The sequence below is a fragment of the Nocardia sp. NPDC059228 genome (genome assembly GCF_042754245.1).
GTDB lineage: Bacteria > Actinomycetota > Actinomycetes > Mycobacteriales > Mycobacteriaceae > Nocardia.
Map to the genome: position 1 here is coordinate 113,525 of NZ_JBHZAL010000011.1, position 56,076 is coordinate 169,600.

Annotated in this window: 51 protein-coding genes (2 of these 51 only partly in view); 25 read left to right on the top strand and 26 right to left on the bottom strand. The window is 68.2% G+C overall.

The genetic code is table 11. The features are described from left to right. The 5 genes from ACFXKA_RS18965 to ACFXKA_RS18985 all read right to left on the bottom strand — a co-directional run. A protein-coding gene (locus tag ACFXKA_RS18965; RefSeq protein ID WP_379428217.1) for a hypothetical protein crosses the window boundary here: on the bottom strand, window positions 1-149 show its 5' portion. 787 nt of this gene lie to the left of the window's left edge; only the first 149 of its 936 coding nucleotides appear in the window; the start codon lies at window positions 147-149; its stop codon lies beyond the left edge, outside the window. Between the two features lie 101 nt (window positions 150-250). Then, window positions 251-817: an RNA polymerase sigma factor SigM gene (gene sigM, locus ACFXKA_RS18970; RefSeq protein WP_354849037.1), complete on the bottom strand. Its 567-nt coding sequence runs from the start codon at window positions 815-817 to the stop codon at window positions 251-253. 375 nt (window positions 818-1,192) lie between these two features. Further along, window positions 1,193-5,029 carry a lipid II flippase MurJ gene (locus ACFXKA_RS18975; protein WP_379428279.1) on the bottom strand — a complete coding sequence of 1,279 codons (3,837 nt, stop codon included), beginning with the start codon at window positions 5,027-5,029 and terminating at the stop codon, window positions 1,193-1,195. Between the two features lie 470 nt (window positions 5,030-5,499). Next, window positions 5,500-8,013 carry a DUF6049 family protein gene (locus ACFXKA_RS18980; protein ID WP_379428218.1) on the bottom strand — a complete coding sequence of 838 codons (2,514 nt, stop codon included), beginning with the start codon at window positions 8,011-8,013 and terminating at the stop codon, window positions 5,500-5,502. Next, window positions 8,010-8,564, bottom strand: a complete 555-nt coding sequence (locus tag ACFXKA_RS18985) for an NUDIX hydrolase (RefSeq protein ID WP_354849043.1) — start codon at window positions 8,562-8,564, stop codon at window positions 8,010-8,012. The genes ACFXKA_RS18980 and ACFXKA_RS18985 overlap by 4 nt, the downstream gene beginning before the upstream one ends. Before the next feature lie 209 nt (window positions 8,565-8,773). Between ACFXKA_RS18985 and ACFXKA_RS18990 the strand changes: the two genes are divergently transcribed. Then, on the top strand, window positions 8,774-10,240 hold the full coding sequence (locus tag ACFXKA_RS18990) for a CCA tRNA nucleotidyltransferase (protein ID WP_379428219.1): 1,467 nt from the start codon (window positions 8,774-8,776) through the stop codon (window positions 10,238-10,240). Between the two features lie 22 nt (window positions 10,241-10,262). Here ACFXKA_RS18990 and ACFXKA_RS18995 read toward each other — a convergent pair whose 3' ends face one another. Continuing rightward, window positions 10,263-11,174, bottom strand: coding sequence for a hypothetical protein (locus ACFXKA_RS18995; RefSeq protein WP_379428220.1), 912 nt, complete (start codon window positions 11,172-11,174; stop codon window positions 10,263-10,265). Between the two features lie 53 nt (window positions 11,175-11,227). Between ACFXKA_RS18995 and ACFXKA_RS19000 the strand changes: the two genes are divergently transcribed. The 5 genes from ACFXKA_RS19000 (at window position 11,228) to ACFXKA_RS19020 (ending at window position 16,131) form a co-directional block, all read left to right on the top strand. After that, window positions 11,228-11,641 (top strand): TOBE domain-containing protein, encoded by a 414-nt coding sequence (locus tag ACFXKA_RS19000; protein ID WP_354849050.1) that lies wholly within the window; start codon window positions 11,228-11,230, stop codon window positions 11,639-11,641. Between the two features lie 20 nt (window positions 11,642-11,661). After that, a complete protein-coding gene (gene modA, locus ACFXKA_RS19005) occupies window positions 11,662-12,405 on the top strand; it encodes a molybdate ABC transporter substrate-binding protein (RefSeq protein WP_379428280.1) in 744 nt (247 codons plus the stop codon). Beyond that, window positions 12,402-13,175: an ABC transporter permease gene (locus ACFXKA_RS19010; protein ID WP_379428221.1), complete on the top strand. Its 774-nt coding sequence runs from the start codon at window positions 12,402-12,404 to the stop codon at window positions 13,173-13,175. Before modA ends, ACFXKA_RS19010 begins: the two co-directional genes overlap by 4 nt. A 10-nt stretch (window positions 13,176-13,185) precedes the next feature. Next, window positions 13,186-14,805 (top strand): DUF885 domain-containing protein, encoded by a 1,620-nt coding sequence (locus ACFXKA_RS19015; RefSeq protein WP_379428222.1) that lies wholly within the window; start codon window positions 13,186-13,188, stop codon window positions 14,803-14,805. Window positions 14,806-14,952: 147 nt separating this feature from the next. Further along, a complete protein-coding gene (locus tag ACFXKA_RS19020; protein ID WP_379428281.1) occupies window positions 14,953-16,131 on the top strand; it encodes a sulfate/molybdate ABC transporter ATP-binding protein in 1,179 nt (392 codons plus the stop codon). 17 nt (window positions 16,132-16,148) lie between these two features. Here the strand turns inward: ACFXKA_RS19020 and ACFXKA_RS19025 are convergent, their stop codons facing one another. Then, window positions 16,149-17,108, bottom strand: a complete 960-nt coding sequence (locus ACFXKA_RS19025; protein WP_379428223.1) for an NAD-dependent epimerase/dehydratase family protein — start codon at window positions 17,106-17,108, stop codon at window positions 16,149-16,151. Window positions 17,109-17,190: 82 nt separating this feature from the next. Here ACFXKA_RS19025 and ACFXKA_RS19030 point away from each other — a divergent pair, with 82 nt between their 5' ends. From ACFXKA_RS19030 to ACFXKA_RS19040, 3 genes are read left to right on the top strand one after another with little or no spacing between them, the layout of a single operon-like run. Beyond that, a complete protein-coding gene (locus tag ACFXKA_RS19030; RefSeq protein ID WP_379428224.1) occupies window positions 17,191-17,943 on the top strand; it encodes a LamB/YcsF family protein in 753 nt (250 codons plus the stop codon). Between the two features lie 16 nt (window positions 17,944-17,959). Further along, window positions 17,960-18,691 carry an allophanate hydrolase subunit 1 gene (locus ACFXKA_RS19035; RefSeq protein WP_379428225.1) on the top strand — a complete coding sequence of 244 codons (732 nt, stop codon included), beginning with the start codon at window positions 17,960-17,962 and terminating at the stop codon, window positions 18,689-18,691. Then, window positions 18,688-19,551 carry a biotin-dependent carboxyltransferase family protein gene (locus ACFXKA_RS19040; protein ID WP_379428226.1) on the top strand — a complete coding sequence of 288 codons (864 nt, stop codon included), beginning with the start codon at window positions 18,688-18,690 and terminating at the stop codon, window positions 19,549-19,551. Before ACFXKA_RS19035 ends, ACFXKA_RS19040 begins: the two co-directional genes overlap by 4 nt. Before the next feature lie 39 nt (window positions 19,552-19,590). Here ACFXKA_RS19040 and ACFXKA_RS19045 read toward each other — a convergent pair whose 3' ends face one another. The 3 genes from ACFXKA_RS19045 to ACFXKA_RS19055 all read right to left on the bottom strand — a co-directional run bounded on the left by ACFXKA_RS19045 (window position 19,591) and on the right by ACFXKA_RS19055 (window position 23,185). Further along, window positions 19,591-21,255 carry a DUF4185 domain-containing protein gene (locus ACFXKA_RS19045; protein WP_379428227.1) on the bottom strand — a complete coding sequence of 555 codons (1,665 nt, stop codon included), beginning with the start codon at window positions 21,253-21,255 and terminating at the stop codon, window positions 19,591-19,593. A 119-nt stretch (window positions 21,256-21,374) separates the two neighbouring features. Then, complete coding sequence (locus tag ACFXKA_RS19050; RefSeq protein WP_379428228.1) at window positions 21,375-22,718, bottom strand: MFS transporter; 1,344 nt, start codon at window positions 22,716-22,718, stop codon at window positions 21,375-21,377. Next, window positions 22,715-23,185: an NUDIX domain-containing protein gene (locus ACFXKA_RS19055; RefSeq protein WP_354849076.1), complete on the bottom strand. Its 471-nt coding sequence runs from the start codon at window positions 23,183-23,185 to the stop codon at window positions 22,715-22,717. Before ACFXKA_RS19055 ends, ACFXKA_RS19050 begins: the two co-directional genes overlap by 4 nt. A 281-nt stretch (window positions 23,186-23,466) precedes the next feature. Here ACFXKA_RS19055 and ACFXKA_RS19060 point away from each other — a divergent pair, with 281 nt between their 5' ends. Then, window positions 23,467-24,240, top strand: coding sequence for a pirin family protein (locus ACFXKA_RS19060; protein ID WP_354849079.1), 774 nt, complete (start codon window positions 23,467-23,469; stop codon window positions 24,238-24,240). Between the two features lie 9 nt (window positions 24,241-24,249). Then, entirely contained in the window at window positions 24,250-24,744 is a 495-nt protein-coding gene (locus tag ACFXKA_RS19065; protein WP_354849081.1) for a DUF4190 domain-containing protein, read from the top strand. On the opposite strand, the gene ACFXKA_RS19070 is transcribed toward ACFXKA_RS19065, so the two are convergent. After that, the gene (locus tag ACFXKA_RS19070; protein ID WP_379428229.1) at window positions 24,734-25,207 is read right to left on the bottom strand and encodes a hypothetical protein; all 474 of its coding nucleotides are present in this window, start codon (window positions 25,205-25,207) and stop codon (window positions 24,734-24,736) included. The two genes, ACFXKA_RS19065 and ACFXKA_RS19070, sit on opposite strands and share 11 nt — an antisense overlap. Before the next feature lie 90 nt (window positions 25,208-25,297). Between ACFXKA_RS19070 and ACFXKA_RS19075 the strand changes: the two genes are divergently transcribed. The 3 genes from ACFXKA_RS19075 to ACFXKA_RS19085 all read left to right on the top strand — a co-directional run bounded on the left by ACFXKA_RS19075 (window position 25,298) and on the right by ACFXKA_RS19085 (window position 28,724). After that, window positions 25,298-26,149, top strand: coding sequence for a Scr1 family TA system antitoxin-like transcriptional regulator (locus ACFXKA_RS19075; protein WP_354849086.1), 852 nt, complete (start codon window positions 25,298-25,300; stop codon window positions 26,147-26,149). Window positions 26,150-26,180: 31 nt separating this feature from the next. After that, a complete protein-coding gene (locus tag ACFXKA_RS19080; protein ID WP_379428230.1) occupies window positions 26,181-26,561 on the top strand; it encodes a DUF397 domain-containing protein in 381 nt (126 codons plus the stop codon). A 180-nt stretch (window positions 26,562-26,741) separates the two neighbouring features. Continuing rightward, entirely contained in the window at window positions 26,742-28,724 is a 1,983-nt protein-coding gene (locus ACFXKA_RS19085; protein WP_379428231.1) for a M13 family metallopeptidase, read from the top strand. 42 nt (window positions 28,725-28,766) lie between these two features. Here the strand turns inward: ACFXKA_RS19085 and ACFXKA_RS19090 are convergent, their stop codons facing one another. The 6 genes from ACFXKA_RS19090 to ACFXKA_RS19115 form a co-directional block, all read right to left on the bottom strand. Beyond that, entirely contained in the window at window positions 28,767-29,846 is a 1,080-nt protein-coding gene (locus ACFXKA_RS19090; RefSeq protein ID WP_379428232.1) for an ABC transporter ATP-binding protein, read from the bottom strand. Window positions 29,847-29,945: 99 nt separating this feature from the next. Then, window positions 29,946-31,301 (bottom strand): ABC transporter substrate-binding protein, encoded by a 1,356-nt coding sequence (locus tag ACFXKA_RS19095; protein ID WP_379428233.1) that lies wholly within the window; start codon window positions 31,299-31,301, stop codon window positions 29,946-29,948. A 19-nt stretch (window positions 31,302-31,320) separates the two neighbouring features. Further along, a complete protein-coding gene (locus tag ACFXKA_RS19100; RefSeq protein WP_354849174.1) occupies window positions 31,321-32,112 on the bottom strand; it encodes a carbohydrate ABC transporter permease in 792 nt (263 codons plus the stop codon). 68 nt (window positions 32,113-32,180) lie between these two features. After that, the gene (locus tag ACFXKA_RS19105; protein ID WP_379428234.1) at window positions 32,181-33,110 is read right to left on the bottom strand and encodes a carbohydrate ABC transporter permease; all 930 of its coding nucleotides are present in this window, start codon (window positions 33,108-33,110) and stop codon (window positions 32,181-32,183) included. A gap of 237 nt (window positions 33,111-33,347) precedes the next feature. Beyond that, window positions 33,348-34,253, bottom strand: coding sequence for an Ig-like domain-containing protein (locus tag ACFXKA_RS19110; RefSeq protein ID WP_379428235.1), 906 nt, complete (start codon window positions 34,251-34,253; stop codon window positions 33,348-33,350). A 372-nt stretch (window positions 34,254-34,625) separates the two neighbouring features. Then, the gene (locus ACFXKA_RS19115) at window positions 34,626-35,924 is read right to left on the bottom strand and encodes a cytochrome P450 (protein ID WP_379428236.1); all 1,299 of its coding nucleotides are present in this window, start codon (window positions 35,922-35,924) and stop codon (window positions 34,626-34,628) included. Between the two features lie 110 nt (window positions 35,925-36,034). On the opposite strand from ACFXKA_RS19115, the gene ACFXKA_RS19120 reads away from it, so the two are divergent. Further along, window positions 36,035-36,667 (top strand): hypothetical protein, encoded by a 633-nt coding sequence (locus ACFXKA_RS19120; protein WP_354849106.1) that lies wholly within the window; start codon window positions 36,035-36,037, stop codon window positions 36,665-36,667. A gap of 52 nt (window positions 36,668-36,719) precedes the next feature. Here ACFXKA_RS19120 and ACFXKA_RS19125 read toward each other — a convergent pair whose 3' ends face one another. After that, the gene (locus tag ACFXKA_RS19125; protein WP_354849109.1) at window positions 36,720-37,385 is read right to left on the bottom strand and encodes a serine protease; all 666 of its coding nucleotides are present in this window, start codon (window positions 37,383-37,385) and stop codon (window positions 36,720-36,722) included. A 499-nt stretch (window positions 37,386-37,884) separates the two neighbouring features. Here ACFXKA_RS19125 and ACFXKA_RS19130 point away from each other — a divergent pair, with 499 nt between their 5' ends. From ACFXKA_RS19130 to ACFXKA_RS19170, 9 genes are all read left to right on the top strand, one after another. Beyond that, the gene (locus ACFXKA_RS19130; RefSeq protein WP_354849111.1) at window positions 37,885-38,703 is read left to right on the top strand and encodes an ABC transporter permease; all 819 of its coding nucleotides are present in this window, start codon (window positions 37,885-37,887) and stop codon (window positions 38,701-38,703) included. 3 nt (window positions 38,704-38,706) lie between these two features. Continuing rightward, complete coding sequence (locus ACFXKA_RS19135) at window positions 38,707-39,570, top strand: ABC transporter permease (RefSeq protein WP_354849113.1); 864 nt, start codon at window positions 38,707-38,709, stop codon at window positions 39,568-39,570. Window positions 39,571-39,582: 12 nt separating this feature from the next. Next, window positions 39,583-41,058: an MCE family protein gene (locus ACFXKA_RS19140; protein WP_354849116.1), complete on the top strand. Its 1,476-nt coding sequence runs from the start codon at window positions 39,583-39,585 to the stop codon at window positions 41,056-41,058. Further along, window positions 41,055-42,098, top strand: coding sequence for an MCE family protein (locus tag ACFXKA_RS19145; RefSeq protein WP_354849119.1), 1,044 nt, complete (start codon window positions 41,055-41,057; stop codon window positions 42,096-42,098). Before ACFXKA_RS19140 ends, ACFXKA_RS19145 begins: the two co-directional genes overlap by 4 nt. Beyond that, entirely contained in the window at window positions 42,095-43,093 is a 999-nt protein-coding gene (locus ACFXKA_RS19150) for an MCE family protein (RefSeq protein ID WP_379428237.1), read from the top strand. The genes ACFXKA_RS19145 and ACFXKA_RS19150 overlap by 4 nt, the downstream gene beginning before the upstream one ends. Next, window positions 43,090-44,211 (top strand): MCE family protein, encoded by a 1,122-nt coding sequence (locus ACFXKA_RS19155; RefSeq protein ID WP_354849124.1) that lies wholly within the window; start codon window positions 43,090-43,092, stop codon window positions 44,209-44,211. Before ACFXKA_RS19150 ends, ACFXKA_RS19155 begins: the two co-directional genes overlap by 4 nt. After that, window positions 44,208-45,323 (top strand): MCE family protein, encoded by a 1,116-nt coding sequence (locus tag ACFXKA_RS19160; protein WP_379428238.1) that lies wholly within the window; start codon window positions 44,208-44,210, stop codon window positions 45,321-45,323. Before ACFXKA_RS19155 ends, ACFXKA_RS19160 begins: the two co-directional genes overlap by 4 nt. Continuing rightward, on the top strand, window positions 45,320-46,492 hold the full coding sequence (locus ACFXKA_RS19165) for an MlaD family protein (RefSeq protein WP_354849130.1): 1,173 nt from the start codon (window positions 45,320-45,322) through the stop codon (window positions 46,490-46,492). Before ACFXKA_RS19160 ends, ACFXKA_RS19165 begins: the two co-directional genes overlap by 4 nt. Window positions 46,493-46,583: 91 nt before the next feature. Then, on the top strand, window positions 46,584-47,441 hold the full coding sequence (locus ACFXKA_RS19170) for a hypothetical protein (protein WP_379428239.1): 858 nt from the start codon (window positions 46,584-46,586) through the stop codon (window positions 47,439-47,441). Window positions 47,442-47,535: 94 nt separating this feature from the next. Here the strand turns inward: ACFXKA_RS19170 and ACFXKA_RS19175 are convergent, their stop codons facing one another. The 6 genes from ACFXKA_RS19175 to ACFXKA_RS19200 form a co-directional block, all read right to left on the bottom strand. Continuing rightward, entirely contained in the window at window positions 47,536-48,216 is a 681-nt protein-coding gene (locus ACFXKA_RS19175) for a ribonuclease H (RefSeq protein WP_379428240.1), read from the bottom strand. 10 nt (window positions 48,217-48,226) lie between these two features. After that, window positions 48,227-48,727 carry an SRPBCC family protein gene (locus tag ACFXKA_RS19180; protein WP_354849135.1) on the bottom strand — a complete coding sequence of 167 codons (501 nt, stop codon included), beginning with the start codon at window positions 48,725-48,727 and terminating at the stop codon, window positions 48,227-48,229. A gap of 50 nt (window positions 48,728-48,777) precedes the next feature. After that, on the bottom strand, window positions 48,778-50,025 hold the full coding sequence (gene lhgO, locus ACFXKA_RS19185; protein WP_379428241.1) for an L-2-hydroxyglutarate oxidase: 1,248 nt from the start codon (window positions 50,023-50,025) through the stop codon (window positions 48,778-48,780). Further along, window positions 49,982-50,734: a hypothetical protein gene (locus ACFXKA_RS19190; RefSeq protein WP_379428242.1), complete on the bottom strand. Its 753-nt coding sequence runs from the start codon at window positions 50,732-50,734 to the stop codon at window positions 49,982-49,984. Before ACFXKA_RS19190 ends, lhgO begins: the two co-directional genes overlap by 44 nt. A 430-nt stretch (window positions 50,735-51,164) precedes the next feature. Then, a complete protein-coding gene (locus tag ACFXKA_RS19195) occupies window positions 51,165-51,956 on the bottom strand; it encodes a TIGR03084 family metal-binding protein (protein WP_379428243.1) in 792 nt (263 codons plus the stop codon). Between the two features lie 87 nt (window positions 51,957-52,043). Next, window positions 52,044-53,399 carry a hypothetical protein gene (locus tag ACFXKA_RS19200; RefSeq protein ID WP_379428244.1) on the bottom strand — a complete coding sequence of 452 codons (1,356 nt, stop codon included), beginning with the start codon at window positions 53,397-53,399 and terminating at the stop codon, window positions 52,044-52,046. A 207-nt stretch (window positions 53,400-53,606) separates the two neighbouring features. Here ACFXKA_RS19200 and ACFXKA_RS19205 point away from each other — a divergent pair, with 207 nt between their 5' ends. Continuing rightward, entirely contained in the window at window positions 53,607-54,671 is a 1,065-nt protein-coding gene (locus ACFXKA_RS19205; RefSeq protein WP_379428245.1) for a metallophosphoesterase, read from the top strand. Window positions 54,672-54,701: 30 nt separating this feature from the next. Here the strand turns inward: ACFXKA_RS19205 and ACFXKA_RS19210 are convergent, their stop codons facing one another. Continuing rightward, a complete protein-coding gene (locus ACFXKA_RS19210; RefSeq protein ID WP_379428246.1) occupies window positions 54,702-55,709 on the bottom strand; it encodes a zinc-binding dehydrogenase in 1,008 nt (335 codons plus the stop codon). Window positions 55,710-55,818: 109 nt separating this feature from the next. Beyond that, window positions 55,819-56,076: the 3' end of an alpha/beta fold hydrolase gene (locus ACFXKA_RS19215; RefSeq protein WP_379428247.1), read on the bottom strand. Its footprint extends 582 nt past the window's final position; only the last 258 of its 840 coding nucleotides appear in the window; its start codon lies off the right edge, out of view; the stop codon is at window positions 55,819-55,821.

Below are 56,076 nucleotides of genomic sequence, written 5' to 3' on the forward strand. Positions count from 1 at the left end.
ATGGCCTCGGGGTCGCGCCGGACCGCGGGCCAGAGCCGCTCGGATTCTTCCGGCGGCAGACTGCCGCCGTGCAGATCGGCGAGCAGTTCGGTGGAGAAGGGCGGCGTGGGTACCGCGGTACCCGCCATTGCTCCTCCGGTGTCCTCCATTGCCCCTCCAGGGCCTCGAGTAGGAAACGCAGACCTGTCTTTGTATCCGACGCAGCGGAACCGTTCAAGGTTCCCCCAATATCGCGGTGTCCGAGTGGAATTCAGGTGTCCATCGCAGGTCCGGTGTTCGTTTCGTGGAAGTGCGCCGCGAGCCGCCGCCGCCCGCGGGCGCACCGGCTCTTGACGGTCCCCTCCGGAATGCCCAGCAGCGCAGCGGCATCCGCGATGGAGTAGCCCTCGAGCTCGATGGCGACCAGGGCGGTGCGCTGGTCGGCGGGCAGGGTGAACAGCGCCGCGTCGACCATCAGGCTGGCCTCCAGGGCCGCGAAATCGTCTCGCGGGCAGCGTGGTTCGTCGGCCGTGTCCTCGGACAGGGGTTCGGTGCGGCGCAGCTTGTTGCGGCGGATGCGGTCCAGGCAGGCATTGACCACGATGCGGTGCAGCCAGCTGCGCACCTCGGCGTCGCCGCGGAAGGCGCCCGCGGCCTTGTGCGCGGACAGCAGGGCGTCCTGGAGCGAGTCGGCGGCGTCCTCGGGGCCGTAGGAGGCGCGTAGCGCGGTCTGCCAGAGATGGTCGCGGTGGCGGCGGAGCAGTTCGGCGAAGGCGTAGGGCGCCCCACCGGCGTGGGCGGTGAGCAGGTCGCGATCGCTGACCTGCGGTGCTTCCACGAGTTCGTGCGCTGACGACAATGCTTCCCCAGACCGGTGGCACGGCCTGTTCACGGGCCGGGCGTCACCGAGATGTGTGGCTGTCATCCGGGACCGTAGAAGTCGGCGCCCGGGAGCTCCCCTTGCCGAGAGTACGCAAGATCATATCGAAGGTAACGATTCGGTAGCAACGAAAATCGAGAAAAAGCGCAGGTAGCAGCCGCTTGGTCTGAAATTGCGCGATCTGCTTGTGATCAGCGCTCAGTGATGCTCGACGCTCAGGTTCGCGGCCCGTCTCGTTCTGGACTGACGTAGCGGGGAGCGAAGCGGAGGAGCGGAGGAGGGAAAACGAGACCTTCAGGGCGCGAACCAGCTCGGAGCGAAGCGGAGGGCAAATCAGACGCTGGCTTCGAACCGGATCTCGGCGATCGAAGACTGGAACTGACCCCCGTTGTTGGCCAGCTGGGTGATCCACACCAGCACGTAGCGGGCCGGCTGATCGGCCCGCACCGGAATCTCGGTGGTGCCTTCGCCGAGCACCGCCGACCCGATCAGCTGGGTCTGATCCAGGGTCGGCGAGGCGGTCGGCGAGGTGCGGATCTCGACCTGCGTTCCGGGCGAGGGCGATTCGATGATCACCTTGGTCAGCTTGCTGGGGCTGCCCAGGGTGGTCAGCACGCCCACGCCCTTCTTCAGGGCCGGGAACTGCTGGAAGTAGGCGTCGGTGCGCCAGGTGGTGGCCGGGTTGTTGTCCAGCACCGCCGCGATGCTGCCGACATTGTCCGGGGTGCCCTCCGGGGAGAACACCGTGGCGCCGGTGACCGGCACCGGCACCCCGCCGGTGGCCGGCGCGCTGGCCGGAGCCTGGGACGCGCCGGGGCTGGACGGCGCCGTCGCCGAGGTGGTGAGGCCGATATTGCGCTGTTCGTTGAGCGGCGCGTTGGAGGAGCCGGGCGCGAAGACGCTCAGCAGCCACCAGATGATGACGCCGACCACCAGCGCGGCCAGCACGCCCAGACCGACCAGGATCCACATCATCCGCTGCGAGCGTTCCTTCTCGGCGGCGAGCAGTTCCGGATCGGCGAGGGTCTCGTCGGGTGCGCTGGGCGGCTTCTGACCCAGGCGCAGCACCGGGATGAAGTCGGTCTTCTGGTCCACCACCGACGCCTGCTCCAGCACGTGCTGGACGGTGGCGGCGGTGCGCACGCCCTTGTTGGACTCCAGCGACCGCACCGCGACCGCGGAGATCTCGAAGGGCACCTCGGGCCGAATGGTTCTGGGCTCCACCGGCGTTCCGTCCGGGCCGAAGTCGGCCAGCGGCAGGCCGCCGACGGTGGCCGCGCTGCCGGAGATGCCACCGACCCGGATCGGCCAGTGCGCGGTCATGAGCGCGTAGAGCATGGCGCCCAGGCCGCGCACGTCGGACTGGGCGTCCGAGTCGGACAGCGTGCCGGGGAAGGCCAGCACGGCGTCGCCGGCGGCGCTGATGCGTACCCGGTCCGGATGGTCGATGGACAGCGAACCGCCACCGCGGTGCGCCATTTCGGCCGCGGCCGCCAGTGCCCGGACGGCGCGCGCGGCGCCGATCGGCGACGGCACGGTCTCGGCCATCTCCTTGAGCGAGCGGCCGGGGGTCCATTCGGCCACCACGATGCCGCCGGAGGAGCCGCGCACCACGTCCAGCACGCGGGCCAGACCGGGCGAGTTGATCCGGCCCAGGCGCAGCGTGCGCGACAGGATGGCCTGCGGCCCATCGTGTCCGGAGTTGTCGGTGGCCTGCTGATCGGCGTCGACGAAGGTGAGCGCGACCTCGCGGTCCAGTTTCACATCGAGGGCCTGCCAGAACTTGAGCCCGCGCGCGCCGCCGTGGCTGGCCAGCAGCCGGTACCGGCCGCCCGCCACCGACGCGCCGGGCGTCAGCTTGGGGCCGCGCTGGATGCGCTTGCTCGGCGATTCCACCCGCATGGGCGGCATCTGCGGCGAGATGGCCTCGTACACACCGGTTTCGGGACCGGCGTGGTCCTCCGCCTCGGGTAGGTGCTCGGGTTCCTCGTGGTCGCCGGGACCGCCGGAGCGGGCCGCGGATTCGGCTCGGCCACCGGGCTTTCCGCCGGCCGCGCCGGAGGGAGGGGTGTCCGTGGAGAGCCCGCCGCCCGCGGCCGTTGCGGATTCGGCGGCCGGGACACCGCCCGCCGCATCGTCGCTCACCCTCGTTCCTCCTTCGCCCTGGTGTGTCGAAGACCGATGTATCGGAGCCGGAGCCGCTGCGCCGGCATCCGAAGTCGTGCGGAAGCCGCCGTCCGGTGTCCGTGCACTGTCCGGCGTGCCGCGGGAGCTGTCCGCGGACATGCCGGTCTGGGCAGTTGCGCTTGCCTGCCGAACAGGGTACGGGAACTCGGTCTTTTCGGTGAGTTCAACCGCATCGGGCCGGATGACGGGCAGCACCATGGTCTGCGCGTCGAGGTACGGATCGAAGCGGTAGTAGTACGGCGCCGCCCGCAGGTCCGGTTTGGGCAGCAGCGTGGTCTCGTGGATGTCCTCGAGCGGGGTGCCGTCGAGATCGAGATCCGGTGCGGGCGGGGTGATGCCGAGCCGGCGCGACACCGCGACGGTGATGGCCACGATCTCGGGAATGCCGAGCAGGCGCATCAGGCCGAAGGCCACGCCGAACATGACGAGGGCGGTGAGGCCGACCCGCACCAGCGAGCCGATGCCGCCGAAGGACTCCGAAAGCCGGTGCAGTCCCAGCACCTTGTCCACGATGAGCAGGACCGCGCCACCCGCCAGCGAGGCCAGCACCACCCGTGTGATGGTGTGGCCGACGTTGGCCATGCGCAGATCGCCCAGGCTGCGGTGCAGCAGCCAGCCGCCGATGATGGCGCCGGTGACGAAGCCGAGCCCGCGGGCCACACCGAGGGCGATGACCACATGGTCGGCGGAGAACAGGACCGGCGCCAATGCGGACAGCGTGATCTGCACGCTGGTGATGCCGAGAATGATCCAGGTCGGTGTCCACGCCTGTTCGCGAGCGTAGAAGACCCGCAGGTGAATCAGCACCAGCGCATAGGGAATCAGATTGAACGCCGACCAGGACACCGCCTCGCCGAGTCGCGCGGCGTCAGCGCCGAAGCGGCCGTAGCCGTAGATCGCCTCGCCGATCTGGGGTCCGGCGAAGGTGAGGAAGGTGACGATCGGGATGAGCGCGATCATGGTCAGCCGGGTGGCCGCGCCCAGATCGTCCACCACCGCCGGGGTGTCGTCGGCTGCGGCGTTGCGGCTCAGCCGCGGCATGATCGCGGTCAGCAGGGTGACGCCGAGCACGCCCCACGGCAGTTGCAGTAGCAGCCAGGCGTTCTGGTAGATGGTCGGACCCGCGACGTCGGCGTGCGAGGAGACGCGCAGTGTGAAGCTGAAACCGGCCTGGCTGATCAGGACGTAGAGCACGATGGCCGCGGCCATGCCGCCGAACTGCTTGAGACGCGCATCCAATCCCCATAGGGGGCGCAGGTCGATGCCTTCCCGCCGGATCGCCGGCAGCAGCGTCGCTACCTGGACCGCCACGCCGACGGTGGTGCCGATACCGAGTAGCAGCAGCTTCGGTTCGCCCATCCGAATCGGATCGAGTGTGATCTCGCCCGGTGCCAGCGCGAACAGACCGAGCACCAGCAGGGCGACGCAGTTGTTGAGGACGGGTGCCCAGGCGCCGGGCTTGAACACCTGGTGGGTGTTCAGAATCGCCATGAGCAGCGCCGACATTCCGTACAGCAGCACCGCGGGAATCAGCATGTAGGTCAACGCGGTGGTGAGTCCGGAATTGACCTTGCTGTCGGCGGAGAGGAAGACGTGTTTCGTCAGTACCGGGGTGAGAATCAACGCGATGACCGTGCCCGTGCTCAAAACAGCAAGCGCCATGGTGAAGAGGCGGCGCACGAAGGCCGCGCCGCCGTCGGCGTCTTCACGCTCGGCACGGACCAGTGTCGGCACGACGATGGCGGTCAGCACCGCGCCGAGTAGCAGCTCCGAGATCATGTTCGGGATCGAGCTGGCGATGGTGAAGGCACTGGCGATGGCCGGTCCGAGCACAGTCAGCAGCAGCGCCTGTTTGGCGAAACCGGTGATGCGGCTGATCAGGGTTGCGAGGGCGAGCGACCCGGTATCCCGGACCAGCTTGGCGTTGGAGTTGTCGGCCTTCTCCGCCACCTGAGCGGCAGGGACGGTCGCGGTGCGCGACATCGCCTGGCGTTGCGGCCCGGTCGCAGGAGCCTGGCGCTGTGGCCCGGTCGACGGAGCCGGGCGCGGGTTCGACATCGGCGGTGTCTGATAGCGCTGTGGTCCGGGGCCGGGCGGACGGTTGCCCTCGCCGCCGGGGTGTCCCCAGTGGTAGCGCTCCTCGGCCGGGACGCGCCCGTCCGCCATGGGATCGGGTCGTCCCTGCTGGGGACGGGGGCGGTGCATGATGGGCCCGGATTCGCCGGGCAGCGGCGCCTGCCGCTGCGGACCGGACGGTTTGGCCGGATACTGCTGTCCCGGGTATCCCTGCGGATTACCGGGAACCGCTCGCTGCTGTCCGGAGGCCGGGCCCTGCGGGCCGCGCGGGCCGGGGCGGGGCGCGCCGCGTTCCCACGGCGCCGATGGCGTGCGCCGCGGCGGCGGCCCGTCGGGTCCCTCTGGTCGGCCGGATGAGCGCGGCCCGCCGTACTCGCTCACCGTGCCTCCTGTCGTTTCTTGTCCCGCTTACCCGTGCGCGCCGCACTGTCGTCCTCGCCTCGGGGTTCGGGGTCGAACCCTTCGTCGGCCGGGTCGGCCTGTCCGCGGAAGCGGTGCCAGAGCCGGCGGCCGACCAGCAGGAGCAGCAGCGCACAGGCGCACGCAGTAATTATTGCCAACACTTGACCGTAAGCGTTGGACCGCACGGATACCGATACGGCATTGCCGAGCGGCACCCCGTCGGATGTGGTAAGCGCGATGGGAATGACCAGGTTTCGGCTGTCGGATACCTCGGTGGGGATCTGGAAGGATCGGTTCCCCTTGGCGGGCAGCTGCTGTTCGCCGATATCAGTGATGTTCGTCTCGGCCGGCGCGTCGATCTTGAAGCGCACCCGGATGGCCACTGGGAGGTCGTTGCGGGCCACCAGCAGCAGCGGACTCTGCTCGGAGGCGAGGGTGTAGACGCCGCCGGGCGGCAGTACCGTCACCGAACCGTAGAGGTTGTCCATGGTTTTGGTGGTCTGGTCGAGCCGGCGCTGGGCGTTGGTGTCCGCGGCGGCGGTCCCGGCCCGCCGGTCGGACAGCGAGAGCACCCGGATCAGGTCGTCGCGCAGCGGGGTGAGGAAGGCGCGCGGGCTGAGTTCCTGCTGCGGCACGTCGACCAGCGCGCTCATCAGCTCGGTGATGCGCTGGGCCTGCTGGTGCACCGGTTCGGCGAAGTGGGCGGGTACGGCGTCGTCGGCGGCCTCGCTCGGGTAGTCGAGCTCGTAGCCCTGCGGATCCGGCTGCTGCGCAACCAGATCGGTGAACGGCCGCGGCGTGGCCAGGCCGTTCTTCACCAGCAGGTCCAGTTGTCCCAGCACGGTGGAGGCTTCGTCCCGGTTGGCGCCCCACTGCTGCGGCGGCATCAGCAGCGCCGAGCGCGGGCGGCCGGGTTCCGGGTTGAGCGCGGTCCAGGCCATGGCTCCGAGCGCGTCCTGCAGTCGGGCGGCGCGGGAGTCGTTGGTGACCTCGTAGCGGACCTTGTCGGGGGTGAAAGGCGGTGTGGGCGGATTGGATCCGATGGCGGCCAGGGCGGTCGCGGCCCAGATGTCGAAGGTGGCGGCGTGCAGAGTGGCGGGCGGCGGGGTGGCGCCGGCGGCGGGCGGCAGGGTGATGTCGGCGAGGTTCACCACGTCGGGGGTGCCGGGTTCGGGGGCGGCGCCGCCCGGTGGGGTCTTGGCGGTGGCGAAGTTGGCGCGGTTGTCGCCGGTGGTCACGGCGTTGTCGGCGAGCACGGTGGTGGTGAAGCCGTGGTGCGCGAACAGGGTGGCGCCGTCGGTGTCGACGGTGCCGGCATCCGGAACGGCCACGCCGCGTACCGATTTCACCGCGAGCAGGGAGTCGATCAGGTCGGCGGGCGCGTTGAGCGCGCGGTCGGCCAGCGTGACGTCGCCGGCGGCGGCCAGCGCGCCCGGGTCGACCTGCGCGAACGGCAGTGCCACCACGCACATTCCGGGTGCGAGGGCGCGCAGCCGTTCCAGCCACGTCTTGGCGGCGTGGCTGCCGGTGCCGGAGCGGGTCGGCCCGTCCGGATCCGAGGGGCTGGCCAGCACCCGGTAGTCCCTGGTCATGTCGGACACGGTGATGAGCAGGTCCGGGTCGACGGCCAGGCAGAGCGCGTTGACGAGGCTGCGGTCGCGCCCGCTGTCGGGTTTGACCACGCTCTCCAGGGCCGAGAGCAGCTGGTCGAGCCGTCCGCCCTGCGCGAGTGAGGCGGCCAGGTCGTCGTCGGTGAGCAGCGCCTGCCCGTCGGGGGTGCCGGGCTGTCCGGCGACCAGGCGGGGCCGGTCGGCCAGCGGCCACAGCATGGTGGTGGCCACCGGCGGGGCGTCGAGCGCGGGCGGAGCGGCCGGTGCGAGCGCGCGTTTGGGGTCGGTGCCGGGGACGCCGAGGACGGGCAGCAGGAAGCGGGCGTCGTCGAGGCGGGCCTGCCCGCCGTACGCGGGCTGGCCGTTCACATTGAGCAGCAGCGGATAGACGCCGGGGGCGGTGATGTCGAGTGACGAGATGTCGCTGGGCAGATCGGTTCCCGCGCGCAGGGCGACGGTGAGGCTGAACTGTTTGCGCTGTCCCGGGGTCAATTGGTCCGAGACGTCCTGGAATTCGCCGTTGATGTCGTAGTTGACCTGGTCCAGGCGCAGGGTGGAGCGCAGTCCGCTGGGGCTGGTGACGGCCGCGCCGCGCTGGATGCGGATGCTGACGTCGTCCACCGGCCGGTCACCGATATTGGTGACGGTGCCCGACACCACGAAGTAGGGGTCGCTGGCGGCGGTGATGGTGGTGGGCGTCACCGAATCCAGGGACAGCTTCAGGAATTTCGGTCCGCTCGGCTGTCCGCTGCCGCTGCCGGTGGGTTCGGCGGCGGCAATGGGTGTGCCGATTCCGGGTCCGATTCCCAGCGTCGTGAGCACCGCCAGCATTACCGCGACGAGTGAAAGCAGCGTGCGCTGCGATCCCGCACGCGTCATTGTCTGCCGTTCTCCATCCGGTCGATCAGCCGGTTGGCGACCTCGGCCAGCCTGCGTTCGTCAGCGTAGGCGAGCCGGGAGTCTAGTTCGCTCAAGGGAACCCAGGCCACCTTGGTGACCTCGACGTCGGCATCGGAGAGCTCACCACCGAGTGAGCGCATCAGATAGTGGTGCACGGTCTTGTGTACCCGCCGGCCCTCGGTGACGAACCAGTAATCGATGCTGCCGAGTTCGGCGACCACGGTGCCGTGGATGCCGGTCTCCTCCTGCACCTCGCGAATGGCCGTCTGCTCGGCGGTCTCGCCCTCTTCGATGTGGCCCTTGGGTAGCGACCAGAGCAGCCGGCCGCGCCGGTCGGTGCGTCCGATGAGGGCGGCGCAGCGTTTATCGCTGGGCCCGTCGAGGCCGTCGACCACCAGTCCGCCCGCGGAGGTTTCGCGGACCGTGCGCATGCGAGGCTTGGCCGCGCCGGTGGATTTCGCCGCAGTACCGGCCGAACCACGCCGCCGGGGCTGGCGGCGTCGACTGTTCGCGCGATCGGCCGGGGACACTGCGTCAGTCTATAGGTGAAGGCGGCCGCACCCGCCCCTGCGCGGTAGCTCCTATATATACAGAGCTCTCATAGCAGGTAGATACCGTTCGCCGGGCGGCACGCCGGGCCCTGTCCGTGGGGTTGGCGGCGGAGCCCCGAGGTCTGGTTCCGGGGGGTTCGGGGGCGGAGCCCCGGAGAGCTACCGGGAGTTGGGTAGGCTTCCTTTTCGTGGTTTCGCCGAAGTCCGAGGAAGCAGCCGTGGAGGATCGTCGTACTCGCCTGCTGGCGGCGGCCGCGATAACGCTGGGACGGCTCTCGGATGTGCTGACTCCGCTGGGTGAACTGTTCGCCGCGCACGGTCATCAGCTGTATCTGGTCGGCGGTAGCGTGCGCGACGCGGTGCTCGGCCGGTTGGGCACCGATCTGGACTTCACCACCGATGCCCGCCCCGAGGTGGTGCAGGAGCTGATGCGCGGCTGGGCCGATCACCTGTGGGACACCGGTGGTCTGGCCTTCGGCACGGTGAGCGCGGCCAGGTCCGGGCAGCAGCTGGAGATCACCACCTTCCGCAGCGACACCTACGACCGGGTCTCGCGCAATCCGGAGGTCACCTTCGGCGACACCCTCGAGGGTGATCTGGTGCGCCGCGATTTCACGGTGAACGCGATGGCGGTGCGCATCGGCGCGCTGGGCGAGCTGGAGTTCGTGGATCCGCTGAACGGCGTCGAGGCGCTGCTGGCCGGGGTGCTGGATACGCCTGCGCTGCCGCATGATTCGTTCCACGACGACCCGCTGCGCATGCTGCGCGCCGCGCGCTTCGTCGCGCAGCTGGGTTTCCGGCTGGCGCCGCGGGTGCGGGCGGCGATCGTCGAGATGGCTCCGGAGATCGATCGCATCACGGCCGAGCGGGTGCGGGCGGAGCTGGACAAGCTGATCGGCGGCGAATACCCGACCGAGGGCATCGATGTCATGGTCGAGACCGGGCTGGCCGAGCGGGTGCTGCCGGAGGTCCCGGCCATGCAGCTGGAGATCGACGAGCACCATCAGCACAAGGACGTCTACCAGCATTCGCTGACCGTGCTGCGTCAGGCCATCGATCAGGAGCAGGGCGATCCGGATCTGGTGCTGCGCTGGGCCGCCCTGCTGCACGACATCGGCAAGCCGCCGACCAAGCGCAATGAGCCCGGCGGCGGGGTCAGCTTCCACCATCACGAGGTGGTGGGCGCGAAGATGGTGCGAAAGCGCATGCGCGCCTTGAAGTATCCGAAGCAGTTCACCGAGGACGTGGCGCGGCTGGTGTACCTGCACCTGCGTTTCCACGGCTACGGCAAGGGCCAGTGGACCGATTCGGCGGTGCGCCGCTACGTGACCGACGGCGGTGAGTTGCTCCCCCGTCTGCACAAGCTGGTCCGCGCCGACTGCACCACCCGCAACAAGCGCCGCGCCGCCGCCCTGCGTTCGACCTACGACGATCTGGAGACCCGGATCGAACGCCTGCGGGAGCAGGAGGATCTGGAGCGGGTGCGTCCGGATCTGGACGGCAATTCGATCATGGAGCTGCTGGACCTGAAGCCGGGCCCGGATGTCGGCAAGGCGTGGCGTTTCCTGAAGGAACTGCGCCTGGACCGTGGTCCGATGACACGTGAAGAGGCCGAGGCGGCCCTGCTCGAATGGTGGCCGACCCAGCAGGTTTGAAGCCCTGGGAGCTTGGGCTTCCCTAGAAGACGATCAGCGTCGTCCCCGCGACGATGGCCGAGCGGATCTGCGCGAGATCGAACGAGCCGCTGATCGCGGGCAGGTCGGCGCTGAAGAACACGTGTTCCCCGGCGTGTTCGGCCCGGCTGATGCGCGCCTCGCCCAGCCCCGACAGCGGAATCGGGTTCAGCGTCGTGAATCGCCTGGGCGCGCGTACCTTTCGCCAGTGGGCCCGGTGCACGGTGATGGACAGGACGTTGTCGGTGATCTCGGCCGCGGCCAGCGCCCGGATACTGCGGCGCCGGTGGCGGGCCAGGATGAGCCCGTCGCCGGCGGGCTGCAGTTCCCAGTCGGGCTGCCAGGTGTTGATCCACTCCAGCAGTGCCGCAAGGGTTATCACGCCGGTGAGGTCGAGCTGTGAGGTCCGCAGCTTGGTGGGGACGCCGGGTATCAGCCGCACGCCGTGGGCGATGACGGTGAGTTCCTCGATGGGGTGGGTGTTCCAGATCAGCCCGGTGAGCACGGTTTTGGTCTGGAAGTGCGCCCCGCGCCGGCGCACCTTGAGCGTGTGGAGGGTGGCTCGCAGGTCGTGTCCGAGCAGGGTGGCGCGGACCTCCTGCCCGCCGAACTGGCTCAGGATGCCCTCCGACAGCAGCGTCATGAGGACGTCGGGCATGAGCGCGGTGACTGTCCCGGCTCCGAAGTCGGCGGCTGGTTCGAGCCAGGCGGTGGTGAAACTGGTCCACTGGTCCAGCCAGCTCTGATCGAACAAGCGTCTTCCGAGGTCCATACCCAGGTCTACCGCGCGCAGGGGTGACCAGGCCTTCGGATCGAAATACGTGGCCATGATTGCTTCGAGCGTACTGGCCGCCGGTGCGACCGCCAGCGGCGCGAAAGTGAACTGGAACACCTTGCCGGCCGTTGTGGTCCGCATCTACGGTTCGATTCGGTTGGTATTTCCGTATTTGCGGATCTATTCTGCTTGTCATGCCCGAAATTCGGATTCGTGACGCCGCCCAGCTGCTGGGCGTCAGCGACGACACCGTGCGCCGCTGGATCGATGGTGGCGTGCTGTCCGCGCGCAAGGACGAATCCGGTCGCCTGGTGGTGGATGGCAGCGAGCTCGCGGAATTGGCCGTCGAGCAGGCTCGCACTCCACAGACCCGGATGGCTAGTGCCAGTTCGGCGCGCAATCGTTTTCCCGGATTGGTCACCAGGGTGGTGGCCGATACCGTGATGGCACAGGTGGAGATGCAATGCGGACCGTTCACAGTCGTGTCGTTGATGAGCAGCGAGTCGGTGCGCGAGCTGGGGCTGCAACCCGGCAGCGTGGCGTGGGCGAGCGTGAAGGCCACCACGGTGGTGGTCGAGACCGCCACGGAAACCGGTGGCGCGGCCTAGGTTCCAGGTCCGGCGCCGCGCTGGCCGCGACCGCGGTGCTGGGCGCGGGTCTGCTGTCGGGCTGCGGTTCCTCCTCGGACAGCAGTGACACCACGACGATCACGGTCTTCGCGGCCGCCTCGCTCAAGCAGGTGTTCACCCAGCTGGGCACCCAGTACGAGAGCGCGCACCACGGCACGAAGGTGACCTTCTCCTTCGCCGGTTCCTCGGATCTGGTGGCGCAGTTGAATCAGGGCGCGCCCGCCGACGTCTTCGCCTCCGCCGATCAGGCGAACATGGACAAGGCGGTGAAGGGCGGCCGGATCACCGACAAGCCTCAGACTTTCGCCACCAATGTGCTCACCATCGTGACGCCGCCGGGTAATCCGGCGCACATCGGTTCGCTGGCGGATCTGTCCAAGTCCGGGCTGCGCCTGGTGGTGTGCGCGCCGCAGGTGCCGTGCGGTTCGGCCACCAAGAAGGTGACCTCAGGTGCGGGCGTGTCGATTTCGCCGGTCAGCGAGGAGTCCTCGGTGACCGACGTGCTGGCCAAGGTGACCTCGGGGCAGGCCGATGCGGGCCTGGTCTATGTCACCGACGCGGCGGGCGCGGGTAACAAGGTGACGACGGTGAACTTCCCGGAGTCCGCGACCGCCGTGAACACCTATCCGATTGCCACCGTGGCGGATTCGAAGAACGCCGCGGCCGCCAAGGACTTCGTCACGCTGGTCACCGGGCCCGACGGGCAGCAGGCGCTGCAGCAGGCCGGTTTCGGACGGCCGTGATCAAGCCCCCGGTCTGGCTGCTGCTGCCGGCGGCCATCGGCTTCGTGCTGGTGGCCGGTCCGCTGGTGGCGCTGACCGGGGCGGTGGACTGGTCGCATTTCCTGGATCTGATCACTTCGGAGTCCTCGCGGGTGGCGCTGCTGCTGAGCCTGCGCACCTCCGTGGCGGCCGCGCTGCTGTGCGTACTGCTGGGTGTGCCGATGGCCGCGGTGCTGGCCCGCTCGCGCTGGCGGGCGCTGCCGGTGCTGCGCGCACTGGTGTTGCTGCCCTTGGTACTACCGCCGGTGGTGGGTGGTCTGGCGCTGCTGTACCTGTTCGGGCGGAACGGGCTGGTGGGCCACCGGCTGGAGTCGCTCGGCATCCGCATCGCCTTCAGCACGACCGCGGTGGTGCTGGCGCAGACCTTCGTGGCGCTGCCGTTCCTGGTGATCACGCTGGAGGGCGCGATGCGCACCGCGGGCGACCGGTACGAACGGATCGCCGCCACCCTGGGTGCGCGGCCGTCGCTGGTGTGGTGGCGGGTGACCGTGCCGCTGCTGCGCCCCGCGCTGGTGTCGGGCACGATCCTGGCCTTCGCCCGCGCCCTGGGCGAGTTCGGCGCGACGCTCACCTTCGCGGGCAGCCTGCAGGGGAAGACCCGCACGCTGCCGCTGGAGATCTATCTCCAGCGCGAGTCCGATCCGGATGCCGCCGTGGCGCTTTCGCTGCTGCTGGTGCTGGTCGCGGCGGGGATCGTGCTGGTGGCCTACCGGCGGCCGGAGGCGCGCTAGCGTGGCTGCCATGTCGCCGATATTCGTCTCCCGCGCCGAGCGCATCGTCGAAGCGCTGCTGACCGCCGGTCCGCAGCTGGCCGCCTCGGTGGGCGATCACCGTGCCGATCATCGGCTCCCCGACTGGTCGGCGGAGGCGGTGCGCGGGCACGCCGAGCTGCTGCGCGAGGCCTCGCACACCCTGGCCGAGGTCGACCCGGACGACCTGGCCCCCGCGGACGGCGTCGATCTCGCGCTCCTGCAGCAGCGGGTCGACGGCCTGCTGTTCGAGCTCACCGAGATCCGCGAGCACGAGTGGAATCCGCTGGTGCACAATCCCGGACCGCTGCTCCACCACCTGCTGGCACGCCCGTTCGCGCCCGCCGAGGTGCGGCTGGCGGCGCTGCGCGACCGGCTGGCGGCGGTGCCCGACGCGCTGGCCACCGCCCGCGCGCTGCTCGGCGAGATGCCGCGCGTGCACGTCGAGACCGCCATCGGGCAGTTCGGCGGCGTGACCGCGCTGGTGCGTGACCAGGTGCCCGCGCTGGCCGCCGAGGTGCCCGGCTTCGAGATCGAACCCGCTGCCACCGCGGCGATGTCGGCGCTGACCGACTTCACCGCGTGGCTCACCGGCCAGGTCGAGGGCGCGGACCGCGATCCGCGTCTGGGCCGCAGGCTGTGGGAGGCGAAGCTCTGGCACACCCTGGACACCGAGCTGGGCGCGCGGGAGATCCTGGACCGCGCGCACCGGCACCTGGATCGGCTGACCGGCGAGATCCGCTCCGCGGCAGGCGAACTGCTCGGTGTCGCGAATCCGGATGCGGAGACCGTCCGCCGGGCGCTGGCGCAATTGTCGGCGGACCGACCGGCCGATGGCACGGTGGTCGCGGTGGCGGCCGCGGCGCTGGCGGAGGCCACCGCCTTCGTCCGCGACCACGACCTGGCCACCCTGGTCGAGGATCCGCTGGTCATCCAGAAGATGCCGGAGTTCGCGCGCGGGGTGGCGGTGGCGTACTGCGATCCGGTCGGCCCGCTCGAAACCGCCGAGCTGCCGACCTTTTTCGCCATCGCGCCGACCCCGGCGGACTGGTCGCCCGAGCGGGTGACCTCGTTCTATCGCGAATACAACAACCACATGATGCGCAATCTGACCGTGCACGAGGCCATGCCCGGCCACTACCTGCAACTCGCCCGGTCGCGCCGCTTCCGCGGCTCCACCCCCGTGCGCGCGCTGTGCTGGAGCGGCACCTTCATCGAGGGCTGGGCGGTCTACACCGAGAAGCTCATGGCCGACACCGGTTTCGGCGGCCTGCCGGTGCGGTTGCAGCAGCTGAAGTCCCACCTGCGCATGACCATCAACGCCATCCTCGACCAGTCGGTGCACTGCGACGGCATGACCGAAGCCGAGGCCCTGCGGCTGATGCGGGACCGCGGCCTCCAGGAGGAGGGCGAGGCCGCCGGCAAGTGGCGCCGCACCCTGCTCAGCTCCACCCAGCTCTCGACCTATTTCGTCGGTTATACCGAGGTCGCCGCGATTGCCGCCGCCCGCCCGGCCACCACTCCCCCGCGCGACTGGCACGACGCCATGCTCGCCCACGGCTCCCCCGCCCCGCGCCATCTGCGCACCCTGCTCGGTCTCGACGGGAGCTGATTCGATGACCCGCTCGGCGATCGTCGTGGTCCGGGCTCGCGCGGTGGTGCCCCGAACCTGCTGCGGGGCGGGCTGTTACACGCAATTCCCGGTTGGCCGGAGCCAGATGTGGCCAGTGGGCTACGCATGCTGCCCGGGGCGGATCGGATGAGCGGGCTGGCGGTGTCGGCACGCCTGGCCGACCGGGATTTCCAGGTGCGGCTGGAGATTCCGGCCGGGGAGGTACTGGCCGTGCTCGGCCCCAACGGTGCCGGCAAATCCACCCTGCTCGATGTGGTTGCCGGACTGGTAATTCCGGACGAGGGGCAGGTCCGGCTGGGCGAGCGGGTGCTGACGGATGTCGCGAAAGGCATTGCGGTGGCGCCGCATCGGCGGGCCGTCTCGTTGCTGGCGCAGGATGCCCTGCTCTTCCCGCATCTGTCGGTGGCCGCGAATGTGGCCTTCGGGCCGCGCAGCCGGGGTGTGCGCGCCCGGGCCGCCACCGCTCTCGCGCGGGAATGGCTGCGGGCCGTCGATGCCGAGGAATTCGCGGACCGATCGCCCGGGTCGTTGTCCGGCGGTCAGGCGCAGCGCGTGGCCCTGGCCCGCGCGCTGGCCGTGCACCCGCGGGTTTTGCTGCTGGACGAGCCGATGGCCGCGCTGGATGTGACCGCGGCGCCCGCCATGCGGACGCTGTTGCGGAGGGTTCTGCGGGAACCCGCGTCCGGCAGTGCGGACGACGGAAATGGCGAATTGATCGCCACCGCACGGGATATCGCCGCGCATCCCGTGAGGCTGCCGGATGCCCGGCCCAGCGCCACGATTCTGGTGACACACGACATCATCGACGCGGTGACCCTGGCCGATCGGGTCGCGGTCCTCGAGGCCGGGCGGGTGATCGAGTCCGGTTCGGTGGCTGCGGTATTGGCGCGCCCTCGCAGCCGGTTCGCTGCCCGGATCGCCGGAGTCAACCTGATCACGGGCGCGGCCGTGAGCGGCGGCAGCGCCGGGCTGGGTGCGGTCACGGACGGGACGGTCGAGGTCTTCGGCAGGTCCGAGGGCGAGTGGACAGCCGCCGGGCGGGCGGCGGCGGTGTTCTCGCCGGTGGCCGTGGCGGTGCATCTGGAGCATCCGGAGGGCAGTCCCCGCAATGTGTTCCGGGTGCGGGTGGCGGAGCTGGAGGATCGCGGCGGTCTGGTGCGGGTGCGCGGGGTGGACGGTCCGGGGGCGGCCGCGGGCCTGGCGGCGGATCTGACTCCCGCAGCGGTGGCCCAGCTCGGTGTGGTCCCCGGGATGGAGGTGTACTTCGCGGTGAAGGCGACCGAAGTAGAGGTCTACCCGTATTGACCTGTCGCCGGTGGAATTCAGGCGGCCGCCAGGGCGCGCAGACCCGCGGCGCAGTTCGAATACCGTGGCTTCCAGCCGAGTTCGGCCTGGGCCTTGGCATTCGAGACCCGCATGCTGGCCCGCGTCATCTCGTACAGGTACGCCATGGGCCGCAGCAGTGCGCCGGGCACGGTGAACGGCATGGGCGTGCCGAAGGTTTCGGCCACCAGCCGCACGTGCGCTCCGAAGCCGAGCGGGCCGTCGTCGACGATGTTGTAGGCCGAGCCGGGGGTCCCGTCCTCGACGGCGGACGCCATGGCCGCGCCCGCGTCGGCGAGGTTGATCCAGGGCAGCACCCGCCCGTGGTCGTTCACCGCGGGCAGCTGCCGCTTGCGCAGCATCTCCACGATCGATTCGGTGCCGCCCTGCCCGTAGAAGAGGCCGTAGCGCAGTGAAATCCCCTCGATGCCAGGGGTGTTCAGCATGAGCTCCTCCTTCACGCGCATGCCCTCCAGATGCCGGACGTCCGATCCCTTTCCGCCCCGGCCGAATTCGTCGGTCTCGGTGAGGACGTGGTCGCCGAAGTCGCGGTAGCCGTAGCCGAAGACCATCGATTCGGCGATCATGCGCCGTGCCCCGACCAGCTGTGCGGCCGCCACCAGGTTGGCGGTGCCGGTGACGCGCAGGTCGTCGGTGGCGTACATGTCCCGGTGCCGCATGGGCGCCTTGCGCAGCGCGGTGGCCGCGTGCACGACCGTGTCGACGGTCAACCCCTCGACCGCGCGCAGCAGCTGGTCGCGGTCCATCAGGTCGGCGACCACGTCGTTGCCGGCGCCCCGTCCGAGGGACAGGACCGTGTAGCCGTGCTCCTGCAGGGCGCGGGTGATGTGCCCGCCGAGGACGCCGCTCGCACCGGCCAGGAGGATGTTCTTGGTGTCGTTCATGTCCATGGGACAAGGAATGCCCGCCGGAAGTGACAGCACATATCTGTGATCCATGACACAGTTTCTGGCGTGACATTCTTGTCGCGGATGCGGGCGCGCCCACAATCGGATCACGACGAAGAGCTGGAGGACGCATATGACGCTGGATCTGAACAGCGACCTCGGCGAGGGTTTCGGCGACTACACCATGGGTGACGACGCCGCCATGCTGGACGTGGTCACCAGCGCCAATATCGCGTGCGGATTCCACGCCGGGGATCCGGCCATCATGCGCCGCACCTGCGCGCTGGCCGTCGAGAAGGGCGTCCGCATCGGCGCGCACGTCGGCCATCGTGATCTGCCCGGGTTCGGTCGCCGCGCCATCGCGATCGCCCCGGCCGCGCTGCGTGACGAGACGCTGTATCAGATCGGCAGCCTCGATGCCTTCGCCCGCGCTGCCGGAGACCGGGTGCGCTACGTGAAACCCCATGGCGCGCTGTATCACCAGGCCGCCGCAGACCGTGCGCTCGCCGACGCCATCGTCGCGGCCCTGCGGGAGTTCGATGCGCGGCTGGCCCTGCTGGGCCCGGCCGGCACCGAGCTCGAGCGGGCGGCGCTGGCCGCCGGAACCCCGTTCGTCGGTGAGGGTTTCGCCGATCGCGCCTATACGCCGGAGGGTCTGCTCGCGCCGCGCGGACTGCCGGGCGCGGTGCTCGGTGCGGATGCGGCAGTGACGCAGGCGCTGTCGATCGCGCGGGACGGCAAGGCGACCAGCGTGGATGGCGGCACGGTGGCGGTGACGGCGGCCAGCATCTGCGTGCACGGCGATACGCCGGCCGCGGTCGAGATGGCCCGCCGGATTCGCGCCGCGCTCGACGAATCCGGTACGCCTGTCCGGGCTTTCGCGTGATCCGGGGTGGATGACCATGACCGGTCCCGGGGAATTCGACGACGTCGGCGAGGTGCGGGCGGCGGGTGACCGTGCGCTGCTGGTGATTCCACCGGTGCGTGCCATGGTGGCCGATCTGGTGTCCGCGCTGCAGCCGCGTCCGACGGGGGTGGTCGATGTCCTGCCCGCCGCGGAGACCGTACTGGTGACGCTGGATTCGCCGCGGTCGGCGATCTCGGTGCGAAAGCAGTTGCGGGTCCTGCTGGTCCGGCTCGACGCGGCGGCCCGGGTCACCGCCGGTGACCGTGGCGGGCCCGGTCGGCGGCGGGACCGGATCGGTCATCCGTTCGACGAGGTGGCCGGCAACGGCGCGCCTGTCGAACCCGTCGTGATTCCGGTTCGCTACGACGGCGAGGACCTGCCCGAGGTCGCGCGCCTGCTCGGCCTGAGCGCGGCCGAGGTCGTCGCCCAGCACACCGGCACCGTATGGCGTTGTGCCTTCGTGGGTTTCGCGCCCGGCTTCGGCTATCTCGAATCGCCGGACGGCCGCTTGACCGTGCCGCGGCGCGCGCGAGCCCGCACCGCCATCCCCGCGGGTGCCGTGGCGCTGGCGGGCGGCTATTCGGCCGTCTACCCCCGCCGCAGTCCGGGCGGCTGGCAGCTGATCGGAACCACCGATCTCTCGATGTGGGATGTGGATCGGGAACCGCCCGCCCTGGTGCGCGCCGGTGCCCGGGTCCGATTCGTGGATGTGGGGTCAGGCTCATGAGCGGATTACGTGTCGTCGGGGTCGGCCCCCTGGCCACCATTCAGGACCTGGGGCGCCCGGGCTGGTTCGACTCCGGGGTGGGTACCGCGGGCGCGGCGGACCGCGCTTCGCTGCGGCTGGCCAATCGCCTGGTCGGGAATCCGGAGGGTGCGGCCGGCATCGAGGTGCTGCTGGGCGGTCTGGAACTGCTCGCCGATCAGCACGTCACGGTGGCGGTGACCGGCGCCCCGGCCCCGATCACCGTCGACGACCGCCCCATGGGCGCGGCCAGCGTGCTGGAAATCGAGGAGGGACAACGGCTGCGGCTCGGTATCGCCGACACGGGTCTGCGCACCTATGTGGCGGTGCGCGGCGGCATAGAGGTCGCGCCGGTGCTGGGCTCCCGCAGCCGCGACACCCTCTCCGGCATCGGCCCCGACCCGCTGCATCCGGGCGATCTGCTCCCGGTGGGGAAGCCGCCGCGGACGCTGCCCATCGTGGATGTCGCGCCGGTGCCGGCGCTGGGCAACGAGCTGCTCACGGTGCGTGCGGTGCCCGGTCCGCGGGCCGACTGGTTCACCGACGCCACCGCCCTCTTCGCGGGCGAGTGGACGATCTCCCCGGACACCGATCGGATCGGCGCGCGCCTGGACCGGCGCAGCGGTCCCGCCCTGCGGCGCAGCGTACCGAGTGAATTACCCACGGAGGGCATGGCTTTGGGCTCGGTGCAGGTGCCGCCCAGCGGTCAGCCCGTCGTCTTCCTGGCGGATCATCCGATCACCGGCGGCTATCCGGTGATCGCGGTGGTGGTGGACGCCGATGTGGACTGCGTGGCGCAGGCTCGCCCGGGTCAGGCCCTGCGCTTCCGGAAGGTCGACTGACGCGGATTCCGTTGCGCTGCAGGGGGATCGCCGGAGTCGCTACTTCAGCGTCGCGTGCATGAGGTACACGTTGTAGCTGTTCCACGCCGACATGGTGAAGTACAGGTCCTTCCCGCTCGACCACGGATGGATGTACCCGCCGTAGGTCGTCGGATAGTCGTCGGTGTCGACCAGGGTCACCGGATCGGTCCAGGTGCCCTGCGGTTCGGCGGCGGTGCGGAGCACGATGGCGTGGTGGTCCAGATCCAGGTAGATCATCTGCCACTGCCCGGTCGACGCGTCGTAGCGCACCGACAGCTCACCGGCGGTCCCGGACAGGATCGGCGTGGCCAGATGTTCGTCGGGCCCCAGGGCAGGCACCCAGGTATCGGCGATCCAGTACTGGTAGGCCGACTTGTTGAGCACCTGGTCGGTGGGCACCCGGGCCAGCCCGATGGTGCCGAACCGCCCATTGGGGGTGCCGAACATGTACACGTACCCGTCGTGCGGCGCCATGCCCATGACCTGGAACCGCCCCAGCCCGAAGACGTTGTCCCAGCGCGCCCAATCGGATTTGGTCCAGGTCGCGCCGTTGTCGTCGGACCAGGCCAGCCCGCCCAGATTGGTCCACCACATGCCCGGCTTGTGGCGACTCCACCGGGCCACCGACATGTACGTCAGGTACTGCCGCCCGTTCAGCGCGAAACCGGAGGTCGGGATGGTGGTGATCTCGAAGTTGTCGACCTTGCGGCTGCTCAGGATCTCGGCGGCGTGACAGCGGCTGTCCTGGGCGAAGGTGTCCAGCCGCAGGCCCTGGGAGAGATCGCGATTGCTGCTGAACGCGAGGGAGTTGCTGCGCCAGTCCTGGTCCCCGGTGCCCGCGCCGATCGGCCCCCAGCCCTTGCCGAAGGTGTCACCGAAGGCGACGGCGATCTGCCCGGGCTCGGACTCCCACATGATGCCCAGGTCGGTGCCGTCCACCGACCAGCGCATATCGGTGCGATTGGTGGAGCCGTGCCCGGTCACCTGGTTCGCCAGCGCCAGCGAGTCGAGCTCGGCCGGGGCCACGGGTGCGGCGACCGGCGCGGGAACCAGGGGCTGCACGGCGGGCGCGGGCCGGGGCTGCGGTGGCTCGGGATCGCCGCCGGGCACCGGGATCGGGACGGTCTCCGGAATCTGGTCTATCTGGATGTGCGGCAGCTGAATCCCGCCGGAGCCGTTGCCGGCCTGCGGTGCGGGGGTGGGCTCGGGCGCCACGTCCGGGGCAGGCTGGTCATCGCCGGTGCCGGGATCTCCGGAGGTGCCGGCCGGGTCGCCCGGCGGGTCGGCCGGATCACTCTCGGGCGCAAGGTTTTCCGGCTTGGGACTCTGGTCGTTGCGCAGGTCCGGGCACGGATTGACGCACGGGTCCGCGGGCAGTGGCGCGGGATCGATGCGGGTGTTGTCCTGCCGTGGACCGGGAACGGGGACCGGCGTGAACTGCGGGACCGGGACCTGAATGTGGATGGTGTTGTCGGGCGGCTGCGGTTGCGGCAGTGGCACATCCGGGTCGGGTTCGCGGGCCAGCGGATCGAATCCCGTTTCGCCGCAGGCGTTCAACGGCGGCGGGGCCCACGGGGCCAAGGGTCCGGCGGTGGCGGGTGTGGCGGGCAGCAGCATGACCGCGGCCATCGCCAGGCTCGAGAGCGCCAGGGCCGCAGGTGCTTCGGAGCGCCGCGCAGTCATCCGTGGTGCGTCTCCTCGTCCGTGATCGGATCCACCTCACCGTAGTCCTGCGGGCCGCATCCGCGGAGCCGTCTCACCGTGTCGCCGGAGGGGTGTGACCGAGCCGATACCTACATCGGCTACGTACCGACCCGTCGGCGTGAATTGGCCGCAATGGCCAGGACGCCGGCCGCGTAGACCGCCGCCGCGGCCACCACCACCGCCGGTGAGCGGCCGTCCGCCGGAATCAGCACCGCGGTACCCGCCAGCGCCAGCACGAAGGTGATGTTGAAGACCGTGTCCTGCAGGGCGAAGACCTGCCCGCGGTGCGCGTCGTCGATATCGATCTGCATGGCCGCGTCCCCGGTCAGCTTGATGACCTGGCCCACCAGCCCGAGCAGGTAGGCCGCCGCCAGCAACAGCAGCTCCGCCCGCCGCTCGGCGTCCCCGGCGGCGACGGTGATCGGCGTGACCAGGCCCAGCTGTACCGCGATCGCCGTCACCAGGCCGGTCACCACCGTCCGCGGCCGGCCGAGCCGGGGAATCAGCACCGGTGCGACCACGGCCGCCGTGAGCATGCCCGCCCCGGTCGCGGTGATGGCCGCACTGAATTTCGCGAGGTGCGTCCCCACCGCGGCCTCGTCGCCACGGCGCAGCACCAGCACCATCAGCAGGGTGTCCGCGCCGAAGACGATGCGGTGCGCGCCGATCCCCAGGAAGGTCGTGGTCACCTCCCGGGACCGCCAGGCCGCGGTGGCGCCCTCGCGCAATCCGGCGGCGATGGCCCGCACCGTGCTCCACCGACCTCGCGCCGCGGCCTGCTCGCCGCGGTCGGGTCCCAGTGCGCGCGGCCGGAATCCGGCCACCACCACCCCGCCGGCGATCGAACCGGAGGCGCTGCCGGCCGCCGCCACCGCCGAGGCGAAGTCGCCCGCCCCGATCAGCCCGATGATCGAGAAGGCCAGGCCCGCGCCCAGGATCGCGCACCCCGAGGCCACCGTCGCCAGCACCGAATTCATCGGGACCAGCCAGCGCTGGGCCAGCACCTTGGGCAGCGACGCGGACACACCGGCGCCCACGAACCGGCTCACCCCGACCACGGACAGCGCGCCCAGCAGCAGCGGGGTGGCGCGCACCCCGGCCAGCAGGCCCGCCGCGGTCGCCACGATGAGCAGCGCGCGCAGCACGTTCGCGTAGAGCAGCACCCGGCGGCGATCCCAGCGGTCGAGCAGCGCGCCCGCGTACGGGCCGATGATGGAGTACGGCAGCAGCAGGGCCGCGAAGCCGCCGGCGATGGCCAGCGGATCGGTCTGCCGTTCGGGGTTGAACAGAATCGCGCCCGAGAGCGCGGCCTGGAACATGCCGTCGCCGAACTGCCCGGACAGCCGGACCAGCGTCAGTCGCAGGGTGCCGGGATTCTCGCGGAGCCCGGTCGCGACCGCGGCCAGCCGGGCGCGCAGGGTGGCCGGCGGCGGCGCGGTCACCGGGACGGGTGCGTGGTCACCAGCGCGAAGACGGCCGCGCGCATATCGTCGGCCATGGGCAGGTTGTCGACGGTGTCGGCGTCGATCCACTGGTAGCGGTCGTGCTCGCGGGGGTCCAGCCGGATCTCGGCCGCCTCGGTCTCGACCACGAAGCTGTATTTGCGGACCCGGGACTTGGTGCGGGTGGCGTAGTCGAATCCGCCCAGCACGTCGGTGATCCGCACGACGCTCAGCCCGGTCTCCTCGAACAGTTCGCGGGCCACGCAGTCGGCGAAGGACTCGCCGGATTCCACGCCGCCGCCGGGCAGTTCCCACATCCCCCCGTGCGAGCCTTCGGCGACACGCCGCACGACCAGCAGTTTGCCATCCCGGAAGACGGCCACGCCCACCACGAAATGAGCGATCCCCTCGCTCTCGGCCTGTTGTCGGAGCTCGCGTTCGATGCCCGCGAGTGCCTCGGGTCGCATCCCCCTGCTCTCCCTCCCGTTTCGCTTGCGGCACATCATGATACGGTCGCCGACCGAAACCCGCTGGCGGGTACGACGGCATGCGGTCGGGCGTCACCGCCGCGCACTCACAATCGCCGGGCATTTGCCCGGGCCGGTTGCCGAGAGCGTAGTACCTGGTCGGCGGCGTGCGGAGCAGCGCTGCTCTCACGCTAGAATTTAACCCGGAATTCAGGTTGGGCCGCCGTATCGGCCCCTACCCTGGAATCCGATCGGTGCTCGCCGGTGAGAGGAGTACGGCGGTGTCCACCCTCACGACACCACACATCGATATCCATCGTGGCGGCGACCGCATGAAAACCCGTGTGTCGTGGCTGGATTCGAAGCATTCGTTCTCGTTCGGGGAACACTACGATCCCGACAACACCCATCATGGCCTGCTGCTGGTCAACAACGAGGACATCGTCCTGCCCGGCGAGGGCTTCGAGACCCATCCGCACCGGGACATGGAAATCGTCACCTGGGTGCTGAGCGGCAGCCTGGTCCATCAGGATTCGCTGGGGCACAGCGGGGTCATCTATCCCGGCCTGGCCCAGCGCATGAGCGCCGGCACCGGCATCCTGCATTCGGAGAAGAACGATTCCTGGCGGATCGGCAATGTGCCCGAGCACCAGGAGCCGGTGCATTTCGTCCAGATGTGGGTGGTGCCCGACGATTCCGGGCTGACCCCCGGCTATCAGCAGCTGGAGATCGACGACGAGCTGGCCGGCGGCGGCCTGATCACGGTGGCCTCGGGCCTGCCCCGCTACCGCGACCGCACCGCCATCGCCATCGCCAGCAGCCATTCCGCCCTGCACGTGGCCCGGATGTCCGGCGTCGCCGCCGAGATCCGCCTGCCGGAAGCCCCCTACCTGCATGTCTTCATCGCGCGCGGCGAGGTGGAGATGGAGGGGGCGGGCACCCTGTACGAGGGCGACGCGGTGCGGTTGACGCGCAGCGGAGGCCAGCGGGTCACCGCCAACATGCCGTCGGAGATTCTGGTGTGGGAAATGCATGCCCGACTCGGCGGGCAATAGCATCGACACATGAACCAGTACCCGCCGCCGGGGCAGTACGGCCAGTACCCGCCGCCTCCGCCCGGAAACTATCCGCCGCCCGGCGGACCGCAGTACTGGCAGGAATCGCCGCAGCGCAAGGGCATGGCGATCACCGCGATGGTTTTCGGCATCCTGGGTCTGCTCACCTTCTGGACGGTGCTGCTCACCATCGTCGGCGTCCTGTGCGGCGCGCTCGCGATCATTCTCGGCGTGATCGCCGCGACGAAGGCGCGCCGCGGCACGTCCGGCGGCTTCGGAATGGCGCTGGCGGGCGCGATCATGGGCGTTATCAGCCTGGTCGGCGGCATTCTGGTCGGCGTGCTGGTGTGGGCCGTCTTCGAGGACACCGGCGGCACCGACCTGATCGACTGCCTGAACAAGGCGGGTGGCGACAGCTCGAAGGTTCAGCAGTGCCAGGAGGAATTCAACAAGCGCATCGAGGACAAGTTCAGCGTCACGCTGACGCCCGCGCCTACCCGATGACCGGATGGCATTCGCGGGTGGCGGCCAGCACCTCGGCCAGTTCGGGGCGAAAGTCCCCTTCCGGTGGGTGAATCCACGTGCGGTAGGCGCTGTGCTCGTCCGCGGGAGACGGCAGCACGATGGTGCTGCCCGGTTGCGCTACGGACGCGCAATCGCGGAAAAGGTCTGAGAACAAAGCGGTGTCGTGATACGAGTCGTCCGTGGGTCCGGTCAGGAAGGTCCAGCGGCCCGAGCGCGGGTGGGCGATCACGGGCCCGCAGCGGCGTTGGGCGACCAGATGGTCGCGGACCCGGTGGCCCAGGTCGGCGGGCATGGTCACGGCCCCGACGGCCCCGACCTCCAACATGATTCGGCACAGTGCCGAGTCCACCACGCCGTAGAGTCCGTGCTCCTTGCGATAGCGCCGGCACCGGGCCAGCGCTTCCTGGGTGGCGGTATACGAGGACGGGTCCAGCGCGCTCATGGCGAACCTCCTGCTACCGACCTTAGAGCCGGGCTATCGGTATGACAATAGTCACACGCCAGCGAGTTCCCCAGCGTAGCATCACTGCTCATGGCACCCGTCTCGCCCACCGTCGCCCGGTGGGAGCTGGTCCTGCGACTGCGCGAACTGCGTGAGCAGTGCGGCTTCGATTCGGCGACCTTCGCCAAGCGCGTCGGTTTCACCCCCGCCAACTGGTCGCACGTGGAGAAGGGCCGGCGCGTCCTCACGGCCACCACCATCGGCCCGGTGCTGGAGCTGCTCGAGGTGGAGGGCGAGGAGCGCGCGGAACTGCTGGAACTGCTGGCGCTGAGCAAGGAGCGCGGCTGGTGGGCCAGGTCCTCGGCGCTGATCGGGCCGGAGCTGCAACGGTATTACGGCATGGAGCTCGGTGCGGAGAGCATCCGCAGCTACGACAGTCTGGTGGTGCCCGGGCTGTTGCAGACCGAGGAATACGCGCGGGCGCTCATCAGCGCCGACGTCATGATCCGTCCCGTCCAGGTGGAACAGCTGGTGGCGGTGCGGCTGAAGCGGCAGGAACGGCTGCGCGGCGACGACCGGGTGGAACTCACCGCGGTGATCGGCGAGGCCACGTTGCTACAGCAGATCGGCGGCCCGAAAGTATTGCGCGGGCAACTGGAACATCTGGCAACACTGCTGGACGAGCTGGATTCCATTTCGGTGCGGGTGATTCCGTTCACCGCGACCCGGGGCGCGCTGCTGGGCGGGTCGAGTTTCCATCTGCTGGATTTCGCTTCCGAGAATCTTCCGACCTTCACCTGGGTGGAGAGTGCGGTTTTCGGTGGGGCGGTGGAGGATTCGTCGCAGATTCGCGATCTGCGGTTCGCATTTGTGCGTGCGCTCGACCAATCTCTCGGTCGCGCAGAATCTTTGGAGCTCATCAAACGCTATTCGCAAGGGTAGGATACGCATGCGTAACGGTAAAATGCTGCCCATGCTAAACACCGCGAACTATCAGCCGGTATCCCGCGGCTGGTTCACGTCGTCACGTACCAATAACGGAAATCAGTGCGTGGAGGTTCGATTCGACGGTGATGCGGTGCTCATCCGCGACAGCAAGTACCGGCGCAATCCGGAACATCGCCTTGAAGACGAGCCCATCATCACCGTCGCCGCGACCGAATGGATGACATTCCTGGCCGCTGTGCTGGGCCGCCACTCCGTCCGCACCGCGCTCACCGCGGAGACCGGTGCGGACGGCCACACCACCCTCCGGCACCGCGACACCACCCTGATCTACACCCCCGGCGAATGGCGCGCCTTCGTCGACGGGGCCCGGGACGGGGAATTCGACCGTCAGCCGCAAAGCGTCTAGCCACCGAACAGTGCAGTGTTGAGGCTCGGCCGTCGGCGGTCGAGCCCGGTGGTTCGCGGCGCGTCTCGTTCTGGACTGAGCGGAGCCGGGGGAGCGAAACGGAGGAGGCGGAGGGAGGGAAGAACGAGACTTTCAGCGCCGCGAACCCACCCGGAGCGAAGCGGAGGCAAAATAGGCACTGTGACTTCGCAGCTGACGCCTCCTTCCGGTATCGACCTGTCCTTCCGTGACGCGGACGTACGGGCGCAGGACGACCTGTTCGCGCACGTCAACGGCAAATGGCTGGAGAGCTACGAGATACCGGCCGACCGGGCGGTGGACGGTGCTTTCCGCACGCTCTACGACCAGGCCGAACTGGATGTGCAGAGGATCATCCAGGACGCCTCGGCGGCCGATGCCGCGCCCGGCACCGAAGAGCGCAAGATCGGCGATCTCTACAACAGCTTCATGGCCGACGAGGCCATCGAGGCGGCGGGCCTGACCCCGATCGCCGAGGAGCTGGCCGCCGTGGCCGGCGTCGCCGACCGTTCGGACTTCGCCGCGCTCATCGGCCGCCTGCAGCGCACCGGCGTGGGCGGCGCGCTGGCCTTCTATGTCGACACCGACGACAAGAACTCCGCCCGGTACCTGGTGCACGCCACCCAGTCGGGCATCGGCCTGCCCGACGAGTCGTATTACCACAAGGACGAATACGCGGAGATCCGCGAGAAGTACGTCGCGCACATCCGCCGCATGTTCGAGCTGGCCGGATTGGACCATGACGCTCAGCGGGTTTTCGAGCTGGAAACCAAGCTGGCCGCGGGTCACTGGGACGTGGTGCGCCGCCGCGATGCCGAATTGAGTTACAACCTCACCACTTTCGACGCACTGGCCGCCGAGAACCCGGAATTCGACTGGACCGCCTGGACTTCCGCGCTGGCTGCGGGTGTGGATCGCTCCGGTGCGGAGCTGTTCGCGGAACTCGTCGTGCGCCAGCCCGATTACGTGCGCACCTTCGCCCAGCTGTGGGCCTCGGAATCGCTGGCGGACTGGAAGGCCTGGGCGGCCTGGCGGGTGGTGAAGGCCCGCGCGCCGTACCTGACCGCGGAGCTGGTGGAGGCCAACTTCGACTTCTACGGCCGCACCCTGACCGGTGCGCAGGAGAACCGGGAGCGCTGGAAGCGCGGCGTCTCCCTGGTGCAGGACCTGCTGGGCGAGGCCGTGGGCAAGCTCTATGTGGCCCGGCACTTCCCGCCGGAGGCCAAGGCCCGCATGGTCGAGCTGGTGGCGAATCTGCAGGAGGCCTACCGCCGCAATATCTCCGAGCTGGAGTGGATGGGCCCGGACACCCGGCAGGCCGCGCTGGCCAAGCTGGAGAAGTTCACCCCCAAGATCGGCTACCCCGAGGAGTGGCGTGACTACGCCGCGGTCACCGTGGATCCGGCCGACGTGGTGGGCAACTACCGCAGTGGCTACGCCGCCGAGCACGACCGCGACCTGAACAAGCTGGGCGGCCCGGTGGACCGCGGCGAATGGTTCATGACCCCGCAGACGGTGAACGCCTACTACAACCCGGGCATGAACGAGATCGTCTTCCCGGCGGCCATTCTGCAGCCCCCGTTCTTCGACATGAACGCCGACGACGCCGCCAACTACGGTGGTATCGGCGCGGTCATCGGGCACGAGATCGGCCACGGCTTCGACGATCAGGGCTCCAAGTACGACGGCGACGGCAATATGGTCGACTGGTGGACCGAATCGGACCGCACCGAATTCGGCAAGCGCACCAAGGCTCTGATCGACCAGTACAACCAGTTCTCCCCCAAGGACCTGTCGGCGGACCACAAGGTCAATGGCGAGTTCACCATCGGTGAGAACATCGGCGACCTGGGCGGTCTCTCGATCGCCCTGGAGGCGTACCGGATCGCCATCGAGGGCCAGGACTCCCCCGTCCTCGACGAACTCACCGGCCTGCAGCGGGTGTTCTTCGGCTGGGCGCAGGTGTGGCGCACCAAGGCGCGCACCGAGGAGGCCATCCGCCGCCTCGCCGTGGACCCGCACTCGCCGCCGGAGTTCCGTTGCAATGGCGTGGTCCGCAACCTCGACAGCTTCCACGAGGCCTTCGATGTGCGGCCGGGTGACGAGCTCTATCTGGATCCCGCTGAGCGCGTGAAGATCTGGTAGCCCGGACCGGGCCCTCGCCGAGGTGGCGGGGGCCCCGGCCGGCTAACGCAGGCGCTCTTCGGTTTCCGCGTCGAAGAAGAAGAGTTCGTCCTGCTTGGGCGTCAGGAGCAGACGGTCGCCCAGCGCGACCTGGAAGCGCCGATCCACCCGCGCGACGACCCGGCCGGAGCGGCTGGACCATTCGTCGGCCACGCCGTGCGAGTAGACGAACGACTCCGAGCCGAGTTCCTCGAGCAGCTCCACCTCGACCGCGAGCGCATTGCCCGCATCGGTGGTGACCTCCCAGGATTCGGGCCGGATGCCGACGATCACGTTCTTGCCGTCGATATTGTGCGGCAGGGGAATTCGCAGGTCGTTGAGCACGGCCGCACCGTCGCGGACCGGCGCGGTCAGCAGGTTCATGCCGGGCGAGCCGATGAACCCGGCGACGAAGGTATTGACCGGATCGTCGTAAAGCTCACGGGGAGCGGCGATCTGCTGCAGCTTCCCGTTCTTCATCACCGCGACCCGGTGCCCCATGGTCATGGCCTCGACCTGGTCATGGGTCACGTACACGGTGGTGGTGCCCAGCCGCTTCTGCAGGGCCGCGATCTGCGAGCGGGTCGAAACCCGCAGCTTGGCATCGAGATTCGACAGCGGCTCGTCCATGCAGAACACCTGCGGCCGCCGCACGATGGCCCGGCCCATGGCGACGCGCTGGCGCTGGCCGCCCGACAGCCGCGCGGGCTTACGGTCGAGCAGGTCCTCCAGCTCCAGCATGGCCGCCGCCTCGGTGACGCGAACCTTGGTGTCGGCCTTGCTCATACCCGCATTGCGCAGCGCGAACCCCATGTTCTCGGCCACGGTCATATTCGGGTAGAGCGCGTAGCTCTGGAACACCATGGCCACGTCGCGCGAACGCGGCGGCAGGCCGGTCACATCGAGTCCGCCGATGCGAATGTGCCCGGCGGTCACCGCTTCGAGACCCGCCAGCATGCGCAGACTGGTGGACTTGCCGCAGCCCGAAGGCCCGACCAGCACGAGGAATTCGCCGTCGGCGATATCCAGGTTCAGGTCGTCGACCGCGGGCCCGGGCGCACCCGGATAGGTGAGGGAAACTCCCTCGAACTGCACAGTCGCCATGCCGGCGCTCTCCTTGTCCAATGCTCACGCTGCCGGGGGCCTCCGTGGTTACGCAGGCTGCCGCCTCCGGCCCCTGACGTCAGCGTGCGGGTGCGTGTCCTACTTGGGCAGCTTGGGCGTGATCTGCCGGTCGATGATCGTCTGCAGCTGGTTGGCGATATCGCCGAAAGCCGCTGCGGTGTCCCGGTTCTGCAGGCCGATCTGCTCGAGGCCGGTGCCGATGATCTGGTCGCCGCCGGGCACGAACACGCGCGCGTAGTTCTGCGGCTTGGTCAGCGGCAGCTGGTCGATCGCGGTCTTGAAGTTCGGGTTCTTGGCCAGGAAGTCCTGCATGCCCGGATCCTGCTGCGCCGACTTGCGCACCGGCACATAGCCGGTGGCCTGCGAGAAGTACGAGGTGTTGGCCGCATTGGTGATGAACTCGATGAACTTGAGCGCGTTCTCCTTGCGGGCGTCGCTGATCCGCGACGGAATCGCCAGGCCGGCGCCGCCGGTGGTGCAGCCCGCCAGCCCGTTCGGGTGCGGCAGGAAGCCGGTGCCGAACTGGGTCTTGCCCGCGGCATTGGTGTTGATGCTCTTCAGGTCTCCGGTGGAGCCGATGGCCGAGGCGATGATGCCGTTGCCGAAGTCCACGGCGTAGGTGGGCCGGATGCTGGCGTACTTCTTGGTATTGATGGAGTCGCGCAGGTAGTTTCCGGCCTTGATGGTGGCCGGGTCGCTGAACTTCAGCTTCCACTCGTCCGAGTACGCGCCGCCGAAGGTCCAGCACGGACCCTGGAAGGTCCAGGCCAGGTAGTTCTTGGCGTCACCCCAGCCGTGCGCCCACTTGCCGTCGCCCATCACGCTCTGGATCTTCGGGCCCCACTCGTCGAACTCGTCCCAGCTGTTCGGCGTGCGGTCGGGCAGTCCGGCCTTGGCCCAGACATCCTTGTTGTAGTAGAAGATCTGCGTCGAGCGCGAGTACGGCAGCGCCCAGGTCTTGCCGTTGAACTTGTAGTCGCCGACGAAGGTGTCGACGTAGTCGGACACGTTCACCCCGGCCGCGGAGAAGTGGCTGTCCAGCGGCTCGATGGTGCCGTTGAGCGCGTAGTTGAACCACCACACGTCGGACAGGATGACCACGTCGGGCAGTTCACCACCGGAGAGTGCGGCGTTGAACTTGGTCGCGACCTCCTCGTAGTTCTTGCCCGCGTCGACCAGATTGACCTTCAGGTCCGGGTACTTGGCCTGGAACCGGTTGATCAGCTCGGTTTCCTGGTCCTTGGAGGTGCCGGGGTGGTTGGACCAGAAGGTGATGGTCTTCGAGTCACCGCCCTGCGTGCCGCCGCCACCGGATCCGGCGCACGCGGTCAGCGCCGCCGCGCCCGCGGCCGCGCCCGCCAAGCCGAGAAACCCGCGTCGCGAGAGAGCACCACGGCGTGCCGTGAAACTAGCGGGGTTACGTGAATCCGACACAGGAATCTCCTTCTGGGACTTAACCCTTGACCGCACCGGAGGTGAGGCCCTTGATCATCTGGCGCTGGAGCACCAGGAAGACGATGAGGATGGGGAGCATGGTCAGGATGACCCCGGCCATGACCGGACCCCAGTTGGTGACGCTCGGGTTCTCGGTGTTCTGCAGCAGGGTCAGGCCGACCGGCAGGGTGGCCACCCGCGCGTCGTCGGCCATCAGGAACGGCCACAGGTATTCGTTCCACTCGTTCACCAGCGTGACCACCGCGAACGCCACCATGGTGGGTCCGGACATGGGCAGCACCACCCGGGTCAGCAGCCGCCACCAGCCCGCGCCGTCCATCCGCGCGGCCTCGATGACCTCGCTCGGCAGCGACAGGAAGTGATTGCGCATCAGGAAGGTGCCGAAGGCGACGCCGCAGAGCGGAACGATGATGCCCTGGAAGGTGTTTCGCCAGCCCAGCTGGGCGATGAGCGCGTAGTTGGAGATGATGGTGATCTGGTTGGGCACCATGAGCGCCGCGATGATCACCAGGAACACGATGTTCTTGCCGGGGAAGCGCAGGAACACCAGGCCGTAGGCGCTGAGCACGCCCAGCACGAACTTCACCGCCGAGACGATGCCGGTCACGATGATCGAGTTCCGCAGGAACTGCCAGAACGGCAGCGTGGTGGTGGCGTCGTGGTAGTTCGACGCCAGCCAGCGCTCGGGCCAGTAGCTGACCGGCTGGGAGTAGACCTCCGTGTGCGCCATGAAGGAGCGGGTGAGGATGTAGTACAGCGGGACGCCGACGATGATCAGCACGCACACCATGGCGGCGTAGCCGAATACCGTGGCCCACAGTTCCCGATCGCGGAACGCGCTCAGCGCGTTGAGCCGATTCACTTCTCGTCCCCTCGGTCCATGATGCGCACCTGCACCAGCGTCACGATGAGCAGCACCAGGAACATGATGGTGGCGACGGCCGCCCCGTATCCGGCTCGCTGGTTCACCCAGGATTCGCGATAGACCTGATAGATCATGGTGGTGGTGCCGGTGCCGATGGGCCCGCCGCGGGTCATCACATTGATGAGGTCGAAGACCTGAAGTGAGTTGAGCAGCACCGTGATCGACAGAAAGTAGGTGGTGGGTCGCAGCTGCGGCAGCAACACCCGGGTGAAGGTGGTCCAGCGGCTCGCGCCGTCGATCTCGGCGGCCTCCATGAGGTCGGTCCGAACCCCTTGCAGCGCCGCCAGATAGATGACGAAGCTGTAGCCCAGGTTCTTCCAGATGTAGGTGACCGTGATCATGAACAGCGCCCAGTGCGGATCCTGTGCGAAGTCGGGTGAGTGAATCCCCATCCGCTCCAGCAGATCCGGGACCAGGCCGAAGCCGGGGTCGAAGATGAACTGGAAGCCGACGCCGATGGCCGCGCCGGAGATGACGTAGGGCGCGAAGATGGCGGAGCGGACCACATTGCGCCCGAACAGTTTGCGATCCAGCAGCAGGGCCAGCGCCAGGCCCAGCAGCATGCTGCCGAGGACCGCGGCGACGGTGAAGATCACCGTATTGCCGACGATCTGCCAGGAGTCGTCGCGGCCGAACCACTCGGTGTAGTTGTCGAAACCGACCCAGTTCAGGCTGGTCGCCGAGATGTTCCAGTCGGTGAACGACAGGCGGATATTGTCGACCAGCGGCCGATAGACGAACAGCCCCAGCAGAATCAGGTTCGGCGCGACCAGGACCACGAAGAGCGCATAGTCCTGCCAGGGTCTGCTTCGCCACCCGCGCCCCGGGGGCGTCGGGAGTACTCGTTCGGGCCAAGATCGCACCCGCGCAGCCTTGCGGCTTGGGGCTACCGACTGGTTAATTTCGGATGGAAGATCGCTGAACTGTCGGTCGGCGCGCGCCACCGACTGTTCACCGGTCACACCCTCGAGCGGCGCGGACATGCGCCGAATCGTACGACCGCCCAACTTGTTTCGAGACCGAATTCATATGAACGGTCAGCCAACAGCAAGAACGAGTCAGCGCCCCGCCCAATGGGGCGGGGCGCTGACTCCTGGACCTCAGTTCCAGTCGCCCCAGCCGTCGGAGGTGCTGAAGGTGCCGCCGTTGGTGTTCTTGACGATCACCGGGTCACCCTTCTTCACGTTCTCCTGGAACCACTTGGCGTCCTCGGTGGAGACGTTCAGGCAGCCGTGCGAGGTGTCCGAAACGCCCTGCTGCGCAACGCTCCACGGGGCGGCGTGCACGAAGATGCCGCTGTTGGACATGCGGGTGGCGTACTCGACCTCGAGCTTGTAGCCCTGCGGATCGGTCACCGGCACACCGTAGGTGGAGGAATCCATGATCATCTTGCGGTTCTTCTCGCTGATGATGTAGGTGCCGTTCGGGGTCTCGTGATCCTTCTTGCCCATGGAGGTCGGCATGGTCTTCACGACCTCGCCGTTGTGGGTCACGGTGATCTCGTGGGTGGTGTCGTCGGCGGTGGTGATGAACTCGTCGCCGATCTGGTAGGCGACGTCGGTGCCGCCCGCCTGGACGGTCACCTTGGAGCCGGCCGGCCAGAAGTCCTCGGGCCGCCAGCGCACCTGCTTGTCGCCCATCCAGTAGAAGTGGCCGCTCACCTTGTTGGTGGAGGTGATGCGAATCGACTTCTCGGCGGCCGCGTGATCGCCGACCGGGTCTTTGAAGTTGATGATGATCGGCATGGCCACGCCGACCACATCCCCGTCACCGGGGCTGATGTTCGGGGCCGCGAAGTTGGCGGGCGGAATCGGCGCCTTGGCGTTCGGGTCGGTGGGCAGCGAGCCCGGCTCGGGCTGCGGCATGACCGCGGAGGGCACGCCCGGTACCTCCGGTCCGCCCGGCCATAGCGGAGTCGCTGAGGCGGGTGCTGCCACCACTGCTCCGGTCGCCGCGACGGCGGCGAGGGCGATCAGTCCCGTTTTCCGATACCGGGTATGGCGCACAGCTCGGTCCTCTCAATGCCGCCTCCCCGAGACTTCAGCGCACGGCTGAGAGCCGTTGACAGTCGGGGACGCGTGCGGGCGGTTGGGGAGCAACCCGATTTTGGACGTACCCGACGAGTTACCCCGATGCTCACGAAATCAGTTGTCGCGATCCCATTACTACATGGCGCTGCGCGGCAGGCCAATTGCCTTCTGTCAGTTATGTGTACCGACTAACCGGTGTGCACTGCGTCACGGGTCTGCGGGTTGGTTGCCCGACTGGCGCGAATGCGCCGATGACATCGGCGATTCCCCGAAAGTGACACCGGCGCGGCCGCTTTCGGCGTGCTCACTTCCCGAAACCTGCTTGTGATCGAAATCACCGAGGTCCCTTCAGAACCCGGCGACATCGAACGTGATGGCGCTGCGCGGCCCCACCGTGATGGTGTGCGGCACCGACATCGGCGCGGGCCCGTGCGCGAACCGCGGCGACAACCGCAGCCGCACATCGGTCAATACAGTAGCCAGCACAATGCGAAGTTCGTAATCGGCCAGCGCCGCACCGACGCAACGCCGGTGCCCGCCGCCGAACGGGGCGAACTCGAACGGGCTGTAGCGGCGCTCCAGAAACCGCTCGGGCCGGAACCGCCGCGGCTGCGGCCACACCGCGGGATCGGTGTGCAGCAGGTGCACCGAGATCCCCATGGTGTCCCCCGCCGACAGCGGCACCCCGCGCAGCGTGAAATCACCGGTGAGCCTGCGCAATACGATCGGCACCGGCGGATGCAACCGCAGCGTCTCCTGGCAGACCGCGTCCAGGTAGGGCAGCGCCATCAGTTCGGCCGGGCCGGGATCGCTTCCGGCGGCGGCCACTTCGGCGCGCAGCCGGGCCAGCGACTCCGGTTCCCGGTGCAGCCGGTACAGCGCCCACACCAGCGCGGTCGCCGTGGTCTCGTGCCCCGCCACCAGCAGGGTCCGCAATTGCTCGCGCAGGTCGGTGTCGGTGATGGCGCTGCCGTCCTCGTAGCGGGTGTCCAGCATGAGCGCCAGCAGATCCGCCCCGCCGCCCCCGTCCGCGCGCCGCCGTGCCACCTCAGCGTCGATGAGTTCGTCGAGCCGATCCCGCGCCGTGCTGAACCGCTCCCAGCCGGACAGCCCGAACAGCTTGCGCCGCAATGCCGGAACCAGGAACAGCGTGCTGCCGAAGGATTCCAGGAATTCCTTTGTGACGGTGGTGTATTCGGCTCGGCGCGTGGCATCGTCGATGCCGAACACCGCCGCCAGGATGACCCGCAGCGTGAGTGCCCGCGCCGCCGCCCGGGCATCGATGCGGGTGCCGGGCCGCCACCGGTCCCCGGTCCGCTCCCCGCTCAGCTCGGCCCGGGCCGCCTCGCGAATGGTGTTGCCGTAGGCGCTGATTCGAGTGCGGTGCAATGCCGGCGCGAGCAGCGCCCGCTCGCGCCGGTGCCGGCCGTCGCGGGCCAGGATGAGCGAGGCCGCGCCCACCATGGGCTCGATGGGATTGGGCCGCGGCGGTTCCAGCAGGTCCACCGGGGCCCGGAAGAACTCGCGCGCGCCCTCGGGAGTGCCGGTGAAGAGCACCGGTCCCAGGGCCGGCATCCGCACCCGGAAGGGGTCACCGTCGCGTCCGCGCCGCCAGGAGAGATAACGCTCCAGGATGTCGGTGCTCATGGCTGCCTATACGAAATGCCGGACCGCCTCGGTTCGATCTTCCCGGTGCCCGTGGTGTATGCATGGGCACAGAAGTCAAATCTGTTTGTTTCGAAATATAGGACTCGCCCGTGTTGCGTCAGCAGCTTTCCGCCCGGATCGCCCTGCCCGCGATCTCCGCCGCCACCCTGCTGCTCGCCGGCTGCGGGACCACCGTTTCCGGCCATCCCCAGGCCGCCCCCGGCGACATCGTGCTCCCCACCAAGACCCCCGGCGCCACCCCCGGAAAACCCTCCGGCAAGCCCGGTTCGGGTGCGCCCACCACCACCCCGCGCGCCGACCGCGGCGGCAACACCGACTTCCAGGCCGCGATCGGCGACTGCGTGAAGCTCGGTGGCACCACCGACAACGCCAGCATCCAGAAGGCGAGCTGCGGCAGCCAGGACTCCAACTACAAGGTGACCGGCAAGGCCCCGCGCAATGCCCAGTGCGGCAAGGATTCCGACCAGGTCTACTACGAAACCCTCAATGGTATGGAGACCGGCGCCCTCTGCCTGACCATCGACTGGGTGGTCGGCGACTGCATGGACGTCGGCAACGACGCGGCCCACCGCATCCCCTGCACCGCCACCACGGCCACCGAGGGTGTGAAGGTGGTGTCGATCGTGCAGCACAGCAGCAGCGTCGACGACTGTCCCGACGGCGACCAGGGCTACGTCTACGACGAACGCAATTTCGTCGTCTGCGTCAACACCCTCAAATAGCAACCGGGGCGGTGATTCCCGAATCACCGCCCCGGTCAGCATTGTTCGGGGATCAGATCACCGCGTAGCCGGAGCCGATGCCGCCCCGGCCGTTGAGGTCGGCCATGATCGAGCTCATGTTGGTGCCGACCTCGGGGCCGAAGCACGCCACCGCCAGGTAGGCGTTGACCATGCCGACGAGGGTGGTGCCGACGACGACCGGCGCGCCGGAATCGCCCTCCACCACACACATCTGACTCCAGGTCTCGACATTGGTGTCGAAGACGTCGCCCCAGGAGATGCCGCAGGTATTGCCGGTGGTGCGGCCCTCCTTGCAGACGATCATGGGGAATCCGGGCGGGCCGCCGATTCCGGTGATGGTGACATTGCCGATGCGGTTGACCGGGACGACGCGGTCCGGATCGAACTGGATGACGGCGTAGTCGAGATCGTGGTTGGAGTAGACGAACTGACCGATCTGTCCTGCGGCGCGATCTTTTTCGGCCCAGACCCGGGATCCGGCGTCGCCGCAGTGCCCGGCGGTCAGGCCGACCAGCCGTCCGGCACCGTCGTGGCCGATGGTGGTCACGGTGCACTCGTACTGATCATCGATGATGATCCCGGAGCCGCCACCGATGACGGCGGGCGCTGCATCGGCGTGAGCGGCTCCGATTCCGAAGAGCGCGGTGCTCAGGGCGATGGCGAAGGCGCCGGTAGCCCCGGCGAGTTTCTTGATCATGTCCCTCCAGACGTCGGAAGCCGCACGAATCTCAACCTGCGGTTACTCATCCTGTCAGTATTCGAGCCCGGTTGCCTGTTGTACTGCCACATGTTGCGTAGCCGTGTCCTGCCGGGGTTCGCGGCCGATACCTAGTTGGATGTGGATTACGGAACAATACGGAAAGGCTATCGAATTCCGATAAATTTGTTCCTGCAAATTGTTACCCGGTCGATGTCCACATACACCGGTGGATAGTTCGAAACTAGAACAAGTTCTAGATCTCTGCCAGGTTTTTTGCCCCGTAAACCGACCCTGATGTGGCTGTTCACAGCAATACATCGAAAGTGATTCGTCTCTATGACCGGAACCACAATCGGTGGTGTGTTTTTCCTAACTCCGTAGTAGGGTGCGTCCAGCAACAGTCGCCGGAGACGGGTAACTCCGGCGTCGAGAGGGGTAGTCAGTGCAGTTGACCAAGAGCCCGGGGGACCAGGAAAGCCCACCGTCACCATCACGGATGAATGTGGCCGTGGATCGGGCCAAGGCGTACTGGCAGGATCATCCGAAACGGTCGCTGGAAACCGGTGGCCGGATGATGTCGATGGGCGTCGCCGCGGTCGCCGAGCTTTTCATCGCGATCTTCCGTCGCCGCTTCCCCTACCGTGAGTTCATCCGGCAGTGCGCGTTCATGGCGAATGTCGCCGCGGCGCCCACCCTGCTGGTCGCCATTCCGATCGCCGTCATCGTCTCGATTCAGGTCGGATCGGTGGCCGGGCAGGTCGGGGCGACGTCCTTCATCGGCGCGGCCAACGGCCTGGGCATCATTCAGCAGGGCGCGCCGCTGGTCACCGCGCTCATGATCTCCGGCGCCGTCGGTTCCGCCATCTGTGCCGACCTCGGCTCCCGCACCATCCGCGAGGAGATCGACGCCATGAAGGTCATGGGCGTCGATCCCATGCGGCGCCTGGTCGCTCCGCGTCTCGGCGCGGCCATGCTGGTTTCGGTATTGCTCTGCGGTTTCGTGGTTTTCGTCGGCTTCCTGACCGGCTACATGTTCAACATCTTCGTCCAGAACGGCACCCCGGGCTCCTATATCAGTACGTTCTCGTCGTTCGCGATCACGGCGGATCTGGCTGTGGCCCTGCTGAAGTCGCTCATCTACGGCCTGTTCGCGGCCGTCATCGCCTGTGACTCGGGGCTCAATGCCAAGGGCGGTCCCGGCGGCGTGGCCAACGCGGTGAACACCGCCGTGGTCATGTCCGCGGTCATGCTCTTCGGCGTCAACCTGATGATGACGCAGCTGTACAACACCCTTTTCCCCCCGCAGGTGGTCTGAGTCGTGTCAGCTACGTACGTACCGCCGCTGCTGCGGCCGTTCCAACGGATCAAAGGCGCGGCCAACTCGCCGCGTGACTGGCTGGCGCGCATCGGCCACCAGGTGTTCTTCTTCCTGCGCTCGGTCGGCTCCATGCCGCTCGCGTTCAAGCAGTACCCCAAAGAAGTGTGGCGGCTGCTGTCCGACGTCACCTGGGGCAACGGCAATCTCATCGTCGGTGGCGGCACCATCGGCGTGGTGCTGATCCTGTCGGCGTTCGGCGGCATGACCGTCGCCATCCAGGGCTACACCTCGCTGAACCTGCTCGGCCTGAGCCCGCTCACCGGCGCCATCTCGGCCTTCGCCACCACGCGTGAGCTCGGGCCCATGCTGGCCACGGTCGCCTTCGCGGCGCAGGCGGGCTGCCGGTTCACCGCGCAGCTGGGCGCCATGCGCATCTCCGAGGAGATCGACGCGCTGGAATCGGTTGCCATCCGGCCGCTTCCGTATCTGGTCAGCACCCGCATGATCGCGGCCATGATCGCCATCGTGCCGCTGTACTGCGTGGCGCTGCCGCTGGCCTACATCTCCTGCTCGCTGACCGTGTCCCTGGTGGGCGGCACCGCGACAGGCACCTTCCAGCACTACTTCTATCAATTCCTGGTGCCGCACGATGTGCTGTACTCACTGCTGAAGGCGATCCTCTTCGTCGCGATCACCACGTTCATCCAGTGCTACTACGGGTTTTTCGCCTCCGGCGGCCCGGAGGGCGTGGGTGTGGCGGCCGGTCGCGCGATCAAGCTGTGCATCATCGCGGTCGTCTTCGCCGACCTGTTCATGACATTGGCGATCTGGGGCGTGAACCCTGGCATCCGGATCTCGGGATAGGGGGCGCACACGATGATCATCGATCCGAGCGGGCGCGGACCGACGATGCGGCAGTTGCTCATCGCCGGTGCCTGCGGCCTCACCGTCATCGCGGTCGTGCTGGGCTTCCTGTTCGCCCGGTACCGCGGTTATTTCGTCGAAAAGGTCAATGTCACAGCGAATCTGACCACCACCGGTGACGGCCTGCCGGCCAATGCCGACGTGAAGTTCCGCGGCGTGCTGGTCGGCGCCGTCAAGGACGTGTCGGTCGCGGCCAAGGGGACGAAGCAGGAGGTGCACATCGAGATGAAGCCGGAGTACGCCGGCGGCGTCCCGGCCAATGTCACCGCGCGCGTGGTGCCCTCCAACCTGTTCGCCGTCACCTCGGTCGAACTCGTCTACAACGGACCGGATTCCACCCATCTGAAGGAGGGTTCGCAGATCGCGGAGGACACCTCCAAGGGCACCATCGCCCTGCAGGACACCCTCACCACGGTCCGCAATATCCTCAGCAAGATCGATCCGGTACAGCTGGGCCGCGTGCTGGGCACGCTGTCCTACGCGCTGGACGGCAGCGGCCGCATGCCCGGCTCCACCATCGAACGCGTCGACCGCTGGCTGGAGGGCGTGCGCGGGGCGGTGCCGAATGTCGGCGGCTTCCTCGACGACTTCTCCTCCTCCTTCCACGCGCTCAACCAGTCCGCGCCGGAACTGATGGGCGTGCTGTCGGATTCGGTGAAGACCGCGCAGACCATCTCCGATCGCCGGGCCGAGCTCACCGCGCTCATCTCCGGCAGTGAGAACACCATCGACAAGGTGAACGGGCTCTTCGCCCGCAACCCCAATGTCGGCAAGGATCTGACCACCGGGACCAGCGCCATGTTCGGCGCGTTGTCGGACAACCCGGACGCCATTCCGCAGGCCATCGCGAACCTGAACGAATCGGTGCGCAAGCTGGGTTCGACGTTCCACTGGGGTCCGCAGAACCAGATGATCTGGAACATGGGTCTCACCTTCACGCCCTACAAGCCCTACACCCGCGACGACTGCCCGCGCTACGGCGACCTGGCCGCTCCGAGCTGTGGCACCGCGCCGCTCACCTCGGATCCGGGCACGCTGCCGGAAGCCATGCGCCCCAGGGCCATCGACGCCGCCAAGGACCTGCCGGTTACCGCGCCGCCGCCGGGCTTCCCGCTGATCCCGGGCCTCACTGCCACGGGTACACCCACCGACACGCCGAGCGACGGTGCTGCGAAGCCGGGTAACGACCCGCTCGCGGGCACGCCGCTGCAGGGGCTGTTCCCGAACCTGGCGCCGGCCGCTCCGGCTCCGGCCGCCCCGGCGAGCCAGCCGGGTTCGGTGCCCACCGGTGGGAACATCGCCCTGGCCGGTGACGACGCCATCACCGCCCTGCTGGGCCGGCGTCCGACCGCGGCCGAGTACCTGCTGTTGAGCCCGATCCTGAAGGGTGCGACCTTGCAACTGAGCCAGAGCGAGGCCGGCCGATGAGCGTTCGTAAGCCGCTGATCGGTTTCGGCATCTTCGCGATCGTGTCCATCCTGGTGACCGCGGTCATCTGGAATACGCTCGCCCGCACCGTGAAAGGCGATACCAACACCTACACCGCGACCTTCAGCGATGTCCTGGGCCTGCGTGCGGGCGATGACGTCCGGATGGCCGGTGTGCGGGTCGGCAAGGTCGAGAAGATCGAGCTGGACAAGAAGAACCAGGCCGTGGTGACCTTCATCGTGCAGCGCGATCAGACGCTGTACGGGGATACCAAGGCGCTGGTCCGGTACCAGAACCTGATCGGGCAGCGATATGTCGCGCTGAACCCGCCCGCCGCGGGCAAGCCGCACACCGGCGACCATGTGGTGCTGAAGAACAACGGTGCCATCCCGCTCGACCGGACCGAGCCGTCGTTCGATATCTCGGCGCTGCTCAACGGTTTCCAGCCGCTGTTCCAGGTGCTGCAGCCCGAGCAGGTGAACAACCTGTCCAACACCTTCATCCAGGCGCTGCAGGGTGACAATGTGTCGCTGAGCGCGTTCATCACCCAGGCCGCGTCGGTGGCCTCGGACTTCGAACGCCGCGACGGCATCCTCTCCGACGTGATCACCAACCTTTCCGGCGTGATGTCGGGGCTGGCCAAGCGGGGCGACGAGCTGGAGACGCTGGTCACCCAGACCCGTGCCCTGATCGGCGGCCTCTACGCGCAGGGCCAGTCGCTGCAGGCGTCGACGGTCCAGATCGCCGATGCCACAACGGCTCTGGTGGGGATGTTCGGTTCCATCCAGCCCAAGCTGGTGCTGGCGCAGAACGCCACCCACGACGCGCTGGCGCTGCTGCTGTCCAATGGCGCCAAGCTCGACCAGGCGGCGGTGGACCTGCCCGGCATCCTCTCCGACGTCGGCAAGTTCACCCAGAACGGCGCCTACGCCAATGCCTACGTGTGCAGCTTGGACGTCTCGCTGTACGGCATCCTCTTCCCGCGCGGTCTGTTCTCGCAGATCGGCGGCAACTCCCACTCGGCGGTGTGCCGGCCATGATCTCGAAACTCAAGAACCGCTTCAGCACCAATCGCAATTTCTGGCTCGGCGTGCTCGGCGTGGCGGTCATCGTCGCGCTGCTGCTGGGCTCCACCCTCTACAAGACGGTGGGTGTCGGCACACAGAGCATCAAGGCCGAGTTCGTGCAGACCGCCGGCGTCAAAGTCGGTGACAAGGTGGACGTCTCGGGCGTTCCCGTCGGCACCATCTCGGGCGCCGAGCTCGAGGGTGACCACGTGCTGCTCACCCTGAACGTCGACAAGGACGTGAAGCTCGGCCCCGATGCCAAGGCGTCGATCAAGATGGCGACCCTGCTGGGCGCGCGCTACGTGGACCTGATGCCCGGCGACGGCTCCGGGTTGAAGGGCAACCGGATTCCCAAGTCCAACACCGTGGTTCCCTACAACCTGGCCGACGTGGTGCAGGAGGGCACGCCCAAGTTCGAGGAGCTCGACACCAAGAAGCTCGCGGATTCGCTGAATCTGATCAACCAGCAGATGGGCGACACCCCGCAGATGACGGTGCAGGCGCTCGACGCCATCGGCGCGCTGGCCAAGACCATGAACAACCGCAAGGATCAGGTCGACCAGCTGCTCAAGGATCTGGACAAGGTCACCAGGATCCTCGGCGACAACCGCAACAGCGTGCTGCTGGTCATCACCCAGGGCCAGGCCATCGCCGACCGGGTGATGCAGCGTCAGAACCTGTTGAAGACGTTGCTGGACAACATCGCAACGCTCACCGGGCAGCTGCGGCAGATCGGCGCGGACAACGACAACAAGTTCGGCCCGACCCTGCAGCAGCTCAACACCATGGCCGACGGTCTGCAGAAGAACAAGGACAACCTGGATCGGCTGCTGTCGATCATGCCGCCGGCCATCCGGCAGTTCAACAACGCCTTCGGCAACGGCAACTACGGTGAGGTCGCGCTGCCGTGGCTGTTCCCGGACAACTGGTTGTGCTTCGCGCAGGTGAACGAGGGGTGCCACCAATGACATCGACTGTTGCAGAACAAAAGAAGCGCCTGCTCGGCCGAATCGCCAAGGCGGCCATGATCGGCGCCGCGGCATGGGCCGTGGGCTCCTGCTCCATCGTGCCGCTCGGGGTGAAGGACGCCGCGGGGCAGACCCAGCACTTCACCGCGGACTTCCTCAATATCGCGGGCATGTTCGAGGGCAACCCGATCACCGTGCTCGGGCTCGAGGTGGGCCGGGTCGACAAGATCATTCCGAAGGGTCAGTACGTCGAGGTCCACATGACCGTGGACAAGGGCGTCAAGATCCCGAAGAACGTTCAGGCCGCACTGGTTTCGCCGTCCATCGTGACCGACCGGCACATCGAGCTCACCCCGCGCTACACCGGCGGTGACACCCTGGCCGACGGCTCGCACCTGACCACCCAGCAGACCAAGACCCCGGTCGAGCTGGACACCATGATCAAGACCATCGACAGCTTCGCCGCCGCGCTCAAGCCCGAGCCGGGACAGGAAGGCGTCGGCCCGCTCTCGGGTCGCGTGCTGTACCCGATGATGAACGGCAACGGCGAGAAGATGCGCGATGTGCTCAATGCGCTCTCGGGCGCCTTGAAGACCGGCGTCGACAACAAGGACGCCATCTCCACCATCATCATCAAGCTCAACGAGCTGACCACCATGCTGGCCGAGAACGACGACTCGGTGCGCGGTTTCAGCAACAAGATCACCCAGATGACCGGTCTGCTGGCCGATCAGGCGCCCGGTCTGCAGGGCACGCTGGATCAGCTGAATGCGTTCCTGGCCAACACCAGTGGCGCGTTCTCGCAGTATTCCGATCAGCTCAACGGCACCCTCACCGGGCTCACCAATGTCACCAACCAGCTGCGCGCCAACGCGGCCGGCGTGACCGAGGTGGTCGACGTGGCCCCGCTGCTCATGCAGAACCTGGACCGCTCGGTCAACCGGCAGGGCAACTTCATTCGCCTGCACGGCCTGATCGGTACCGCGCTCTCCGGGGAGATCGTGAGCCTGTTCTGCGAACGCATCCAGATGAAATCGGATGGCTGCCGCACCGGGAAAATGGAGGACTTCGGACCCGACTTCGGTCTGATGGCGGCGATGCTGGGGATGACCAAATGAGTAATCGCTTCTGGAAGGATGTGCGCGCGGGCCGCTCGGCCCGCCGGGCGGTCGTCGCCATCGCGGTCTCCGCGACCGCGGTCGTCGCCTCCGGCTGCGGCATCACGGTGGAGAGCCTGCCACTGCCCAAACCCGGTCCGGGTGCCAACACCTACACCATTCACGCGACCTTCGACAATGCGCTGAACCTGCCCGACCAGGCCAAGGTCAAGGTCGGTGGCTCCGACGTGGGCGTGGTCACCAAGATCACGACCAAGGACTTCAAGGCCAATGTGGACCTGGCCATCCGCCAGGACATCGAGCTGCCGGCCGGCAGCACCGCGGAACTGCGCCAGGCCACCCCGCTCGGCGACGTCTTCGTGGCGGTATCCATCCCCAAGGCCGAGCCCGGCATGCAGCTGCTGAAGAACGGTGACCGGCTCACCAACACCTCGGCCGGCGCGACCGTCGAAGAACTGCTGATGTCGGTTTCGTTGCTGTTCAACGGCGGTGGCATCGCCAGCCTGTCCAAGCTGACCTCGGAGCTGGACTCCATCGTCGGCGGACGCGGCGACCAGGTGGGTCACGTCATCACTCAGCTGACCAGCGTGATGACCAGCCTCAACACCAACAGCTCGCGCATCGACAATGTGCTGGCCGGATTCAGCGCGCTGGCCAACACCATCGAGGCCAACCACCAGCAGCTGGGTCAGGTGGCCGACAGCCTGCCGGGCATGATCGGCGCCATCGCCGAGAACAACCAGGCCCTCGGTGATCTGCTCACCAAGATCTCGACAACCAGTGCGGCACTGGGCGATTACGCCAACACCACCTCGGACTCGCTCAGCAGCCTGCTCGACAATGTGAACCAGCTGATGAGCGCGCTGTCCCGGACCGATCAGAGCCTCGGTCCCGCCCTGGACGCCCTGCACGACATCCGGCCCAAGGCCGACGCCTCGTTCAAGGGCGACACCCTGGCCGTGGCCGCGACCCTTTCCATGCTCGACATCGGCCTGCTCACCGATCCGGCCAACAGCAAGTTCCCGGATCTCAAGGACCTCAACGACTTCGGGGGCAGTCTGATCCAGGTGCTGCAGATCATCTACGGCCGGATCAACGGGGGACACCGATGAACTGGGTATCGCGACACAAGAACCTGGTGTCCAATTCCGCGCTGGTGCTGATCCTGCTGGTGGGCGCGTCCTACCTGCTGATCAGCGTGATGCGGGTGAATCCGCTGCGCGAAACCTACACGGTGACGGTCAATCTGGACCGATCCGGCGGGCTGCAGAGCGGCAATGACGTGACCCTGCGCGGCTACCGCGTCGGCAAGGTCCTCGACATCAAGCTCATCGATAACGGCGCGGCCATCGCGGCCACCGCCGAGATCGACAAGAAGTACTCGATCCCGGCCGACACCCAGGTGTCGGTGGGCGCGCTGTCGGGCGCGGGCGAGCAGTACATCGACTTCCGCCCGAACACCGATCAGGGCCCGTTCCTGCGCAGCGGTTCGGTGATCCAGTTCGACGCCAACAAGGTCAAGACCCCCACCCCCGTGTGGTCGGTGCTCGACAATGCCAGCGCGCTCATCGCCCAGGTGGATCCGGACAAGTTCAGCGTCATCCTGACCGAGCTGGACACCGCCCTCTCCGGCGGCCCGGACCAGCTGCGCTCGCTCGTCGACGGCCTCAGCCTGGCCACCAACGGCCTGGACAACCTGCTCCCCCAGACCACCAACCTGATCAAGAACCTCCAGGCCATTTCCGGCACCACGTCGCTGGCGCAGCCGGATCTGGGTACGCTGACCCGTAATTCGAGTGTGTTGTTCAATCAGTTCAACGACGCGAATGCCGAACTCCAGAAGATCCTGGAGCAGGCGCCCGGTCAGATGCAGGCCCTCGGCGCGGTGCTGGACAAGACCGCCGACCCGATGACCAGCCTGGCCACCAACTTCGCGGCCATCACCAAGGCCGCGCAGCTGCGCACCCCGGCGCTGCGGGCATTGTTCCCGTCGCTGGTGGTCGGTACCTCCGCCATGGGCGTGCCGGCGCACGACGGTGAGTTCTACACCATCGTGGACATCTGGCCGCGGTCCTTCTGCGACTACGTCACCAAGAAGGTGAACCCCGCCGTAGCGACCGAGAACACCTTCCCGAAATGGGCGAGCTACTGCCAGAACCCACCCCAGGACCAGCAGATCCGCGGCTCGGGCAACGCACCGCGACCGGACGTGCCCAACAATGGCGCGCTCCCGCCCGCGGGTTCGGATCCCAACGAGCGGACTCTGCCGCCGGTCAAGTGAGTACCGCCCGCCGCTCTCAGGAGCAGCGGGCATACTCGCTGACGAAACCTATACGGTGCGTCCGCAGCGCACCGGGAAAGTGATCGAATAGATGTCGGACGACGCTGCCCAGGACAAGAAAACCGAAGACGATTCCATCGCCGAGGCCGATGCCCAGAGCAGCGCCGAACAGGCCGCCGAGAAGCCGGAGTTGACGAAGGACGCCGAGGCGGCCCAGCCCGAGCCGGCAGCGAAGGCCGAGCCGGAAGCGAAGGCTGCCGAGCCGGAGCCGGATTCGGCCGCACCGGCCGCGAAGCCGGAACCGGCGGCCGCCGCGCCGCCGGCGAAGTCCGAGTCCGCGCTGGTCTCCAAGGTCGCGGTGCCGATGATCGCGCTCATCGCGCTCGGTGTGCTGCTGGTCGCCTCGCTGGCGGGTCTGGGCGCGTTCTGGTGGCAATCGCACACCAAGAGCAACGAACTCGCCGACCGTGACTCCGCCGCCAAGGCCGCCTGTGATTTCGCGCGTGCGGTCTCGGTCTACGACCAGTCCTCGTGGAACGATTTCGCCCCGCGCGTGCAGGCGCTCATCACCGGTGAGTTCAAGCAGATGTTCGACCCGATGGCCGGCGACGTGAAGGACATCCTGTCCAGCGCGCACGCCAAGTCCTCGCTGAACGTGCTGCGCTGCGGCTGGGAATCGGGCGATGCCAACAAGGCCTCGGTCCTGGTGAGCCTGACCCAGACCTCCACCAACGACTTCCACGCGAAGCCGATCGTGCTGACCATACCGACCTACGTCGAGATGGAGAAGCACGACGGCAAGTGGCTGGTGTCGAAGTTCCAGCCGGTCTACGCCGGTGACGAGAACCCGCTGTTCCCGGGCGGAACCGGCGGCGGCGATCAGCCGGGCGCCCAGCCCTCCGGTCAGCCCGCGCCCGCCACCACCGCGGCGCCCAAGCCGGGTAACTGATCGGGATATCCCGAGTACGAGAAAGGGCCCGCCTCCGGAAGTATCGGAGGCGGGCCCTTTTCATGTCGTCGCAGGTGAACGGGTCCGCGGGGGGTCAGAACAACGTGAGTGCCTCGGCGGCAGCCGGTTTGGCGGCCGTGGCCCGGCGGCGCGGGGTCGCGGCGGCGGAATGCGCGGAATGCATGGTGGCGCCGACCTTCTCGGCCGATTCCGTCTCGCCTCGTTCCAACCCGCTGGGTGCGGTCACCGGGAGCGGCTCGGTCTTGGGCTCCACGATCGGGATCGGCGCGGTGGGCGGATCGAAGGGCACCGGTTCGTCGCCGTCGGGATCGGTGGCGACACCGGTCGCCGCCACCTTCCGCGCGGCCTGACCGGCCAGCGCGTCCGCCTGCTCGTTGAAGTAGTTGCCGACGTGCCCGCGCACCCAGCGGAACCGGACCGGGCCGGGCCGGGTGGCGATGGCGCGGTCGATCTGCTGGATCAGCTCGAGATTCTTGACCGCGCCGCCGGTGGAGGTCTTCCAGCCGTTGGTGCGCCAGCCATGGATCCACTCGGAGGCGCACTTGATGGCATAGAGCGAATCGCTCTCGATGAGCAGGGGTTCGGCGTCCGGATGGGCCCGGACGGCCTCGAGGAGGGCGCGTAGCTCCGCGATCTGATTGGTGCCCGAGGGCGCACCGCCGCTGGCCGCGCCGCCCGCATGATTGACCCAGGCCCAGCCGATCGCGCCGCCCGGGTTGCGCAGGCATGATCCGTCGGTGCTCACGATGATCATGCGGCCTACCCTACGCGATCCGGCCGACAAGATCGGTGCCGTGGAATTCCTCTATCTCCCTGCGCAATTGCGATTCGGTCCGGCGGACGGTGGCCTGCACCATCGCGGCCAGCATCTTCGAGAGCAACTTGCCGGTGAGCCCGCGCGGAGCCCAGTACTCGGTTTCCGAGGTCAGCACCGCGCGGCCGTACCCGAGGGGGTCGAAACGCAGGGTGATGACACAGAAGTTGGAGCATGCCGACGCCGGCTTCCCCTTCCGGCGTCGGCGGAGTGTGTATTCGATGACCGCGTTGCGGCGGTAGTCGGTGATCTCACACTCGATCGTGGGATGCCACGGGCCGACCCTGAGGGTCGCGGCGAAGACGGCTCCGGCACCGTGGTCGGAATCCCCGATCGGTTCGAAGGCGACCACGCCGAACGCCCAGTCCGGCACGAACTGATGATTGTCCGTGTATGTGAACGCGACTTCCACCGGTGCGCCGACATCACTCGCGTACTTGAAATGGCCCATAGGCTGCTCCCTGTCCCACGGCTGCCTTAAAAGTACTACAGCAATCCTATTTATTGAGCGAACTCGTCCAATCGGTCCGTTATGTACTCGGCGATGGGCAGGGCGGAGGTGGCCGCCGGGGAGGGGGCATTGAGCACGTGAACCGAGCGCGGCGTGTGCTCGAGCAGGAAATCGTGGGCCAGCGCGCCGTCCCGCAGTACCGCCTGGGCGCGGATGCCCGCCTCCCGCGGCAACAGATCGGCGACGGTTAGCTCGGGGCAGTAGCGACGGCATTCGGCCAGGTAGCCGCGCTTGAACAGGGAGTTGCGCATTTCCCGCAGCCCGGTCCGGACATTGGCGGCGGCCACCCGGTGAAAACCGCGGTAGCCCAGGATCTCCCGGGCGTCGCGGATATTCACGCTGCCCTTGCGGTAGCCCTCGCGGGCCAGGCCCAGCACCGCATTGGGCCCGACGGTCAGCGCGCCGTCGATGGTCGGGCTGAGATGGACGCCCAGGAACGGCAGTTCGGGATCGGGGATCGGATAGATCAGGGTGTTCACCAGATCATTGCGCTCGGGCGGCAGCTGGTAGTACTCGCCGCGGAAGGGCACGATGCGCAGATCGATGTCCAGACCCGCCAGCCGGGCCATCCGGTCCGCCTGCAGGCCCGCGCACACCACCAGCCGCCGGGCCTGCCAGCTGCCGGCCGGGCCGGAAACGGTTACCGCTGAGTCGGTTTCGGTAATGGCGGTGACCTCCGCGCCGAGCACGATCTCACCACCGGCCGTGCGCACCTCCTGTGCCAGCGCCCGGGTCACCCGGCCGTAGTCGATGATGCCGGTGCTCGCCACGGACAGCGCCCCGACCCCGGTGATGCGCGGCTCCCGCCGCCTCAGCTCGGCGGCGTCGAGCAACTCCACCTCGACGCCATTGGCGACGGACCGCTCGTAGAGCGCGAGCATCCGCGCGTGCTCGGCGGTATCGGTGGCCACCAGCAGTTTTCCGCACACCCGGAACGGAATGTCGTGCGCCGCGGCGAATTCCTTGGTGAGCCGCGCGCCGCGCACGCACAGCCGCGCCTTCAGGCTGCCGGGCTCGTAGTAGATGCCCGAGTGGATGACCCCGCTGTTGTGCCCGGTCTGGTGCAGACCCAGCTGCCCGGCCTTCTCCAGCAGCAGCAGGCTCGCCCCCGGATGGCGTTCGAGCATGCGATGCGCGGTGGCCACCCCGACGATGCCGCCGCCGATCACGCAGTAGTCGTACACACCGGAAGTCTCACACAGCGACGGTGGCCGAGTCTTCCCCTGCCGTGCGGGCATCCGTCTCGTGTACGTGCGTGTCGGTGGTGTCGTGCGCGGGAGTGCCGGTCGCGGCGGCCGGGACCGGATGGCGCGCGATCTGCAGGCCGTAGTCGCCGATCGCGGGGTCCGACAGGGTCAGCGTCACGTCGCCGCGGCTGTCCACATCCGTGCGCAGCCGGGTGGTGGCGCTCGGGTCGCCGTTGATGCCCAGCTGGTGCCCCAGCGGCGTGTTCAGCAGGATATCGGCGAACGTGGCGAAGACATTGGTGTCGACGGTGAGCGTCGCCGTGTGCTGGGCCGCGGCCACCTGCGCGCCCACGTAGGCGGTGCCGAGCCGGAACTGACCGCCCAGCGGGCGGGTCGCCTCGGCCGCGGTGGCGGCGCCGGTGCCCGGAGTGCGGGCCGGAATCACCTGCACGAAAGCGGGTTCCGTGCCCCGGTTGGTGAAAAGTGAAGTCAGAGCGACCTTCTCGGCGATCGGCTCGGCGGACTGGACGCCCGGTTGATCGGCTCCGCGCGGGCCGAGCTCGACGAGCGCCGGATGGTTGCCCGGCGCGCCCATGGCGAGTCTGCCCGGCTGCTGGGCCATTTCATTGGCGATGTACGAACCGGCGGCGACGGTCAGCCCGATGCTGGCCATGCTGGCGGTGACAATGGCGCTGTAGCGGAACACCTGGGCCGTACGTCGGGTCGACCGGGCGGCCTGCGTCGCGAGTTCATGCGACATGACTGGTGCGTTCCTTTCCCTCTCCCCTGGCCCCCTGCGCCCGTCCGTCCCCTGGTGCGTGGACGGCGCGACGACCCGCACCATTGAAAGTCGTACGCGCGTCCAGGTTACGGTGGCGGCGGGTAACACACGGCCCCGGTGAGAGCAGGATCACATCGGGGAAAGGTTGGGCATCAACAGGTTTTCCCCGCCGAAAGACTGGGTAAAAACCTGGTAGCGGCGAGCGCCAACTCGACTGCCATCGAAGAGACCTCCGGCCAATGGCGTCCGGTCGGCACCAGGCACGGCGCACCCAGGCTGGCGCTCGCTCGCTCCTCCTCGGGGAGCAGTGGTGATCCCAAGGGCCGGACCCTTGGAAACCCGTTCCGCCGAGAACGAAGCCCCTATGGGAATTGGGGATTTCTGGTCGGAGGCCGGGATAGGCGGCGGGTCAGTCGAACTGACCCGCCGTTCGGCCGCTTCCGGGGGGACCGGCGAAAGCCTGTGCCAGGCCCAGCCATTCGCGGGCGTCGGCGCCCACCACGTCCAGGCCGAGATCGTCGAGATGTCGCCGCTGGGTGACCAGCTGGCAGAAGTCCAGGGCGGGACCGCTGATCCGTTGCGCGGCCTCGGCCGGGCCCCAGGTCCAGGCGCTGCCGTCGGGCGCGGTCAGTTCGATCCGGAACTCCTCGGCCGGCACGGACTTGCCATGCGTCAGGTAGGCGAAGTTGCGGGTCCGCACCCCGATGTGCGCGATATGCCGCAGGCGCGCCGTGGGTTCGCGGGTGACGCCGAGCGTGTCGGCCACGTCGTGCCCGTGCGCCCAGGTCTCCATCAGGCGGGCGGTGACCATGGAGGCCGGGCTCATGGGCGGCCCGAACCACGGCAGCTTGGTGCCCGCTGGAACCGTGCGCAGCGCCTCGACCAGGGCCGCGCGATCCTGTCGCCAGGTCGCGAGCAGTTGTGGCGCAGGGGTTTTCGCGCCCTCCTCGGCGGCCTCGTCGACGAAGGTGAGGGCCTTGGGCAGCGCCGCCTGCACCAGCTTGTCGAACTCGACCGGGTCGGTCGCGGACACCGTGGCGACCTGATCGGTCCAGTTCAGGTGGGCGATCTGATGGGCGATGGTCCAGCCGGCGGCGGGGGTGTCGCGCTGCCAGCCGTCCGGATCCAGGTCCGCGATCAGCCGATCGAGATCGGCGCATTCGGCGGTGAAGTCGGCGAGCAATGCCTCGAGGTCGGCCACCGGGCCAGCATCGCAGCCCCGCCGGAAAAATGCAAGCATGCGTGCTTGATTTTCGGCGGCCCGCGTTCCTGCCCGAAAAAGTGCCGTCTACCAGCCGAAAAGGATCAGATGCACCGCCCCGACCACCAGGCCCAGCGCCGCGCCGTGCAGGTAGAGCAGCCACGCGTCCTGCTCGACCGAGGCGTAGAACATCTCCATGAACTCACCGGGCGTGAGCTGCTGCAGCTTGCGGGCCGCGAACTCGTCGATCTTCTTGGCCTGGGCGGCCGCGAATTCCGGATCGTCGGCCAGGCTCGGGGCCAGGCCCACCGCGGCGGAGGTCGCGCCGACCGTCAGATTGTCGAACTGACGCTTGCCGAAGACCGTCCGCACCACCGAGTGGGTGGGCCCGAGCTGGCGGTGGATCTCCTGCGAGATGAGCCGTTCCAGCAGCTGCCGGGTCTTGTCGCCGTTCGGGCCGTCGAGCAGTTCGCGGGCCAGGTTGGGCAGCGTCAGCACCTGATAGGCCAGGATATTGGCGAGATCGGCGGCGGCCTCGGGCTGCCGCTTGGCCAGCAGCGCCTGCTTCCAGATGTACCGGTAGCGCGGCTGCGGGTCGCCCGGTTCGAACACCATCTTGATGGCGATGACATTGACGGTCACACCGATGGCGGCGGCCGCGGCCAGGATGATCAGCCACGGCGGAATCCAGCCCAGCACCGGAATGCTCTGGTGCACATGCAGGTACAGCGCCAGTAGCAGACCGAAGGGCGCGCCCAGCAGGCCGATGCGGACCATGAACTTCAGTTCCGGCGCGGCGATGGTGGTGGTCAGGTCCTTGAGGATCTCCGGGTTGTCCCGCAGATACCGGATGACGAAGTCCTTGATGTCGATGAGCTGATCGACATTGTCGCCGAGCTGTTCGAAGGCGCGCCGGGCCAGCGTCGGCAGTTCGCGTTCGATGCGCTGGTAGAGCACATTGCGCACCGACTTGGGCACCGCGCCCCACAGGTCCGGGTTCTCCTTGCTCATGATCTCGTCGACCATGTCCGGCACCTGTTTGCGGCCCACCTCGGCGATGTAGTCGGCAATGCCCTCGAGGTCGAGTTCGCGAATGAAGTCCTTGGGACTGCCGATTCGCATGATGGCCACGTCGACGCAGATGCTGGCCATCTTCTCGGCGCGCGCCGGGATGAAACCCTGGAAGCCGAGCCGCTTTCCGTCGCCGGAGAAGGTGGGCAGCACCTGCACGCGACGCGGGAGGTAGGGGTAGAGGATCTCCAGGCCGGGCACCCGGAAGCCCTGGAAGTAGACCGGCCAGAACAACATCAGCACGCCGGTCCAGTTGGTGAGCCAGCCGGCGATGGCGCTGAAGATCGGGAAGCTGATCAGATCGACGACGAGTTTGGGCTGGCCGGTCAGCTGTTCCCAGTCGAGGAACAGACCCGAGGCCAGTGTCGTCATAGCAGCGTCCCCCTGTGGCCAAGCTGATGGTGAGAAATCGGACTCCCAACACTCTCATCGGTCCGAGGCGCTGTCAAAAGGTCCTGGCCTGGAAGAACGCGTCGTGTCGCGGGGGTGTTGGCAAGGTCATGCCGACGTAGTCTGCGGCGGGTTCCGGAAGTGGGAATACTGGTCAAGCGACCGGTAGATACAGGCAGGAGATCAGCAATGTCGCTCGACCGTCGTGGGTTTCTGACCGCCACTGCCGCCGGGGTCGCCGCGCTCGCGGCCACCGGTGCGCCCGCCCGCGCCGAGAATGCCCCGGCCACCGGCAAATTCCCGCTCCCGGACGCCGACCGCCTGCGCATTCTCGTCACCGGCGACGCGGGCACCGGCGCGCGGCCGCAGTGGCAGGTCGCCGACGCCATGCGGGAACTGCATGCGCGCGAGCCGTTCTCCTGCGCCCTCGGCCTCGGTGACAATGTCTACGAGCAGGGCCCGTGGTCCGACGACGACGCCCAGTTCGCCGCCAAGTTCGAGGACCCCAACCACGACCTCGACTTCCCCTGGCTCATGGTGCAGGGCAATCACGACAACTCCTCGATCCTGCCCGGCGACGGCGGCTGGCTGCTGCGCGGCGATCACGAGGTGGCCTATCACGCGCGCTCGGCCCGCTGGTTCATGCCGTCCCGCTATTACTCGGTGCGGATTCCGCAGGAGCGGCCGGTCGTCGAATTCTTCGTGCTGGACCTCAATCCCATCGCCGCCTACCTGCCGCCGCTCTTCCAGCCCTACTGGGCGGCCGACGGCCAGTTCATGACCGAGCAGGCCACCTGGCTGGACCGGGCCATCGACGAGTCGCCGGCGAAGTGGAGGATCGCCTGCACCCACCACCCGTACCTCAACAACGGGCCGCACGGAAACGCCGGGGAATACGAGGGATCGAGCATCGAGCCGATCGATGGCCGCTATGTGAAGGACTTCTTCGAGGCGCACGTACTGGGCCGGTGCCAGTTCCTGCTGTCGGGCCACGACCACTCGCTGCAGGTGCTCGAACCCAATGCGGCTGCCAAGGGCACCCGGCAGATCATCTCCGGTGCGGCCGCGAAATCGGTGCACGGCGAGCCGTCCACGGGCGGCAAGCACACCGCCAACGGTGCGCTGTACGAGAACTACACCGATCTCGGCTTCATGGTCCTGGACCTGACCCCCACGTCGGTCGACCTGGGGGTCTACACGGTCGATCTCTCGAACGGCCGGTCCGCCAACGTTTTCCAGCGCCGGCTCGCGTAATCCGCGAACCGTGCCGCGTGCGGGAGCGGCCTAGGGCTTCAGGACGATCCGAATCGGGTTGCCTTCCTTGGATTCCAGGGAGTGCACGGCCTTGGCGGCATCGGCCAGCGGGACCACGGCACTCACGGAGCGGGAGAAGTCGACCCGGTGCAGCCCTTGCAGTTTCACCAGCTGGGTGACGTGCTCGGGCGTGGACCCGTAGTGCCCGCGCAACTGCTGCTGGAAGAAGCTGAAGGCGGTGCCCCCGGTGATGGTGATCGGCTTGTCGGTGAGGCCGACCAGCACCAGGCGGCCCTGCGGCGCCAGGCAGACCACCGCCTGCTCGCGCACCGGCGCCACGCCGGCGAAGTCGAAGGCGGCGTTCAGGCCGGTGCTGGTGGCCTCGAACACCTTGCGCCGCAGGTCCGGATCGGCCGGATCGAAGGCCAGGTCCGCGCCGAAGGACAGCGCCCGCTCCCGGGCGGCGGGCAGCGGATCCACCGCGATGATCGGCGCTGCGCCGACCATGCGCAGCAGCTGCACCCCGTGCGCGCCCAGCCCGCCGACGCCCCAGACGCCCACGGCCTCACCGGGTTTCACCTCGGCGGTGGCGGTGATGGCCGCCCACGGCGTGGACACCGCGTCGGGAATGAAACAGGCCTGCTCGAACGGCAGGTCGTCCGGAATCGGCACCAGGGTGTCGACCCGCGCCAGGGTGTATTCGGCCCAGCCGCCGTCGTAGTCCACCCCGCGGGTGAAGGTGGCCCCGTTGCGGAGCTCCCCGGCCTGCAGCAATACGCGATCCCCCACCTTCGCGGTGGTCACTCCCGGCCCGAGCGTGTGCACGGTCCCGGCGACCTCGTGCCCGAGCGTCACCGCATCGTCGCGCAGGAACAGCGGCGTCAGCGTGCCGTCGATGAGGTGCACGTCGGAGAGGCACACTCCCGCTGCCTCCACCTTGACCAGCACGTGGTCCGGTCCCGGCTCCGGAATCGGCACCTCCTCGAGCTCCAGTCGGCGATTCGGCCCCAGGTGTAGTCGTGCGGCCAGCATGGTCATCGATGACTCCTCGCGGTATCCGATTCGGGCGGCCCCTCCCCGGCGTCATGGTAGGCCGCACCCGCGCCCGCCCGGGCGGTTTGCCCGAACCGCCGAGTCGGTGTGGCGCTCAGTGCACGCTGTCGGCGGGCAGGTGGGCGGCGAGGAATTCGGTGATGATGGCGGTGACGTCGGGGGCGCGTTCGAGCATGGGGACGTGGCCGCAGCCGTCGAGGTATTCGGTGCGGTCGGGGCGTAGTCGCGCATTGACGGTGCGCCCGGCCGCGGCGGAGAGGACGCGGTTCTGGTTGCCCCAGATGACGCAGATCGGTGGCAAGCCGTCGCGATCGGGCCAATCGTCGAGCGTCGCAAAGGAAGACAGGTCGCG

What these genes read in the sequence shown, in the direction of transcription:
- ACFXKA_RS18975 (WP_379428279.1), bottom strand. Translation starts at nt 5,029, where the DNA reads ATGTCGCGCACCGCGACCGTCCCTGCCGCTCAGGTGGCGGAGAAGGCC.
- ACFXKA_RS18980 (WP_379428218.1), bottom strand. Translation starts at nt 8,013, where the DNA reads ATGACGCGTGCGGGATCGCAGCGCACGCTGCTTTCACTCGTCGCGGTA.
- ACFXKA_RS18995 (WP_379428220.1), bottom strand. Translation starts at nt 11,174, where the DNA reads ATGCGGACCACAACGGCCGGCAAGGTGTTCCAGTTCACTTTCGCGCCG.
- ACFXKA_RS19000 (WP_354849050.1), top strand. Translation starts at nt 11,228, where the DNA reads ATGCCCGAAATTCGGATTCGTGACGCCGCCCAGCTGCTGGGCGTCAGC.
- ACFXKA_RS19015 (WP_379428222.1), top strand. Translation starts at nt 13,186, where the DNA reads ATGTCGCCGATATTCGTCTCCCGCGCCGAGCGCATCGTCGAAGCGCTG.
- ACFXKA_RS19020 (WP_379428281.1), top strand. Translation starts at nt 14,953, where the DNA reads ATGAGCGGGCTGGCGGTGTCGGCACGCCTGGCCGACCGGGATTTCCAG.
- ACFXKA_RS19025 (WP_379428223.1), bottom strand. Translation starts at nt 17,108, where the DNA reads ATGGATCACAGATATGTGCTGTCACTTCCGGCGGGCATTCCTTGTCCC.
- ACFXKA_RS19030 (WP_379428224.1), top strand. Translation starts at nt 17,191, where the DNA reads ATGACGCTGGATCTGAACAGCGACCTCGGCGAGGGTTTCGGCGACTAC.
- ACFXKA_RS19035 (WP_379428225.1), top strand. Translation starts at nt 17,960, where the DNA reads ATGACCGGTCCCGGGGAATTCGACGACGTCGGCGAGGTGCGGGCGGCG.
- ACFXKA_RS19040 (WP_379428226.1), top strand. Translation starts at nt 18,688, where the DNA reads ATGAGCGGATTACGTGTCGTCGGGGTCGGCCCCCTGGCCACCATTCAG.
- ACFXKA_RS19045 (WP_379428227.1), bottom strand. Translation starts at nt 21,255, where the DNA reads ATGACTGCGCGGCGCTCCGAAGCACCTGCGGCCCTGGCGCTCTCGAGC.
- ACFXKA_RS19055 (WP_354849076.1), bottom strand. Translation starts at nt 23,185, where the DNA reads ATGCGACCCGAGGCACTCGCGGGCATCGAACGCGAGCTCCGACAACAG.
- ACFXKA_RS19065 (WP_354849081.1), top strand. Translation starts at nt 24,250, where the DNA reads ATGAACCAGTACCCGCCGCCGGGGCAGTACGGCCAGTACCCGCCGCCT.
- ACFXKA_RS19070 (WP_379428229.1), bottom strand. Translation starts at nt 25,207, where the DNA reads ATGAGCGCGCTGGACCCGTCCTCGTATACCGCCACCCAGGAAGCGCTG.
- ACFXKA_RS19075 (WP_354849086.1), top strand. Translation starts at nt 25,298, where the DNA reads ATGGCACCCGTCTCGCCCACCGTCGCCCGGTGGGAGCTGGTCCTGCGA.
- ACFXKA_RS19080 (WP_379428230.1), top strand. Translation starts at nt 26,181, where the DNA reads ATGCTAAACACCGCGAACTATCAGCCGGTATCCCGCGGCTGGTTCACG.
- ACFXKA_RS19090 (WP_379428232.1), bottom strand. Translation starts at nt 29,846, where the DNA reads ATGGCGACTGTGCAGTTCGAGGGAGTTTCCCTCACCTATCCGGGTGCG.
- ACFXKA_RS19100 (WP_354849174.1), bottom strand. Translation starts at nt 32,112, where the DNA reads ATGGTGTGCGTGCTGATCATCGTCGGCGTCCCGCTGTACTACATCCTC.
- ACFXKA_RS19115 (WP_379428236.1), bottom strand. Translation starts at nt 35,924, where the DNA reads ATGAGCACCGACATCCTGGAGCGTTATCTCTCCTGGCGGCGCGGACGC.
- ACFXKA_RS19125 (WP_354849109.1), bottom strand. Translation starts at nt 37,385, where the DNA reads ATGATCAAGAAACTCGCCGGGGCTACCGGCGCCTTCGCCATCGCCCTG.
- ACFXKA_RS19130 (WP_354849111.1), top strand. Translation starts at nt 37,885, where the DNA reads ATGAATGTGGCCGTGGATCGGGCCAAGGCGTACTGGCAGGATCATCCG.
- ACFXKA_RS19140 (WP_354849116.1), top strand. Translation starts at nt 39,583, where the DNA reads ATGATCATCGATCCGAGCGGGCGCGGACCGACGATGCGGCAGTTGCTC.
- ACFXKA_RS19145 (WP_354849119.1), top strand. Translation starts at nt 41,055, where the DNA reads ATGAGCGTTCGTAAGCCGCTGATCGGTTTCGGCATCTTCGCGATCGTG.
- ACFXKA_RS19150 (WP_379428237.1), top strand. Translation starts at nt 42,095, where the DNA reads ATGATCTCGAAACTCAAGAACCGCTTCAGCACCAATCGCAATTTCTGG.
- ACFXKA_RS19155 (WP_354849124.1), top strand. Translation starts at nt 43,090, where the DNA reads ATGACATCGACTGTTGCAGAACAAAAGAAGCGCCTGCTCGGCCGAATC.
- ACFXKA_RS19160 (WP_379428238.1), top strand. Translation starts at nt 44,208, where the DNA reads ATGAGTAATCGCTTCTGGAAGGATGTGCGCGCGGGCCGCTCGGCCCGC.
- ACFXKA_RS19165 (WP_354849130.1), top strand. Translation starts at nt 45,320, where the DNA reads ATGAACTGGGTATCGCGACACAAGAACCTGGTGTCCAATTCCGCGCTG.
- ACFXKA_RS19170 (WP_379428239.1), top strand. Translation starts at nt 46,584, where the DNA reads ATGTCGGACGACGCTGCCCAGGACAAGAAAACCGAAGACGATTCCATC.
- ACFXKA_RS19175 (WP_379428240.1), bottom strand. Translation starts at nt 48,216, where the DNA reads ATGATCATCGTGAGCACCGACGGATCATGCCTGCGCAACCCGGGCGGC.
- ACFXKA_RS19180 (WP_354849135.1), bottom strand. Translation starts at nt 48,727, where the DNA reads ATGGGCCATTTCAAGTACGCGAGTGATGTCGGCGCACCGGTGGAAGTC.
- lhgO (WP_379428241.1), bottom strand. Translation starts at nt 50,025, where the DNA reads ATGCCCGCACGGCAGGGGAAGACTCGGCCACCGTCGCTGTGTGAGACT.
- ACFXKA_RS19190 (WP_379428242.1), bottom strand. Translation starts at nt 50,734, where the DNA reads ATGTCGCATGAACTCGCGACGCAGGCCGCCCGGTCGACCCGACGTACG.
- ACFXKA_RS19200 (WP_379428244.1), bottom strand. Translation starts at nt 53,399, where the DNA reads ATGACGACACTGGCCTCGGGTCTGTTCCTCGACTGGGAACAGCTGACC.
- ACFXKA_RS19205 (WP_379428245.1), top strand. Translation starts at nt 53,607, where the DNA reads ATGTCGCTCGACCGTCGTGGGTTTCTGACCGCCACTGCCGCCGGGGTC.
- ACFXKA_RS19210 (WP_379428246.1), bottom strand. Translation starts at nt 55,709, where the DNA reads ATGACCATGCTGGCCGCACGACTACACCTGGGGCCGAATCGCCGACTG.